This window comes from Klebsiella sp. X1-16S-Nf21 (assembly GCF_002837615.1).
Lineage (GTDB): Bacteria > Pseudomonadota > Gammaproteobacteria > Enterobacterales > Enterobacteriaceae > Klebsiella > Klebsiella variicola.
This window is the reverse complement of record NZ_PJDK01000038.1, coordinates 1-55,571: the sequence shown is the minus strand read 5'-3', so window position 1 is coordinate 55,571 and position 55,571 is coordinate 1. Positions and strand designations below refer to the sequence as shown.

The window sequence follows — 55,571 nt, the reverse complement described above, 5'->3', positions numbered from 1 at the left end:
CAGCGCCGCGCTGAACGGCGATATGAACCAGGCGCTGCGTGAGCAGACGCTGGAGCGTCTGAAAGACGGTCGTCTGGACATTCTGATCGCCACCGACGTTGCGGCCCGTGGTCTGGACGTTGAGCGTATCAGCCTGGTTGTTAACTATGACATCCCGATGGATTCCGAGTCTTACGTTCACCGTATCGGCCGTACCGGTCGTGCGGGTCGTGCTGGCCGCGCCCTGCTGTTCGTTGAGAACCGCGAGCGTCGCCTGCTGCGTAACATCGAACGTACGATGAAACTGACGATCCCTGAAGTAGAACTGCCAAACGCAGAACTGCTGGGCAAACGTCGCCTGGAAAAATTCGCGGCTAAAGTTCAGCAGCAGCTGGAAAGCAGCGATCTGGACCAGTACCGTGCGCTGCTGGCGAAAATCCAGCCGACGGCGGAAGGCGAAGAGCTGGACGTGGAAACGCTGGCCGCCGCGCTGCTGAAAATGGCCCAGGGCGAACGTTCTCTGATCGTCCCGCCGGATGCGCCGATGCGTCCTAAGCGTGAGTTCCGCGATCGTGATGACCGTTTCGAGCGTCGTGGCGACCGTAATGACCGTGGCCCGCGTGGCGATCGTGAAGATCGTCCGAAGCGTGAGCGTCGTGATGTTGGCGAGATGGAACTGTACCGCATTGAAGTAGGCCGTGATGACGGCGTTGAAGTTCGTCATATCGTTGGCGCGATCGCTAACGAAGGCGATATCAGCAGCCGTTACATCGGTAACATCAAGCTGTTCGGTTCTCACTCCACCATCGAACTGCCGAAAGGTATGCCGGGCGAAGTACTGCAGCACTTTACTCGCACCCGCATCCTGAACAAACCGATGAACATGCAGCTGATGGGCGATGCGCAGCCGCGCACTGAACGTCGTGGCGGCGGTGAACGTCGTGAAGGCGGCCGTGGTTTCGGCGGTGAGCGTCGTGAAGGCGGCCGTAGCTTCGGTGGCGAACGTCGTGAAGGCGGTCGTGGTGATGGTCGTCGTTTCAGCGGCGAACGTCGTGAAGGCCGTGCGCCGCGTCGTGACGATGCAGCTGCGCCGCGCCGTGATGACTCCGCTGGTCGTCGTCGTTTCGGTGGCGATGCGTAATTAGCGCAACACGCTAGCGTAAAGTAAATAATACAGCCCCGATCGCCATGATTGGGGCTTTTTTTATTCCTTTTGTACTCGTGTACTGGTACAGTGCGTCGCACCCATTGTGGGAAAGTTTTTTTGACTGGAGATTTCGGTAAATGGCGACACTAACCACTACGACCACCCGACCGTCCCTGTTTGGCGGCGTGGTGATTATCGGCGGCACGATTATTGGCGCGGGCATGTTCTCGCTGCCGGTGGTGATGTCCGGCGCGTGGTTCTTCTGGTCGCTGGCGGCGCTGGTTTTTACCTGGTTCTGCATGCTGCACTCCGGACTGATGATCCTGGAAGCCAACCTCAACTACCGGATTGGCTCCAGTTTCGACACCATCACCAAAGACCTGCTCGGCAAGGGCTGGAACCTGGTGAACGGCGTGTCGATCGCCTTTGTGCTGTATATCCTGACCTACGCCTATATTTCGGCGAGCGGTTCTATCCTGCACCATACCTTCAGTGAAATGTCGCTGAACGTACCGGCGCGCGCGGCGGGCTTCGGCTTTGCGCTGCTGGTGGCGTTTATTGTCTGGATGAGCACCAAAGCGGTGAGCCGCATGACGGCTATCGTGCTCGGCGCCAAGGTCATCACCTTCTTCCTGACCTTCGGCAGCCTGCTGGGACACGTCGAACCGACGACGCTGTTTAACGTCGCGGAGAAGAATGCCTCCTATGCGCCCTACCTGCTGATGACGCTGCCGTTCTGCCTGGCCTCGTTTGGCTATCACGGTAACGTGCCGAGCCTGATGAAATATTATGGTAAGGATCCGCGCACCATTACCCGCTGTCTGATTTACGGTACGCTGCTGGCGCTGGGTCTGTACGTGGTCTGGCTGCTGGTGACGATGGGCAATATCCCGCGTCCGCAGTTTATCGATATTGCGCAGAAGGGCGGTAACATTGATGTACTGGTGCAGGCCCTGAGCGGCGTACTGAATAACCGCGGCCTGGATCTGCTGCTGGTAGTGTTCTCCAACTTTGCCGTCGCCAGTTCGTTCCTCGGCGTGACGCTGGGTCTGTTCGACTATCTGGCGGATCTGTTTGGCTTTGACGATAGCGCGATGGGGCGCTTTAAAACCGCGCTGTTGACCTTTATCCCGCCGATGATTGGCGGGCTGGTGAAACCAGATGGTTTCCTTTACGCCATCGGCTATGCCGGCCTGGCGGCGACGGTATGGGCGGCCATTGTGCCGGCGCTGCTGGCCCGCGCTTCGCGTAAACGCTTCGGCAGCCCACAGTTCCGCGTGTGGGGCGGAAAAGCGATGATTGTGCTGATCCTGCTCTTTGGTCTCGGCAACGCGGTGGTGCACTTCCTGTCGAGCTTTAATCTGCTGCCGGTTTATCAGTAAGGTTAATACCCGGTGGCATAACATCCACCGGGCTGACGTTTGTGTTATCCCAACAGCTCCTCTTTCACCTGCATCGCTAAATCGAAAGAATGCAGACGCGCCTGGTGGTCGAAGATCTGGCCATTGACCATGATTTCGTCCGCCTCGGTTTCACGCAGAATGGACTCTAAGCCGTGGCGGACTTTCGTTTTATCGCCGACCAGCGACATGCTTAACGCCTGCTGCACGCCATACTGCTCGGACGCTGACCACAGCTGATGCATATTTTCCACCGGCGGCGGCAGCTGTCCGGTTTCGCCGCGCCGCAGCTTAACGAACGCCTGCTGCATAGAGGTAAAGAGGAACTCCGCATCGCGGTTGCTGTCGGCGGCGATAATATTGATACACACCATCGCGTACGGCTTTTCCAGCCGCGCCGAAGGTTTGAAATTGCTGCGATACAGATGCAGCGCCTGGAACAGCATATCCGGCGCGAAATGCGAGGCGAAAGCAAACGGCAGGCCGAGCTGCGCCGCCAGCTGGGCGCTGTACAGGCTTGAGCCCAGCAGCCACACCGGAATTCGTTCGCCATAGCCGGGAACCGGACGCACGTGCGGGTTCGGATCGCGGGCGTCAAACCAGTCCACCAGTTCCGCCACGTCGCGCGGGAAGTTATCGACATCGCCGCTCATATGGCGGCGCAGGGCGCGCATGGTCGGCTGATCGCTGCCTGGCGCGCGGCCAAGGCCGAGATCGATACGCCCGGGATAAAGGGTATTCAGGGTGCCGAACTGCTCGGCGATCACCAGCGGTGAGTGGTTGGGCAGCATCACCCCGCCGGAACCGAGATGCAGAGTGGTGGTATTGGCGGCGAGATAGCCTATCAGCACCGAGGTCGCCGCGCTGGCAATGCCGACCATATTATGGTGCTCCGCCAGCCAGTAGCGGTGATAGCCGCGCGATTCGGCCAGCCTGGCGAGATCCAGAGAGTGGGTAAAGGCTTCTTTGGCAGAAGAGCCTTGCGGGATCGGCGCCAAGTCGAGCACCGAGAACGAAACAGATTTGTCAGTCATAAAGGCTCACTTTGCTACAGCATCGTCATCAGATTGAAGGTCTTCTTCCAGCCTGGCGCATCCTGGACGCGCCAGCCAGAAAAGCTGCATCTTTAATAATGCATTAAAATCTGAGCACTGTTGTTAACAAAGTGAGCGGTTTATCAGGCTTGCAGCACCAGACCGGGCAGCCGTTTCCAGTAGCCGTTGCAATCACTATTGCTGGTAAGATCCAGTGGCGCAGCACCGTTTTCGTTGGCGCGGAAGGCCTCTAGCATAGCGAAGGTTTCGTTGCCCATCGGCGACAGGCGCACCATATCCACCAGGCCGTGCATCGAGGTTAACTCGTTGCCAAGGTTATAGACGTAGCCGCTCATCGTCTGGATACCGTTGAGCACGAACACCTGCTGGTTCTCCTGCGACAGCATGCTGCGTCCGGTCGGGTACTTGATGCAACAGGTTTCGCATTCGTCCTTTGGCCGGTCTTCCGAGCGGGCGGTAAAGCAGCGCGCGGAATAGGCCAGCGGCAGATGGCCGTAGCTCAGCACTTCCACTTCAAACTGGTTGCGAATACCCAGCTCTTCGCACTGGGTCAGTAAATTTGCCAGCCAGTCGCGGGAAAGCTCTACCGGCATGCACCAACGCATCATGCCTTGTTTCAGCAGCAGGCGCAGAGTGACGGCGTTATAGCAGTTCAGCGCATGCCCAGCAACGAACGGCAGCTTGCGTTCGGCGCAGAGGTTCACCACGCCAAGGTCGCTGGCCTCAATCAGGAACTCGCCATTCTCGACATAGCGCTTCAGTTCGCCCAGTTCGGAAGAGGCCTGCACCAGCGCGAGGGTAGACAGCACCACCTGTTTGCCGCTACCGGCCAGCGCTTTTGCCATCTCGATCCAGTCGCCAACTTTGGTGGCGCGGCGTTTGCTGCACACGGCTTCGCCGAGATAAATGGTGTCGGCGCTGCTGTTTGCCGCCTGCTGGTAAAAATCTTCCAGCGTCTCTTTTGGCCAGTAGTACAGCACCGGCCCTAATGAATATTTCATGTTTCTCACTGCCATTTACGGTGATAGGCGCCAAGGGTGGTTTGCGTCCCTTCGGACATCGAACCAAGGGTTTCCATCCAGGCGGATTGCGGCACAAAATTCTGCGGATCGGCTTTGCAGCGGTCGATCGCCTGGCGCCAGACTTTCGCCACCTGGGTGACGTACGCTGGGCTGCGCTGACGGCCTTCGATTTTCACCGAGGCGATATTGGCGGCCATCAGCTCCGGCAACAGCTCCAGGGTGTTTAGGCTGGTGGGTTCTTCCAGTGCGTGATAGCGCTCGCCATCGACCAGATAGCGGCCTTTGCACAGCGTCGGATAGCCGGCGTTTTCGCCATCCTGATAGCGGTCGATCAGCACCTCATTAAGGCGAGATTCCAGCCCCTGCGGCGTTTGCTGCCAACGCACGAAGCGGGCAGGTGAACAGGCGCCGACGGTATTCGGCGATTCGCCGGTCAGGTAGGAAGAGAGATAGCAGCGGCCTTCCGCCATGATGCACAGGCTACCGAAGGCGAAGACTTCCAGCGGCACCGGCGTGGCACGGGCCAACTGCTTCACCTGGTGAATAGATAACACTCGTGGTAGTACGACGCGTGCCACGTCAAAGTTGCGATGATAGAAGCGAATGGCCTCTTCATTGGTGGCGGAAGCCTGCACCGAAACGTGACGCTCAATGTGTGGATAACGCTCCGCGGCATACTCCAGCATGGCGATATCGGCCAGGATCAGCGCATCGGCGCCCAGCTGGGCGGCCATGTCCACCGCGCGCTGCCAGCGGGCGTAGCCGTCGGGATGGGCGAAGGTGTTGATCGCAATATGTAGCTTACGACGGTGCTGATGCACAAAGCTGACGGCTTCCTGCAGTTTCTTTTCGGTGAAATTAAGGCCGGCAAAGTGGCGGGCGTTGGTGTCATCTTTCAGCCCGATATAGACGGCATCGGCGCCGTTTTCGATGGCCGCCTTAAGCGCCGGAAGGTTACCGGCTGGGCAGAGCAGCTCCATAATTTTTCCTGAAAAATGCGGCCCGTCAGGGACGCTGAATGGTTAACGAGCAGGGATTTTAGTTAACCTTCTGGTGACAATTTTTGATTTGAGGCAGTTAAAAGTGTATTGGTGGCGCCAATAACTGGCGGCCGTCATCGCGTTTTTGTTGATTTACGCCGCTATGTTGTTTATGTGATATGGCACAATAGCGGAACAATTGCATTCATGGAGTAAAGCTTGTGTTGGATAAACTGCGTTCCCGGCTGGTCCACTTTGGCCCGTCTTTACTGAGCGTGCCGGTTAAGCTGGCGCCTTTTGCCCTCAAGCGCCAGGTGCTGGAGCAGGTGCTAAGCTGGCAGTTCCGTCAGGCGCTGGCAGAGGGAGAACTGGAGTTTCTCGAGGGGCGCTGGTTAAGTATTCATGTGCGTGACATCGGTCTGCTGTGGTATACCTCGGTAGTCGATGGTCGCCTGGTGGTCAGCCAGCAGGCCGACGCCGACGTCAGCTTCAGCGCCGACGCCAGCGATCTGTTAATGATTGCCGCGCGCAAGCAGGATCCGGATACGCTATTCTTCCAGCGTCGTCTGGTGATTGAAGGCGATACGGAGCTGGGGCTGTACGTAAAAAATTTGATGGACGCCATTGAGCTCGAGCAGATGCCAAAAGCGCTGCGCGTGATGTTGCTGCAACTGGCGGATTTTGTCGAAGCTGGACTGAAGAGCCCGCAGAAACCTGAACAGACATCGGTAGGTGAGGCATGCTGATTCGAGTGGAGATTGGGATTGATGCACCGGGAATCGACGCGCTGCTGCGTCGTACCTTCGGCCGCGATGCCGAAGCGCAGCTGGTGCACGATCTGCGTGAAGATGGACTGATCACGCTGGGGGTGGTGGCAACGGATGATGAAGGCCAGGTGATCGGCTACGTTGCCTTCAGCCCGGTTGCAGTGGAAGGTGAAGAGCTGCAGTGGGTCGGTCTGGCGCCGTTGGCGGTGGATGAACACTATCGTGGACAGGGCATTGGCCGGCAACTGGTCTATGAAGGGCTGGATTCGCTGAATGAGTTCGGCTATGCCGCGGTGGTGACGCTGGGCGACCCGGATTTATACCGTCGCTTCGGCTTTGAGCCGGCCGCGCGCTTCGATCTCCGCTGCCGCTGGCCGGACAGCGCGGAGGCGTTCCAGGTTCACCGTCTGGCGGATGACGCTCTCGAAGGCGTCCACGGCCAGGTAGAATACAGCGACCATTTTAATCGTCTTTGAGCCTCGCCAGCAGGGTATCGAAGGCATCCTCTCCGGCAACGAGGCGCTCTTTTTCGCGCTTCGTTAGCTGCTTAACGCGGTATTCCAGTCGCAACGCAAGTGAGTGTTCACCAACCTCGTGGCTAAAGGCCAGCAGCAGGTCGCCTTTACCGCGCAACGCCTTCGCGCCTTTTCCCGCCTGATGCTGGCGAAAGCGGCGCGGCACATCGGTGGTGATGCCGGTATAAAGGCGATTGTCCGCGGTTCGAATGAGATACAGAAACCAGCACACGGTCACAAAGTCACTATGGTAAGGTGTGTGCACCATAGCATAATGGAGAAGAAAGATGGAAACCCTTGCTGCCATTGGTCGCTGGCTGAGTAAGCAGCACGTCGTCACCTGGTGCGTCTCCCGCGACGACGAGCTGTGGTGTGCGAATGCCTTTTACGTCTATGACCCGGATACCGTGGCCTTTTATCTGCTCAGCGATGAGCACACCCGCCACGGTCAGATGACCGGCGAACGGGCGAAAGTGGCCGGTACGGTTAATGGCCAGCCAAAAACCGTGGCCCTGATCCGCGGCGTGCAGTTCAAAGGCGAGATCCGTCGTCTGAGCGGTGACGAAGAGGCGCGGATGCGCCAGCGCTACGTCAAGCGCTTTCCGGTGGCCCGCATGCTGTCGGCGCCGGTATGGGAGATTCGTCCGGACGAAATCAAGTTTACCGATAACACGCTGGGCTTCGGGAAAAAGTTACACTGGCGGCGTGATGCCGGCGCCGAGCAGGCGTAGCGCTTCGCGATTGAAGGCCGGCAGATCGTCCGGCGTTCTGCTGGTGACCAGCTGTTCGTTATCGACCACCACCTCCTGGTCGTAAAACTCGCCCCCGGCGTTTTTCACATCCACCACGATAGGCTTCACCGCCGTGAGCTTACGCCCGCGGATCACATCGGCGCTGATCAGCAGCTGCGGGCCGTGGCAGATGGCAAACACCGGCTTCCCGCCATTGACGAAATCGCGGGTAAAGGTGACGAAGCGTTCATCCCCGCGCAGCTGATCAGGGGAATAGCCCCCGGGCAGCAGCAAGGCATCAAATTCGCCCGGTGTGACGTCATCAATGGCTCTGTCGATGGCCACCTCCGCTTCTCCCTGTTTACCCTTCACCGTCTTGCCAGCCTGCTTTTCGATCGTGACGACCTGATGCCCGGCGAGCTTGAACGCGTCGGCGGGAGAGGTAAATTCAGAATCTTCAAAGTCGTCGGTAATGAGCACGGCTATCTTTTTACTCATGCTTCCTCCGCTATCTGGATGGTCAATGAGGTAATTCCATGATGATGGTGGATACTTACCTTGTAAGGTATTAAGCCTGGAACATGAGCCCGAAAGTGCAAGGCGGAGAATTCTGTAAAGGAGAATCAATGAGTCAGGTATTATTAACCGGTGCGACCGGGTTAGTTGGCGGTCACTTACTCCGGCTGCTGCAGAATGAGCCGAGCATCAGCTCCATCGCCGCCCCGACGCGTCGCCCGCTGGCGCCAGCGGAAGGTGTCTTTAATCCTCACGATCCCCAGCTGACCGATGCCCTGGCGCAGGTGGTCGACCCGGTCGATATCGTCTTCTGCTGTCTGGGAACAACGCGTCGGGAAGCGGGAAGCAAAGAGGCCTTTGTCCATGCTGATTACACGCTGGTTATCGATACGGCACTGGCCGGAAAACGGCTTGGCGCGCAGCATATGCTGGTGGTCAGCGCGATGGGCGCCAATGCCCACTCGCCGTTTTTCTACAATCGGGTGAAGGGGGAAATGGAGGCGGCGTTGATTGAACAGGCCTGGCCGCGGCTGACCATCGCCCGGCCGTCGATGCTGTCAGGCGAGCGGGAAAAAAAACGGGCCAATGAGACTTTCCTCGAACCGCTGTTCCGGCTGCTGCCAGGAAACTGGAAAGCGATTCCGGCCCGTGACGTGGCGATTGCCCTGCTGGCGGAGGCGCTGTCGCCCTCCCAGGAAGGCGTGCAAATTCTGACGTCATCCCAGCTGCGGGAGCGCGCCGCGCAGCAGGCTGAATAGCGTTTTGCAAACGCAAATATCCGGCGTACTATTCACGGCTTCAATTCATATCCACATTTCTTGCTGGGGAATGCTATGACTGGTCAGTCTTCATCTCAGGCGGCGTCACCGTTTCAATGGTGGAAACCCGCGCTTTTCTTTCTCGTCGTGATTGTCGGCCTGTGGTTCGTCAAATGGCAGCCCTATTACGGGAAAGCCTTCACCGCCGCGGAAACCCACAGTATCGGTAAATCCATTCTCGCCCAGGCCGACGCCAATCCGCTGAAAGCCGCGTGGGACTATGCGATGGTTTACTTCCTCGCCGTCTGGAAAGCGGCAGTGCTCGGCGTGCTGCTCGGGTCGCTGATTCAGGTGCTCATCCCGCGCGATTGGCTGCTGCGCACCCTGGGACAATCGCGTTTTCAGGGCACGCTGCTGGGGGCGATTTTTTCACTGCCTGGCATGATGTGCACCTGCTGCGCCGCGCCGGTCGCGGCCGGCATGCGTAAACAGCAGGTGTCGATGGGCGGGGCGCTGGCGTTCTGGATGGGTAACCCGCTGCTCAACCCGGCGACGCTGGTGTTTATGGGCTTTGTCCTGGGCTGGCAGTTTGCGCTGGTTCGCCTGGTCGCTGGCCTGGCGACGGTGCTGATTGTTGCGACCCTGGTGCAGAAATGGGTGAAAGAGGCGGCGACGCAGCCGGTAGCGGTGCCTGCTGCACCGTCTGAAGCGGCCAGAGACAGCTTCTTTAGCCGCTGGCTGCGGGCGCTGTGGACCCTGTTCTGGAACACGATCCCGGTTTATATCCTCGCGGTACTGGTGCTGGGAGCGGCGCGGGTCTGGCTGTTCCCGCACGCCGATGGCGCGGTGGATAACACGTTGTTCTGGGTCATCGCGATGGCGATCGCCGGCTGCCTGTTTGTGATCCCTACCGCGGCGGAAATTCCGATTGTGCAGACGATGATGCTGGCTGGCATGGGGACAGCGCCCGCGCTGGCGCTGCTCATCACTCTGCCGGCGGTGAGCGTGCCGTCGCTGATTATGCTGCGCAAAGCCTTCCCGGCCAAAGCGCTGTGGCTGACGGGCGGACTGGTGGCGCTGTGCGGGGCGATTGTCGGTGCGCTGGCGCTGGTGTAGTTTGCCGTAAACGTATGGATAGCGGATTGGCTGCCGGGCGGCGGCTACGCCTTACCCGGCACACAACGGACAGGGGACGGTAGCCCGGCTAAGCGCAGCGCCGGCCGGGAGACTGCAGGTTTATTTGATGTAGGTAAAGGCGGTAGTCACCCGGGACACGCCGCTCACCCGGCTGGCAATATCCGCGGCAGCCCGGCCTTCGCGCTCGGTCACCAGCCCCATCAGGAAGACTTCGCTGTTTTCCGTGGTCACCTTCACGTTCGAGGATTTGACCTGATCGGTGCTCAGCAGCTGCGAACGCACCTTGGTGGTAATCCAGGTATCAGACGAGGCGGTCCCTAAACCAATCGGCTGGCCCTGGCGCACTTCATTAAACACTTCCGTGGTCCCTTCCACGCCCATGGCGATTTGCTTGGCGCGGGCGGAGAGGTCCGGCGTCGGCGACTGGCCGGTCAGCAGGACTTTGCCCTGATAAGCCGTGACGTTGATGCGGGCCTGTTTCTTAATCTGTTCATCTTTCGACAAGGCGCTATTGACGCGCAGTTCCAGGGTGCTGTCATCGACCTGGGTTCCCACCGTACGCGGGTCCGTTGCGGCTTTAGTGCCGACAGCTGCCGTTCCGACTACCGCGGCGGCAACGCAGCCCTGCAGCAATAGTGCAGAAAGCAGGATGGCGAGGGGCGAGAGAGCCTTCATGTGTTCTCCTTAATCGTCCTGGTGTGGAAAAAGGGTGTTATCTATCAAATCGCACAGACAGTTGACGGTTAGCATATGCATCTCCTGAATACGCGCGCTGCGATGCGAGGGGATGCGGATTTCGACATCCTGCTGACCTAAGAGGCCAGCCAGCTCACCGCCGTCATAGCCGGTTAACGCGACGATAGTCATGTCGCGAGTCACGGCGGCTTCCACCGCTTTGACGATATCCCGGCTGTTACCGCGCGTAGAGATCGCCAGCAGCACATCGCCGGCGTGTCCCAGAGCGCGCACCTGCTTGGCGTAGATCTCGTCATGCAGGCGATCGTTGGCGATGGCGGTTAAGACCACATTATCGGTATTAAGTGCAATGGCGGGTAAACCAGGGCGTTCCGTTTCAAAACGATTAATCATGCTGGCAGCAAAATGCTGTGCGTTGGCGGCGGAGGTGCCATTACCACAACAGAGGATTTTGTTGCCGTTGAGCAGGGACTGCACGAGCGTCATCGCCGCCCGGGAGATGGCGTCCGGGAGTGCTTCCGCTGCGGCAATTTGGGTTTGAATGCTTTCGGTAAAGCAGGCTTTGATTCTGTCGAGCACGGGATCCCTTACTTCTGGTATTACGCTATTCGCCAAAGGCGTTTTTTAGCCATTGGATGTCGTTTCCGGTGAAGGCTACCACATCGAAACGGCAATCCACAGTCTCAAAGCTCCCATTCTGTCGGCAGAGCCACAAACGGGCGGCTTTAAGCAGTCGTTGTTGTTTTTGCGGGGTGACGCTGGCCGCCGCGTCACCGTACCGGGCGCTACGGCGGTAGCGCACCTCGACAAAAACGGTGACGGCGCCGTCGCGCATGATGAGGTCAATTTCGCCGCCACGCTCGCGGGCATTGGCGGCGATAAAACGCAGGCCCTGGCCTTCCAGCCAGCGGCGAGCCTGGTTTTCCCAGGCATCGCCAGTCTGTTTGCTTAGCTGGCCGGAACGATTTTTCCCTGCTGGTACTTGAGCCATGACAGTTTCCTGTTAATCACGCAGTCCTGGGTGGCCGTCAGATCGCCGGTATTGCCGTTCAGCTCGAAGCCCGGCGTTTGGCGCATTTGCGTGAAGTGGTTCGCCAGTGACCAGGCGTCAGCCCCCATGGCATACAGGCGCGCCAGCGAGTAGTCATTACGTACAGCGGACAGCGCCTGCTGCATCAGCGCCGGGTTGCTGCCGGCCAGCATCGGGATCTCACTATACTGCAGCCCTTCCATCTCCAGACGGAAATCCGGCCCTGCGGTGCCCTGGGCGCTGCGCGAGCTGGCGTACAGGGTGACATTGTTTTGACTGCCGTTGCGCATGGCGATCATGGGTTTGATATAGGCAATCTGTTCCGGGGTGGCGAGGATATAGGCGGCGTCCACGCTGCCGCCGCTGCTCACCGGCATCTCATCCGCACTGCCGAGGGAACTGTTCTGGGCCGAAGGCAGGGTGGAGACCGGGGTGCCGGTCAGCGCAATGCCCCCTCCGCCGTTGACGCTGGCGCGCAGCTCGGCCGTGGATCCAAAACGCTGCTGCAGGACGCTGGCGCCGCCCAGCTTCAGCCATTCGTCGGCAAACGCGCTAACCACGCGATCGCCCAGCGCACCGCGCGGAACCAGCAGCAGTGGCGTCTGTTTGCCCTGTTGGTGGATATGTCGGGCCGCGTCACGCGCTTCGTCTTCCGGGGAAAGCGCGAAATAGCAGAGGTTAGCGCGGCTTTCGACTTTCTCCGGCTGGTTGAGGGCCAGTACATTGAGCGGCGTGTTGCTCTTAATCACATCATCTACGTTCTCTTTCAGCAGCGGCCCGACGACTAAAGTGGCGCCATCCTGCTGAGCCTGGGCAAGCAACTGACTGATGGGCTGGCTGGTGGTGTCGTAAATTTTCAGTTCCGCAGAGGGGTTGGCGGCGCTGGCGACTGCGGGCTGAGGCTGTGCGGTCGGGGCGGTGACCGGCTGAGTGACCGGGGAAGCGGTGGTCTGCGGCGTGGCGGACGCTGCCGGCGCCTGGGCTGTAGGTTCCGCGGCAGGCGCTGCCTGGTCTTGTGCCGGGGCTTGCACCGGTTCAGCGCGGCTTCCGGTGGCGGTTAGATCGCTGACTTCTGCCTGCGACGGACTCACTACATCATCATTACCGGAGACATTCGCCGCCTGGGCAACCTGCGCGGGAACGGCGCTACCCGTCACCGACGGCGCACCATTTTTGGCGGCTTCAAAGCCCTGCTGGATAGTGCGGCCGAAGATCGACGCCTGACCGTTCAGCGGCAGAAAAAGCGCAATCTTGTTGGTGGACGCGGGCTTATAGTTTTGCATGTTCACCAGCGCCGTCGGCAGCATTTTGGCGCCCGGATTTTGCGGATAGCGCGTCTGCCAGTCTTTAACGCCTGCTTTCAGCAGCGTCGGATCGTTGCGGTTGTCAAACCACATCCGCTGCAGATCCAGCCAGCCCTGGAGGGTATTTTCATCGGCGTTGATCACCAGCGCATTGGCCTGGTCCTGGGGCATCGAGGTGAGCGCTTGCCACGTCGCATCAATATTTTTCTGTCGCTGTTTCGCATCGCTCAGCAGCGGCTGCTGGGCGATTAAGGCGCGCAGCAGGGTCAGCGATGGTTTGCCCTGGCTGGCATCGATTTGCGCCTGCCAGTAGCGCGCCTGCTGGGGTTGATCCAGGCTTGTCGGGTCGAGCTTTGCCAGCAGAGTACGAGCGCCCTGATAGTCGTTTTGCGCCAGCTTCACTTCCACCGCCAGCAGCGACTGTTCACGGGCCTGGGTGCTGTTCAGGTTCGACGGCAGCTGGTTGTACAGGTCGATGGCCTGCTGCTTCTTCCCTTCCTGCAGCAGTGCACGAATGGCGAGTAATTGCCAGTTGGTCTTGCTATCATTCGTGCTTTGCTGCATCTGCTGTAGGTAGAAACTGGAGTTGGCCTGCGATGTACCCTGCATAAACGCCGTGCTTTGATCCTGCGTGTGGGTGCCGCAGCCAGCAAAAAGAAGCGTCGCCAGCAATACGGGCAGACAGCGCGCGGGCTTAGAACGAAGAAATGTTGACGGTACCATAAGTGTCCAGTGATATTTTTTTGGCTCAATGCTCAATATTAAATCGGCAATACGGACGAGACAATGAAACAACACGAATCAGCGGATAATTCTCAGGGGCAGCTCTATATTGTGCCCACTCCGATAGGGAATCTGTCTGATATCACGCAGCGCGCACTGGAAGTGTTGCAAGCTGTTGATTTAATTGCTGCGGAAGATACCCGCCACACCGGTTTGCTGCTGCAACATTTTGCGATTAACGCCCGCTTATTTGCGCTTCACGACCATAACGAGCAGCAAAAGGCGGAAACACTTCTCGCTAAACTGAAAGAAGGGCAAAACATCGCGCTGGTCTCCGATGCCGGCACGCCGCTGATTAACGACCCTGGCTATCATCTGGTGCGCACCTGCCGCGAAGCGAATATTCGCGTGGTGCCGCTGCCGGGTCCCTGTGCGGCCATCGCCGCCCTGAGCGCCGCCGGTCTGCCTTCCGACCGTTTCTGCTATGAAGGCTTCCTGCCGGCGAAATCGAAAGGCCGCCGCGATACCCTGAAGGCGCTGGAAGAAGAACCGCGCACTCTCATCTTCTATGAGTCAACGCACCGTCTGGTGGAGAGTCTGGAAGATATCTGCGCGGTACTGGGAGAATCCCGCTACGTGGTGCTGGCCCGCGAGCTGACCAAAACCTGGGAGTCTATCCACGGCGCGCCGATTGGCGAGCTGGTGGCGTGGGTGAAGGAAGACGAAAACCGCCGCAAAGGCGAGATGGTGTTGATTGTCGAAGGCTTTAAGGCCCAGGAAGAGGCGCTGCCGGCAGCCGCGCTGCGTACCCTGGCGCTGCTGCAAGCGGAGCTGCCGCTGAAGAAAGCCGCCGCGCTGGCCGCGGAGATCCACGGCGTGAAGAAAAATGCGTTGTATAAGTACGCCCTGGAGCAGCAGGGGGAGTAAGCGATGAGCCGTTACCAACCGCCGTTTAGCATCACACCCACGGTCCTCAACCTTGTCGTTGAGATTGGGGAATTGCTTGGGCATTGGTCGGCGAAACGTGGACAAACATCGCCGTTGCTGCGTAAAGAAAACCGCATTCGTACTATTCAGGCGTCACTCGCGATTGAACATAATAGCCTGAGCATGGAACAGGTAACGGCGCTGCTGGAAGGCAAACGGGTTCTCGCGCCGGCTAAGGATATTCAGGAAGTGAGAAATGCCATTCGTGCTTATGAATTAATGCCCGGATGGCATGCGGCAAATATTAGGGATCTTCTGACGGCGCATAAAACGCTGATGACAGGGCTGGTTGATCGTCCTGGCGCTTTACGTGGCGGAAACGTCGGCATTTATCGCGGTACGCAGGTGGTACATATGGCTCCACCTGCTGCTCAAGTCCCAAGATTGATCGCTGATTTACTCAGCTGGCTGGAACACACCGAGCTTCATCCTTTGATTGCCAGTTCAGTTTTCCACTATGAGTTTGAGTTCATTCACCCTTTCGCTGATGGCAATGGTCGGATGGGGCGTTTATGGCAGACGTTGATTCTAAGCCAGTGGCGTCAGGAATTGGCCTGGCTGCCCGTTGAAACGCTGATCCACCATCAGCAAGAACGTTATTACGACATTTTAGGTGTTTGTGACAAAACCAGTGATTGCACGCTATTCGTGACCTGGATGTTGCAAAATATCCTGGCGGCGCTGAAAGAAGGTCTGGAGACTTCATTCGTCGTGTCGGAAGAAATGTCGGAAGAAATGTCGGAAGAAATCGACGTTAAAGTAGTTCTACCGGAAAACGCAATTTTGCGTTTGCTAACCGGAAACCCGGAATTGACGGCGAGAGCGCTGGCGGAGATCTTGGGGATATCAGCACGTACGGTTGAGCGCCATCTGCAAGGGCTACAGGCGAAAGGGAGATTGATTCGCATAGGCGCTAAAAAAGGTGGAAGCTGGCTGGTTAAGTAGAACCAGCCGCCATGGTGTTCCACTCAGCGTGCAATCACACTATCTTCAGTTCCACCTTCTTGCTGCTTAACGCTGCGCGGTCATTTTCACTGATACCGTCATCGGTGATTACGCAGTCTATCTTTTCCATCGGCAGTACCTGGTTAAAGCCCCGGCGATTGAATTTGCTGGCGTCGAGCACGGCGATCACCTGATGCGCGGCGGCGGCCATCACGCTGCTGATGGAGTAACCTTCGTTAAAGGTGGTGATACCGTTGGTGGCGTCGATACCGTCGGCGCCGACAAACATCAAATCGGCGCAGATTCCCTGCAGAGAACGTTCGGCAATCGTCCCGTGCATGGAGTGCGTTTTATGCCGCACGGTGCCGCCGCAAACCACCAGGGTGATATCTTTATTTTCCGCCAGGGTAAACGCGGCGGGCAGGCTGTTGGTGATGACGGTGATATTGGTCATCCGCACCAGTGCCTCGGCAATCAGCAGGGTGGTGCTGCCGCTATCGAGGATCACCGTCATACCTTCACGGATCATGGCTACCGCGGCCTGGGCGATGCGCTTTTTGGGATCGCTGGCAAGCTGATAGCGGTCTTCCAGCACCACTTCCTGATTCTCTGCGTCGGTCAGGTCGCTGCCCGCGCGGGCGGCGCCGCCGTGAAAGCGGGTTAACAGCCCTTTTTCTTCCAGTAAGCGAAGATCGGCACGGATCGTTACCTCAGAGATGCCAAAGAGATTCGAAAGGTCTAGAACCAATACGCTGCCCTGCGTATTCACCATATCGACAATTTTGTTCCTTCGTTCAAATGAGTTCATCTTGATTTGCCTGATAATTAACTCATCTCAGTGTAATCGAAGGATAACGAAAGTTGAACGATAATTTTCGAAAGGTTACATGAGCCAGCCCTCAGGGCTGGCTCATGCAGTCAGGAGAGTTTGAGCAGGATTTTACCCTGCATCGGTGCGCCGTTTAGCGCCTGAACTTCACGCGCAAAGCTCTCCGCGTCACCGCGGTGGGCTATTAGCGGTGCCAGCTGCAGGCGTTTTTCTGTCAGCAGGCGGGTGGCCGTTTGCCACTCTTCTCCTGGCCACGGACCAGAGTAATTCATCCAGCTACCGACAATATTCAACTCTTTACGCAGGATCTGCCCGAAGGTGGCGGCCGGGAGGGTTAAATCGTGATGAAGCGTGCCGACCAGCGCCAACTGCGCCCGCGGACCGGCGGCCTCAATCGCCAGCGTGACGGTCTGCGGCGTGCCGGCGGTCTCAAGGACTAACTGGTCGAACTGAATGGCTTCCAGCGCCTGCTGAATCGCCTGGCCGCTCATTTCGCGGCTGTTGAACACTCGGGTTGCGCCAAGGGCTTTGGCCAGCTCCAGTTTCTGAGGATTGATATCGATCGCCGTGACGCTGTTGGCGCCCAGTTCGCGGGCGCACTGTAATGCCAGCAGGCCAATGGTGCCCGCACCGATAATAATCACGTTTTTACCTTCGCAACCCTGCGCCAGGTGGAAGGCGTGGAGGCCAACGGTTATCGGCTCGATAAACGCGCCGTCATCAATCGGCATCTGATCCGGCAGGCGGAACAGGTTGGCGCGCTTCACCACCACATATTCGGCGTTGCCACCTTCGCTGCGTGAGCCGACAAACTGATATTGTTTACATAAAGAGAAATACTCGCGCTGGCACTGCGGACACTGAAAGCAGGGCAGCAGTGGCACGCAGGCGACGGCATCGCCGGGCTGCAGATCAGTTACCGCCGCGCCGTAGGTTTCCACATAGCCGCTGAATTCGTGCCCCAGCGTAATAGGGTAGTAATGCGCGCCTTTGGCGAAAATGCGCGGGATGTCGGAGCCGCATAATCCGGAACTGACCACTTTGACCAGGACATCGTTTTCCGTTTGCAGCGTAGGGATAGGGCGTTCTTCAACGCAGACGTTCCCCTCAGCATGGATTACCACTGATTTCATAACATTCTCCAGCTATAAGATTCAGGGGAGCGACCGCTCCCCTTTTAGATCAAGACATGCCTGTACTTTGTTGTGGGGCAGCGCTTTTTTCTGCTTTTTCCACCGCGATGAAGCGACGGGCACGACGCCAGGTCAGCAGAACGCCAGTCAGATAGATAATGCCGATGACCGCGAAGCCCACCACGTTCTGCCAGGTAAAGAGCTGGATCAGCAGCCAGGTAATCGGTGAACCGCCCTGGTCCATTGAGGCCACCATACCGCCGGCTTTCAGGGCCCCGGCGTTTGCCGCCAGCTGGGTGTGCAGGCCTATGGTCTGGGTGGCGATCCATAGGGTGATACCCATAATGATGACCCCGGAAATCAATGTGCGGAACAGGTTCCCTTGATGTACCGCGACTGCCATCGCCACGAAGAAGCCGATGGTGGCCAGGTCGCCAAACGGCAGGACCTGGTTGCCAGGAACCACGACGGCGATAAGAATGGTCAGCGGGATGAAGATCAGGCTGGCGGAGACCACCGAGGTATGACCGAGCAGCAGCGCCGGGTCGAGACCAATCAGAAATTCCTGGCCGCCGAATTTGGCCTGCAGACGTTTACGCGCCTGTTTGGCTATCGGTGTGAGGCCATCCATAATCGGTTTGATCACCCGTGGCATCAGCAGCATCACCGCTGCGGTTTTCACCGCAAGCTGGAGAATGCTCTTCAGGTCGTAACCCGCCAGCGCGCCAATCACAAGGCCCATGACGAAGCCAACGGTAACCGGTTCACCGAAGGGACCGAAGCGTTTCTGGATATCATCGGCGCTAAAGTGAATACGGTTAAGACCGGGGATCTTGTCGATGATGGTATCGACAAGCACGGCAACCGGCCCTAAATACGCCGAACTGCCGTGCGGGATCGCAATACCCTCGAGGCCAAAGAAATCGCGGGTATCTTTGGCAAACCAGTCGCCCAGCTTATACACAAAGGCGGCATGCACTACCACGCCGAGAATACCTATCCAGTACGATCCGGTAGCGATATGCAGCATCGCGCCGGTAAAGGTCATATGCCAGATGTTCCAGATATCGACATTCACTACGCGGGTCATACGGGTAACCAGCATCACGATATTAACCACGATGGCCACCGGGATCGCCACCAGGGCGATTTGCGACGCCCAGGTCATCGGTGATGAACCCGGCCAACCGATATCGATCACGTGAAGATTAATCTGGAAATGCTCCGCCATCGCCTTTGCCGCCGGGCCGATGGAGTCGAGCATCAGGCCAATGACCAGGCCGATACCGACGAAACCGATCCCGATATGCAGACCAGATTTGAAACAATCCCCGAGCTTCATCCCCAGTAACTTGGAGAAAATAATGATCACGATCGGCAGCATCACCGTCGGACCGAGATCGAGGATATAACGCATGATTTCGCTAAACATGGCGTTTACTCCGCGAGGATGCCGAGGATTTTCTGTTGTAAGGCTTCAATGCCGACGCCCGAAACGAATGGCATGCCGTGTACCACCGGAATGTCGCCAAAGGTCCGCTCCACGCGCGCGGTGGTGCAGATCAGGTCCGCCCCGTCCATGTAGGTTTCGATTTCATTGACCCGGCACTGCACCAAATCCAGTTCAATATTGTGGTCTGCACAAAGCTCTTTAATCTCTTCAGCCGCCATCGTGGAGGTGGCGACGGCACCGCCGCAGGCGACGATAACTTTACGTTTCATAGGGTACCCCTTTTATTATCAGTATCTTATGAAGCCACGGCGTTAAGCTCAGGCTCAAGGATAAATTGCTGGAACCGCACCGGCAGCTGATCGTCGGAAGCGGCGAGCAGTGCCTCCAGCGTGTGCGGATTTTGTAGCTCACTAAATAACCGGCGCAGTAGCTTCAGCTGTGCCGCCGGGTTTTCAACAATCAGCGCGATGATGAGCGAAACGTCGATTTCGCCGTCGTCATCAGCGCGCTGAAAAGGAACCGGCGCATCCGGACGAATCAGGTAAATGGCCGGCGATTTGGCGTGGACGGCTTCACAGTGCGGGATAGCGACAGCATGCTGCTCCAGGGCGATGCCGGTGGGAAAAGTCGCTTCGCGTTCGAGCAGGGCGGCGGGATAGCTGTCGTGTACGACGCCTCGCGCCAGCATCTCTGCGCCAATGTGTTCCAGCGCCTGCTGGCTGGAACTGAAATGAATGCCGGTACGAACAAACAGTTGACTCATATATCCTCTTAACTTCAGGCGATTTCAGAAGAACAGCCGTAGCGGTAGGCACGCAGAACATCCTGGATTTTGTCGAGGATCAGCGCGTGCGGCTCGGCGTTCAGTGCATTCAGCGACAGTCGTTCAAACTGCACCGGCATATACTGGCTGATAAGCCCCAGCGGCAGCTTAGCGTCGGTCAGATTAGCGATAAGTTTCTCAACGCTCTGGCGAATACGCGGATGCGGCCAGTAATAACGGATACGGTCGGAAAGGCTGAAGTGGATATCGACCATCGCCTGGCTCCAGGTGGGGCGATAGTATTTTTTCCAGTAGCCGGGTTCGTTAAGCATCACTTCGTCGATCACCTCCATCACGCGACTGCGAGACTCCGGGGCGATCAGCTCATTTTCCATTTGGGCGAGGGCAAAGATGGCTTCACGCAGGGCAAAGGTGAGCGCCGGGCCGACTTTCAGGATGGCGAAGTGGTCGCGAACCAGCGCGCGATAAGCCTGGCGGGTTTGGTAGTCGGTGGAGTGCGCTTCGTAGACCATCGGGGTACTTTCGATCCAGGCGGAAAGCGCTTTCGCTTCCTGCGGCTGGTAATGAATGATTTGCGTATGGTCGAACTCCACCCCAGGCTGCACGACGATAGCGATAACTCGCTCCAGCGCAGCCTCGAGTCCCAGCTTACGGAAAGCAGCCTCATGGGTTTCGAGTGTCGCCGCGGCATCCTGCGCCCGGGTGACATGTACGCTGCCGATGGTGCAGGCCTCGCCGCCGGGCACCGGAACTTCGGTCCCGATGACGTAGGTTAGGTGGCGCTTTTGCTCAGCGCTGGCGGTCTCTTCGGCAGCCTGACACAGGCGAGCGGCGCGCTCAGCAACCACACCAGGATCCAAAGGCACCGGATCGTCAGCACAGGACATTGACGCATCGAGATGGATTTTGCTAAAGCCGGCCGCGACGTAGGCCTTGATGAGGTCGACAGATTTTTCCATCGCTACGGCGGCCGGTTCGTCTTGCCAACAGTTCGGGCCCAGATGATCGCCGCCAAGAATAATACGTTCAGCCGGGAAACCGACGGTACGGGCGATGTTGTAGACGAAGTCACGGAAATCGGCCGGCTGCATGCCGGTGTAGCCGCCAAACTGATTCACCTGGTTGGATGTCGCTTCGATCAGCACCTTGTTGTTAGTCGACAGATCGAAACGTAACGCCGCTTCGATAACCAGCGGATGCGCTGAACAAACTGAACAGATGCCGATGTGTTCGCCGGACTTATGGCGAGAGATAATGTCTTTCATTTACAACCTCCGTTTTCTTTCGAATATATTCGTTATGTTTTGTTTTGGTCGCAAATGGCTTTGTTTTGAATTGTGATCTGCATCGATAAATAGTCGTGTAACGCAGTGAAAGGTATCGTCTTTCAAGACAAAAACGCCCTGGCCAGAAAGACAGGGCGTTTTTAATTTGTTGAAAATTAACTAAATAGTCGGGAAAGCCAGCTACGTTTCGTTTTGACGGCTTCCTGAGTGGCCTGCTGCGGCTGGGCGGCGATTTCGCCGAGACCGGCGTTAAAAGCGTCGCCAATGGCTTTTAACGCCTGCTGCGCATCGTTGCCGCTGGCCATAAAGTGCAGACGATGACCCTGTTTGGCGCCCAGTGATACGACGCGCATCAGATTTTTGGCATCAACAATGGCGGAGCGCGTATCAAGGTTTTCGACCTGGATTTGCGATCGCCACTGCTTGACGGCTTTCACCAGCACCGCACTGGGGCGGGCATGAAGACCGTGCGGATTGCGCAGGGTAAAGGTGGCCTCTTCGTCAAAGTGCGGCGCGGGTTGTGGTTCTTCGCCTGCTGGCAGAGGGATATCACCAGCGAGAATTTCCAGCACCGCCTGGGGGGTATCGGCGCGCGTAAGCGCGTCAGGCACCCGATCATCGCCCAGGGCATGGGTGAGTTGGCGCAAAATATCGAGATGCTCGTTGTCCTGAGCCGCGATACCGACAATCAGATAGGCGGTTTGCTCCTCACCCCAGTCAACCCCCTGCGGACAAGCCAGCACCTTAACACCCGTTTTGAGCACTGCGTCGCGACTGTGCGGCGTGCCGTGGGGAATAGCGATGCCGTTGCCCAGATAGGTGCTGATTTGCCCCTCGCGCTCGCGCATGCCTTGTAGATAGGCTGCTTGCGTATGTCCGGCCTCAGTCAGGGCTGCAACGACACGTTGTAGCGCCTCGTCTTTCGTTTTGACCTGACGATCGAAACCAATATCGGCAGAAGTCAGTTGCATAGCTTGCTCCTTATTTCATGGCGCCAGCAAGGGCTGTCGCTTTGTCAGTGCGTTTCTGCCATAGCCGCCAGCATCCCAGCATAAGTGCCCCGCAGGCGGAACCGGCGAGAATGCACAGCACCCACATCAACGGTTTACTGACCAGCGGCAGGATTAAGAAGCCGCCGTGCGGTGCCGGAACCTGAATATGCAGGCTGTAGCTGAGTACCGCAGAAATTGATGAGGCGATCATCATCATCGGGATCACCCGCAGCGGATCCTTGGCGGCAAAGGGAATCGCACCTTCGGTAATGTGTGTGCAGCCGAGGATATAGTTGACCATCCCGGCGGCGCGTTCCTCCTCGCTAAAGCCTTTCGGAAAGAACGTGGTCGCCAGAGCGATGACCAGCGGCGGCGTGATGCAGGCGGCAGACACACCGGCCATAAAGAAATAGTTACCTTGCCCCAGCAGCAGCGTACCGGTGACATAGGCCGCTTTGTTGACCGGCCCGCCGAAGTCGAAGGAGCACATTGCGCCGACCACGATCCCCAGCAGGATGGGGTTGGCTTCCTGCAGAGAGCTGAGCCAGTTCATCATGCCATTGTTGATCGCTGCCACTGGCTGGCCGAGCAGGACCATCATCACGCCAATCACCAGGACGCCGATCAGCGGCATAATGAAGATCGACTTCAGCCCTTCGTACTGGCGCGGCAGACCGTCGAGCAGATGACGGATCAGCAGCATAAAATACCCGGCGGCAAATCCGGCGATGATCCCACCGAGGAACCCGGCGCCGGTGGCGTTCGCCAGCAGGCCGCCGACAAAACCGGCGACCATGCCCGGGCGGCCAGATATCGACCAGGCAATGTAGGCGGTAAACACCGGCACCATGATCGAGAACGCCTGCTGACCGACTTTCATCAGGGTGGCGGCAACCACGTTATACTGCGGTGAATTCGGATCGGCGGAGTAGATGCCCCACAGGAAAGAAACGGCGATTAAGATCCCGCCGGCGACAACGAACGGCAGCATGTTGGAAACACCGCTCATCAGATGTTTGTAAATCTGTCGGCCGAACGATTCTCGCTCATATTTCTCGGCGAGATCCGTCGTCGCGGAGTGTCCCTGGCGACGCTGCGCCTGACCGTTAACAACTTTATTAATTAATTCCGCCGGATGGTGAATGGCTTCTTTAACCGGCACCTCAATAACCGGTAAGCCATTAAAACGTTCGGCATTAACATCTTTATCGGCAGCGATAATCACACCATAAATATCCGTCAGGTCTTCCGGCGTAATGGCATTTTCTACGCCGGAAGCGCCATTGGTTTCGACTTTTATTTCAACGTTTAATTTTTTCGCTGCGGTTTTTAAGGCCTCTTCAGCCATAAATGTATGAGCAATACCTGTAGGGCAGCCGGTAACGGCAATAATTTTTTTCATAATCGGACCTTTATAATTGGACGATCTGAAGTTGTTGTAATAATTCTTGCGTACGGTTTAATTTGCCAAGCCCGGCGGAGGCGGCAACATCGGCGCCGGTGGCGCTGGCCAGCGCCAGCGCCTGAGGAATATCGCCTGCGTTAAGCCATCGGCTGAGGAACGCGCCCAGCGCGGCATCGCCGGCGCAGGCCGAGCTGACCAGTTCGATTTTCGGTGCCGAGCAGAACCACAGTTGCTCGCCGTTCGAAAAATAGAGCCCTTGTGCGCCAAGGGTCAGCAGAACATTGCGAGCCCCAAGCTGGTGGAGCGTTTGCATTGCTTCGCGTACCCGCTGGGGGCTGCTGACATCCAGACCAAAGATCTCGTTCAGCTCGTCGTCATTGGGTTTAATCAATAGCGGATGCCACTCCAAAAGCTGGCGCAGCACCGGGTGGCTGATATCTAAGATGACTTCACACCCTTTTTGCTGACACAGCACCAGAATCTCGCTATAGAACCGGCTTTCTATTCCCGGTGGCAGACTGCCGCTGATAACTAAATAATCACCAGGCGTGACGCACTGTAAATGATGAAGAATTTGTTCTTTCCCTTCATCGTTAATCCGCGCGCCGGGATTTACCAGTTTATATTCATCTCTGCCGTCGTTAATAAAGATATTAATACGGGTGGGTTCAGCGACCCATGCCGGCGTGACGTTAATATGTTGTTTGCGTAGTTCCTCAACGATATAGCGGCCGGTAAAACCGCCGAATATGCCCATAACATGGGTTGGCTGCTGGTAATGATGTAATACCAGCGAGACGTTAACCCCTTTACCATTCGGGCAATATTCCGTCTGCCGGGTGCGGTTGACTGCCGCCGGCTGGAGCGGATCGCAAAAGATATTCATATCAATCGCGGTGTTCAGTGTCAGGGTGTGGATCACGACAAGGCTCCTTCGATCCGCTGATTACAGTTGTCCTTCGCAGCCACAGACGTGAATGACTTTGCGAACGACCTCTTTCATTGCCGCTTTCGCCGGTTTCATATAGTGACGAGGATCGTTGGCGCCCGGATTTTCCAGGAAGTAGGCTTTCAGTGCATCCGAGAAGGCGATTTTAAGTTCGGTGGCGACGTTGACTTTGCATACGCCCAGAGAAATGGCGTGGCGAATATCACTATCCGGCAGGCCGGAAGCGCCGTGCAGAACCAGTGGAACATCAACGCAGTCGCGAATAGCCGCCAGGCGCTCAAAATCAAGCTTCGGTTCGGCGGTGTAAAGGCCGTGAGCGGTACCGATGGCGACGGCCAGCGAATCAATACCGGTACGAGCGACAAATTCACGGGCCTGTTCTGGGTTGGTATAGAGCGCATCTTTAGCATCGACCACCAGATCGTCTTCGACTCCGCCCAGACGGCCCAGCTCGGCTTCTACGCTGGCATCATAGCGGTGGCTCAACTCCACCACGCTTTTTACCAGTGCCACATTTTCCTCGAACGGTGAGTGAGAGCCATCGATCATGACCGAGCGGATCCCTGCCTGGACTTTGCGCGTGATATCAGCCAGATCCTCGTGATGATCGAGGTGCAGGGCGAGCGGGAGATCCCACTTTTTCGCCAGATCGCGGGCGATCGCCACCACGTTGCCGGTGCCGGCATAGCTGTAGGTACCGGGCGTGCCGGCAAGGATCAAGGGGGAGCGTAATTCAGCCGCCGTTTCAACGACGACCTGCATGGTTTCGAGGTTATGGATATTGAAAGCCGGCACGGCATAACCCTGTCGTTGAGCTTTTAACAGCATGTTTTTACTGGAAATGATGTACATTTTAGCCCTCTTTTTCAATTTGTAAGTTATTCACATTAAATAACCTTCAATTTGAAAGTAATGTAACGATCGTCTCGACTTTTAGGTGTGATCCACCGCACACAATGATGAATTGATTTTTAAAATGAAAGTTAATAGTATTTTTAATGTTTCTTTTTTAAAGTTTTAGCAGGGAAGGGGTGTCATTATAACTATTTGATTAATATGCATTAATTTGTTTAGGGCAAGATGGGGGTTCAGCCGCGGTTTGACATTACGATAGGGAAATTTAAAAATGAAAGTTATTCCAGGAGAAAATAATAAGGCATAAACCGTGGCAAAACCGTCAACCAGCCTGCTGAAAAGGCGCTTGGACATCGCAGAGATCGTTCGTAAGAACGGCGAGATCAAAGTCGACGATCTGGCCGAAATGCTGGCTGTTTCCGGAGTGACAATCCGTAACGATCTCAACTACCTCGAGCAGCAGGGCTACTTGAAACGCTCCTTCGGCGGGGCGATTTATACCGCCCAGGCTGGCGCGCCGGTTGCGGTGATGCGGGAAGCACCAGCCGTCAGGGATAAAGCGCTGGAGACGGAAATGGCTCGCCAGGTGGCGGCGCAGATAGAAGATGGCGAAACGCTATTTTTAGGCCAAGGTTCCATTTTGCGTAAAGTGATCCCCTTTCTGGCCAACAGAGAAGAACTTTGCCTGCTGTTAAACGATCTGGGCCATGTCGCGCTGGCGCAGGAGTTTTTAAATGGGGAAACCGTTCTGCTTGGTGGGGTGCTGTCCGGGCAGGGGCGGATTGTGGAGGGCGATCTGGCGCTGAAAGCGTTAGGTCATTACCGGCCATCACATGCGCTGATTGCGGTGGATCATATTGCCGAAGACGGTACGCTGAGCGTGCGTAACGAGGCCACAGCACATCTACTGAATGAGGCTGTGGCGCAGAGCGAAAGAGTTATCGCGATTGTTGCGTCCAGACCGGTCTACGGTGAGAAACGTTATGCTGTCGGTGAATTGCAACAGATCAGCAGCGTGGTGACCCCGCAGGTCGTCGCGGCAGAGTACCATGCCTGCTTCCTCGCTGCGGGTTTGACCAACAGCTATACCAACAATGAATGCCTGACATGGCTCAACACGGCTTTGCATAAGACAAACCAGGAGCGGTGATGAACGTAACCATTTGCACCATCGGCGAACTGCTGGTGGAGTTTCTCGCCAAGGAAGAGAATCAGGGTTTTTCCCGCCCCGGTGAATTTTGGGGGCCCTATCCCAGCGGGGCGCCGGCAATCTTTGCCGATCAGGTGGCAAAGCTGGGTTTTGGCTCTGTGTTGTTTAGCTGCGTGGGCAACGACGCATTTGGCGAGATGAATATTGCGCGTCTGGAGAAAGATGGCGTTAACGTCAACGGTATCGCCATGCTGCAGAAAGCGACCACCGGTAGCGCCTTCGTCAGCTATCGTAGCCAGGCGCAGCGCGATTTTATTTTTAATATGCCTAACAGCGCCTGCGGTTTGCTGACTGCCGACCACATTGATGAGGCGCTGCTAAATCAGTGTCAGCATTTTCATATTATGGGATCGTCGCTGTTCTCGTTCCGTATTATCGATGCGATGCGTAAAGCGATTGAAAACATTAAAGGCCGCAACGGTACGGTGTCGTTCGACCCAAACATTCGCAAAGAGATGCTGAACATTCCCGAGATGTCGCAGGCGTTTGAATACATTCTCGATTACACCGATATTTTCCTGCCGAGCGACGGTGAGCTGGATTATTTTGGCCTCAATCCGGAGCGCAATGAGCAGATCCTGGTTGATAAGCTATTGAAACGCGGCGTGAAGCATGTGGTGATTAAACGTGGGCCGCGTGGCGCCAGCTACTTTAGCGCCAACGAGACACACCATGTCGCCGGCTTCAACGTGCCGGTGGTGGATCCGACTGGTGCCGGGGATTGCTTTGGCGCCACCTTTGTCAGCCTGTTCCTCAATGGCGCCACGCCGCAGGAGGCGCTGAGATGGGCAAACGCCAGCGGCTCGTTGGCGATTAGCCAACGCGGCCCCATGGAAGGCACCTCGACGCAGGCGCAGATCCGCGCTTTCCTTGCCGCACAGCATCCGTAACCAACAAGCCCGGATAAATCCGGGCTAAAAGTAGTTAAATTCTCACGCTCTCGATCAGGTCACCGGCGCCGGGTTAAACACCGCCAGCTGGTTGTGCAGGCCCCATTGATCGGAGAAGGTTTTCTTGCGTCCGCTGGCGACGTCGAGAATAAATTCGAACAGCTTCCGCCCGACATCCTCAATCGTCTCTTCGCCAGTGGCGATGGTCCCGGCGTTAATGTCCATTAAGTCATACCAGCGGTTGGCCAGCTCGGTACGGGTCGCCATTTTTATTACGGGTACCGCCATCAGGCCATACGGCGTGCCGCGACCGGTGGTGAACACCTGCACGGTAATGCCAGAGGCGACCTGCTGGGTGCCGCAGACAAAATCGCTGGCGGGGGTAGCGGCATAAATCAGGCCGCGTTTGGTCGGGCGCTGGCCTGGAGAGAGCACCTCGACGATGGCGCTTTTACCTGATTTAGCAATAGAACCCAGCGCTTTTTCCACCACGTTAGCCAGGCCGCCTTTTTTGTTGCCGGGGGAGGGGTTGGCGCTGCGGTCGGTTTTGCCCATGTCGAGATAGTTATCGTACCAGGCCATCTCTTCCAGCAGGCGTTTGCCGACCTCTTCGTTAATCGCCCGCGGGGTTAACAGATGGATGGCGTCGCGGACTTCGGTCACTTCCGAGAACATCACCGTCGCGCCGCAGCGCACCAGCAGGTCGGATGCATAACCCACCGCCGGGTTGGCGGTCACACCGGAGAAGGCGTCGCTGCCGCCGCACTGCATGCCGACCACCAGCTCTGAAGCCGGACAGGTTTCCCGCTGGCGCTGGTTCAGTTTCACCAGGTGGCGCTCGGCGACCTGCAGAATGTCATCGACCATCGATTTAAAACCAACATGCTTTTCATCCTGCAGGCTGACGATGCTGGCGCTGTCCACCGGGATACTTTTGACGTCTTCCGTGCCCTGCAGCAGGCGTTCCGGCTGCAGCTTTTCACAGCCGAGGCCAATGACCATCACCTCGCCGCCGAAATTCGGGTTGAGGGCGATATTGTGGATAGTGCGAATTGGCACTACCGCCGCCGGTGCATTAATCGCCACGCCGCAACCGTAGAGGTGGTTCAGGCCTACCACGCCGTCGACGTTGGGGTATTTCGGCAGCAGGTCGCGTTCAATGATTTTCACCACATAATCAACCACGCCCGCAACACAGTGCACGCTGGTGGTGATGCCCAGCAGGTTCTTGGTGCCCACGCTGCCATCGGCATTGCGGTACCCTTCAAAGGTATAGCCTTCCAGAGGCGGTAGGGGTTCAGGCACTTTGGTCGCCAGCGGCAGGGTGTTCAACGGCGGGGCGGTGGGCAGTTCCACCAGCGATTCGTCAATCCAGCTTCCCTGTGGGATGTCGCGCACGGCGAAGCCAATCACTTCTCCGTAGCGGATGATTTCACCGCGGGCAGGGATATCCACCAGGGCTACTTTATGACCCTGTGGGATGTGTTCGACGAGCGTCAGGCCGTCCGGGAAACGTGTTCCGGCGGTCAATCCCCGATCGTTGACAATAATCGCCACGTTATCTGTCGGGTCAACTTTAATATAAAACGCGGTTGGCGATTGTTGTCGAATTGCAATGTCAGCCATTGTCCAGTCATCTCCAAACAGGTGCTAAAAAAAGAATGAAATGGTCATTCTGGTGCTGTAGAAAAGAATAATGAAATAAAGAATGTCAGGAGTAATGGCTTTAAAATGTGATCTGTATCACCCCTCTTTGCGACGACGCTCACGCACCGACAGGCAATCATGAGAACTGTGGATTAGCGCCCATGACTTGTGGCATTTGCCTAACTAAAGCGTCAGATAAGACATTTATATTGTGATTATGCATGGTGTCTGGCGATGGCAGGCTGATTATACTGTGTCATGTTTTTGAGGTAGCCGATAGGCAATAAGAGAGCGTTGATATCGTCTATTTAACAAATAAAGAACCCGATTAAAAAAATAATAAAAGGTGTTCTGTGTTTGATGAATATCTTCATGATCCTGGATGGGATGAGATACAAGGAATACCAACTCGCTATTTTATTCTGCTGATTATATTTATGGTTCGCGAGATTAAACGCCTGGAATTGCAGAAGTAAGCAACGATTAACGCAAGGTAAACATCATGGATAACGCAATTTTCCCGAACAAATTTAAGGCCGCGCTGGCGGCTCATCAGGTGCAGATTGGCTGCTGGTGCGCGCTGGCTAACCCGATCAGCACTGAGGTGCTGGGTCTGGCCGGTTTCGACTGGCTGGTGCTGGATGCGGAACACGCGCCGAACGACGTGACCACGCTTATCCCACAGCTGATGGCGCTGAAGGGCAGCTCCAGCGCGCAGGTAGTCCGTGTGCCGACCAATGAGCCGATCATCATCAAGCGCATGCTGGACATCGGCTTCTATAACTTCCTGGTGCCGTTTGTCGAGACGGCTGAACAGGCGGCGCAGGCGGTGTCTTCGACCCGTTATCCGCCGGAAGGGATCCGCGGGGTCTCCGTTTCCCACCGCGGCAATATGTTTGGCACCGTGGCGGACTACTTCGCCCAGTCCAACAAGAACATTTCCATTCTGGTGCAGATTGAGAGCCAGACCGGGGTGGACAACGTCGAGGCGATTGCCGCGACCGACGGCGTCGACGGCCTGTTCGTCGGCCCGAGCGACCTGGCCGCGGCCTTAGGTCATCTGGGCAATGCCGCCCATCCTGAGGTACAGCGCGCCATCCAGCATATCTTCGCCAGCGCGAAGAAACACGGTAAGCCAAGTGGCATTCTGGCGCCGGTTGAAGCCGATGCGCGCCGCTATCTGGAATGGGGCGCGACCTTCGTCGCCGTCGGCAGCGATCTGGGCGTCTTCCGCTCAGCAACGCAGAAACTTGCTGATGCGTTTAAAAAATAATCACCAGGATGAAGAGAGAGAGAACATTATGACAATCAAAGTGGGTTTTATCGGTCTTGGCATTATGGGTAAACCGATGAGCAAAAATTTGCTGAAAGCAGGTTATTCGCTGGTGGTGTCCGACCGTAACCCGGAAGCGATTGCCGACGTGATCGCCGCGGGTGCTGAGACTGCGACGACGCCGAAGGCGATTGCCGAACAGTGCGACGTCATTATCACCATGCTGCCAAACTCTCCGCATGTGAAAGAGGTGGCGCTGGGTGAAAACGGCATTATCGAAGGGGCAAAGCCGGGCACCGTGGTGATTGATATGAGCTCTATCGCGCCGCTGGCGAGCCGGGAAATCAGCGAAGCGCTGAAAGCCAAGGGTATTGATATGCTGGATGCGCCGGTGAGCGGCGGCGAACCAAAAGCCATCGACGGCACCCTGTCGGTGATGGTCGGCGGCGATAAGGCGATCTTTGATAAATACTACGATCTGATGAAAGCGATGGCGGGCTCCGTGGTGCATACCGGCGACATCGGCGCGGGCAACGTCACCAAACTGGCTAACCAGGTGATTGTCGCCCTGAACATCGCGGCGATGTCTGAAGCGCTGACTCTGGCGACCAAAGCTGGCGTCAATCCGGATCTGGTATATCAGGCGATCCGTGGCGGCCTGGCGGGCAGTACCGTGCTTGATGCCAAAGCGCCGATGGTGATGGATCGTAACTTCAAGCCGGGATTCCGTATCGACCTGCATATTAAAGATCTGGCGAACGCCCTGGATACGTCCCATGGCGTGGGCGCTCAGCTACCGCTGACGGCGGCGGTAATGGAGATGATGCAGGCGCTGCGTGCGGACGGTCTGGGCACCGCGGACCATAGCGCGCTGGCGTGCTATTACGAAAAACTGGCGAAAGTGGAAGTCACTCGCTAACAAGAAGGGCGCACCACGCGCCCTGTTATTCTTGCCTTGCGCGGCACGGTCAGGCTACAAACTTATGAAAATCGTCATTGCCCCAGACTCTTACAAAGAAAGCCTGTCTGCCGCCGAGGTAGCTCAGGCGATAGAAAAAGGATTCCGTGAAATTTTCCCCGACGCGCAGTATGTTTCCATGCCCGTCGCCGACGGCGGCGAGGGAACGGTGGAGGCGATGATTGCCGCGACGCAGGGAACGGAACATTCCACATGGGTGACTGGCCCGCTGGGCGAGAAAGTGGAGGCCTGCTGGGGCATGTCCGGCGATGGCGTCACTGCGTTTATTGAGATGGCGGCGGCCAGCGGCCTGGGACTCGTTCCGCCCGAAAAACGCAACCCTCTCATCACCACTTCACGCGGTACCGGCGAGCTGATATTACAGGCGCTGGAACATGGCGCGAAACGGATCATTATCGGTATCGGCGGCAGCGCGACCAACGACGGTGGGGCGGGCATGATGCAGGCGCTAGGCGCCCGCCTTTGCGACGCCGAGGGACAAGAGATCGGCCATGGCGGCGGTAGCCTGAGCCGTCTGAGCCGGATCGATCTTTCCGCCATCGATCCACGCTTACGTGACAGGATGATCCACGTGGCCTGCGACGTCACTAACCCGCTGGTGGGCGAGCGCGGCGCGTCGCGGATCTTTGGCCCGCAGAAAGGGGCGACCGAGGCGATGATCGTTGAGCTGGATCGTAATCTGGCGCACTTCGCCGACGTCATTAAGGCGTCGCTGCAGGTGGACGTTAAGCCGATCCCCGGGGCGGGGGCGGCCGGCGGCATGGGCGCGGCGCTGATGGCCTTTCTTAATGCGGAACTGCGTAGCGGGATTGAGATCGTTACCGAGGCGCTGAAGCTGGAAGAGCAGATCCATGACTGCTCGCTGGTGGTCACCGGAGAAGGGCGGATCGATAGCCAGTCTATTCACGGTAAGGTGCCGGTGGGGATAGCCCGGGTGGCGAAAAAATACCGTAAGCCGGTGATCGGTATTGCTGGCAGCCTGACCCACGACGTCGGCGTGGTTCATCATCACGGCATCGATGCGGTTTTCAGCGTGTTAACCACAGTTTCGACGCTGGAAGAGGCATTTCGCGGGGCGTTTGATAACATTTACCGCGCGTCGCGCAATATCGCCGCCACCCTGCAGGTTGGGATGACGACAGAAGGATGACAACGGGCGGTAAACCCTCTATACTGCGCGCCGAAGCTGACCAGACAGTCGCCGCTTCGTCGTCGTCCTCCTTCGGGGGGAGACGGGCGGAGGGGAGGAAAGTCCGGGCTCCATAGGGCAAGGTGCCAGGTAACGCCTGGGGGGTGTCACAGCCCACGACCAGTGCAACAGAGAGCAAACCGCCGATGGCCCGCGTAAGCGGGATCAGGTAAGGGTGAAAGGGTGCGGTAAGAGCGCACCGCGCGGCTGGTAACAGTCCGCGGCACGGTAAACTCCACCCGGAGCAAGGCCAAATAGGGGTTCATAAGGTACGGCCCGTACTGAACCCGGGTAGGCTGCTTGAGCCAGTGAGCGATTGCTGGCCTAGATGAATGACTGTCCACGACAGAACCCGGCTTATCGGTCAGTTTCACCTTTTTATGTCAAAACCCCGCTCCGGCGGGGTTTTTGCTATTCGAATACCGGAAGCAGGATGAATGACTGTCCACGACGCTATACCAAAAGAACGCGGCTTATCGGTCAGTTTCACCTTTTACGCTAAAACCCTGCTCCGGCGGGGTTTTGACTATTCGGATAGCGGGAACAGGATGAATGACTGTCCACGACGCTATACCAAAAGAACGCGGCTTATTGGTCAGTTACCGTTATTTAACCACCTTAGGATTCTGTAGCGTCGGGATCGTGGAATCTTGCACCTGATGAACCTGACCGACGATCGTGGCGATGCTGCCGTTGCTTAACGCCTCAACGTCTGCGCTGTTATGTGAGCCAAAATTGAAGGTCAGACGTTTATCCGTTTTATTCTGTTCATCTCGCATGGTCACGGTAAAATAGTAGCTGCCGGCGATACCGCTCATTCGGCGAATGTCGACAATCACGCCGCGCACCTTGACCCATTTGCCCAGATAATCGCTGCTGGCCTTCGCCGGGTTGAGGGTAAACGGCTGCAGGAACTGGGCGACTGAATACGTCTGCATCGAAGCGACGGCGTCATCTCCCGGTTGAAATAATTTGTCTCCCGCGGAATAAAAGGCTTTAGAAGCCAGGCCGCAGCCGCTTAACAGCGAGATGACAAAAAACAGCGGTAATACGCGAGTGCGTAATAACATAACTATCTCCTTATATATTTTAAAAATGATATCCCTGCTTTTATGTATGACATCTTTCTCGCTAATTAAATAAAGTAACCGTGGCTACTGTCAATTAATTTCCGTGATAAGCGCTAAAGTCATTTTATATAAACGTGGTATTTTTCATATGAATTCATTTGGTGAGAACATTTGAATTTCTTATGTATTGAATGGTTTGTGATCAGGTGCACGCTGTGAATAATCTTTAGGTATTATTTTTTACATTTATTCACTACCAACTGTAAAATAATAAACCGCTATTTCAGACACTTTCACTTCAGGATAAAACAATGAAATTAATGACCCGTATTGCGTTTGCAGCCCTTCTGACTACCGGTTTCTCTCTGTCTACGCAAGCCGCGGACGTGCAGGCGGCGCCAGCGCCGGCGCAGGACCCTATTGTCCAGCACTTAAAACTCACCAGCGATCAGGTTGCGAAAATTAAAAGCCTGCATCAGCAACTGGAAAATAATGTTCAACAGATTTCGCAGCAAGACATTAAAGATGGCGCCCTGATTAACGTGATTGATTCCGGAAAATGGGATGAAAAGGCAGTCAAGGATCAGCTGGCTGCCTTCAGTAAGATCGATCAGCAGGTGCGTTATTACCGCGTGAAGTATTATTTCGATGTGAATCAGGTCCTGACGCCGGAGCAGCGTACCCAGGTGAAAAAAGATCTTGCCGACGCGCTGAGCGAATAATGTCATCGGCCCCTTTCGGGGCCGATATTATCTTCAGGCTATAAACGAAAATCGAATCATTGATATTGCCTTTTCAGGCGAGACTTTCTTCATCCCGCAGACGAATCTCCGCTTCGACAACAATGGCTTCCAGTTCGCTCAGCATCTCATCATAACCAAAGCTGACGACGCCGGCGGTTTCCGGCTGCGTCGGGGCTGATGGCGTCGGGGACGCCTTTTTTCTGTTTTTCTTTTTACTCACTGACAGACTCCATCCCTTCCGTTGTTACACCGGTAAATCTATCAGCAAAGCGCGCAGCGGCGTATCGGCGACGAGGGTAATGTTAGCTTCGTCACGAATAAATGCGCCGTCACCACAGGTGAGAGCCTGTTTTTGTTGTTCCTGCGCGACGGCATGGACGGTGCCGTGGATTGACTGCAGGTAAGCGCGTGGGCCATGCAGCTGCACGCTAATCTGCTCTCCTTTCTCCAGTGCGATATGGTAGACCCAGGCCTGCTGGCGAAGCTGGAGACTGCCGTTCTCTCCCTCCGGCGAGGCCAGCAGCTGCAGCGGTGCGCTCACCACTTCGGTTTTCTGCTGTAGCGGGTTTTCCCGCTGCGGGCAAGCGTCGAGCCACAGCTGCATTCGCGTTAACGACTGCTCTTTGCTCAGATTATGCTCGCTATAGCTCACGCCAGGCTGGGTGGCGATAAGCAGCGCTTCACCGGCTTTGGCCTGCACGTGGTTGCCGTCGCTGTCGCGATACTCCGCTTCGCCTTCCAGAATCAGGTTCAGGATATCGACTTTTGGGTACGTCCTGGCCTGGAAGGAAGCGCTGGGCGCCAGCACTTCCTGGTTGAGGACGCGCAAGGACGCGAAGCCCAGTAATTTCGGGTCGAAGTAGTGGCCAAAGGAGAAGGTGTAGCGGGCCTGCAGCCAGCCGAAGTCTGCTTGTCCGCATTGTTTGGCTGTTCGGGTAGTAATCATGTTCTTGACCTCTCTTTACACTAAATCAATGGTAAAGGTATGGACGCTGTATTGTTAGCCAGATATTCTGCCCGGTATGTTCAAATTTCCTGAATGAGAAAGCGATGGCCAAAGAGAGAGCATTAACGCTGGAAGCGTTGCGTGTGATGGATGCGATCGACCGCCGTGGGAGCTTTGCTGCCGCGGCTGATGAGCTGGGACGCGTGCCTTCCGCCCTGAGCTATACCATGCAAAAACTGGAAGAGGAGCTGGACGTGGTGCTGTTTGACCGCTCAGGTCATCGCACGAAGTTCACCAACGTTGGACGGATGCTCCTGGAACGCGGGCGCGTGCTGCTCGAAGCGGCGGATAAACTCACCACCGATGCGGAAGCGTTGTCGCGCGGTTGGGAAACCCACCTGACAATCGTCACCGAAGCGCTGGTTCCGACCGTGGATCTGTTTCCGCTGATTGAAAAACTGGCGACCAAATCCAACACGCAGTTGTCGATTATCACCGAAGTGCTGGCCGGCGCCTGGGAGCGGCTGGAGCAGGGGCGGGCGGATATTGTTGTCGCGCCGGATATGCATTTTCGTTCCTCCTCGGAGATTAACTCGCGCAAACTCTATTCGGTGCTCAGTGTGTACGTCGCGGCGCCGGATCACCCGATCCACCAGGAGCCGGAACCGCTCTCGGAAGTGACCCGCGTGAAATACCGCGGCGTCGCAGTAGCGGATACCGCACGCGAGCGGCCCGTCCTTACCGTTCAGCTGCTGGATAAACAGCCGCGCTTAACGGTGAGTACCATTGAAGATAAGCGCCAGGCACTGCTGGCCGGGCTAGGCGTGGCGACCATGCCCTATCCGCTGGTGGAGAAGGATATTGCCGAAGGGCGTCTGCGGGTCGTCAGCCCGGAATACACCAATGAAATTGACATAATCATGGCCTGGCGGCGGGACAGTATGGGCGAGGCGAAGTCCTGGTGTCTGCGCGAAATCCCTAAGCTGTTTGCGGGGCGCTAGTCGAGAAGACGCTCCTCCCGCTAGCGGGAGGAGCGGGAAGATTAATAGGAGAAGGGTTTCGGATCGGGTCCGAAGCGATTGTTGCCTTCGGTGCCGCGCTGGCAGTTAAAGATCAGGATCACCAGCCAGCCGATGACCGGGATCAACAGCAGCAGCAGCCACCAGGCTGAGCGGTCGGTGTCATGCAGACGCCGAAACTGCACCGCCCACCACGGTAAAAAGACCAGTACGCCATAGATGGTCGTCAGAATGCCTTCGCCGCCCGCCCGCTGCCAGCCCAGCATTTTATCGATGATGCTCAATACGCCGGTCAGGATGAGGTTGACCAGAATAAACATCCAGTACTCTTTGCGCCGCGCACGGCCGCCAAATCCTATATAGTTTTTTAATGCCTTGAGATACCAGTCCATTTCTACGCCTCAATTAACCGTCAATCACTTGTTTTTTAAGCGATCGCAATAAGAATAGACGTGAATGAATGGTGGGTAAATATCTGTTTTCTGAATTATTGGGCGCCATCACTGGCGCCCGAAAGATCAACGGAAGCGCTGATCGCGGCCGTGGGGTTCGTTGAGATCCTGTTGCGGTCCAATGGAGATAATGCCGGTTGGATTAATGGTTTTATGGCTGCGGTAATAGTGGTGGCGGATATGCGGAATACTCACCGTCTCCGCGATGCCGGGCATCTGGTAGATATCGCGCAGAAAACCGTACAGGTTGAGGTAATCGCTAATGCGCCGTTTGTCGCATTTAAAATGCGTCACATATACCGGGTCGAACCGTACCAGCGTGGTCCACAGGCGAATATCGGCTTCCGTCAGCTGATTTCCCGTCAGGTAACGATGCTGACCGAGGATCTGCTCCAGCCGCTCCAGTGAAGTAAAGACCGCCTCGACCGCTTCGTCGTAAGCCTGCTGGCTGGTGGCAAAGCCGGCCTTATACACGCCGTTGTTGACGTTGTCGTAGATCCAGCCGTTCAGTTCATCGATTTTTTCCCGCAGCGCCGGCGGATAGTAATCCCCGGCTCTGGCGCCCAGACCATCGAAGGCGGTATTAAACATGCGGATGATTTCTGCCGACTCATTGCTGACGATGGTCTGCTGTTTTTTGTCCCACAATACCGGGACCGTGACGCGACCGGTATAGTGCGGGTCAGCCTGCAGATAGAGCTGATAGAGGAACTGATGATGATAGAGCTGGTCGCCGGTAGCACCAGGGAAATCATCGGCGAAGGTCCAGCCGTTTTCCAGCATCAGCGGATTGACCACGGAGACGGATATAAAGGGTTCCAGTCCTTTCAGCTTGCGCAGAATTAACGTGCGGTGCGCCCACGGGCAGGCTAAAGAAACATACAGATGATAACGGTCTTTTTCCGCGGCAAAGCCACCTTCGCCCGCAGCCCCCGGCGCGCCATCGGCCGTGAGCCAGTTACGGAAGGCCGAAACGGAACGCTTAAATCGTCCTCCGGTGGATTTGGTGTCATACCAGGTATCTTGCCAGATGCCGTCGACTAATTGTCCCATTACTTCCTCCTGCAGATAGCAAAAACGAGGAGATATCCCCTCGCTTTTTTTAGATTTTTACTCAGTATAGTGCGCTTACCACTTTTTATTCAGTACGCGGTCGATGCTGAATGCGCCCGGTCCGGTAATGGCCAGCAGCAGATAACCGCCAGCAATGGTCAGGTTTTTCATGAACATCAGCGAGTTCACGCCTTCCGCAAAGTTGCTGTGGAACAGGAACGCGGTCAGCAGCGTAAAGCCTGCGGTGAACAACGCGGTGGTACGGGTCAGGAAACCGAACAGAATCGCCAGACCGCCGCCGAATTCAAGGAGAATGGTCAGCGGCAGCAGTGCTCCCGGCACGCCCATGGCTTCCATATACTGCTGGGTTCCGGCGTAACCAGTGATTTTGCCCCATCCTGCAGTGATAAACAGAATCGGCATCAGAATACGCGCTACCAGTACACCAACATCTTCTAATTTTTTCATTTCTTACTCCAGAAAACCCAAAGGGCGGCAGTTTTGTTTTTTAGCGCAATCCCGCGTGGTTACACGGTGTTGCTGTCGATGGAGAGGATAGTAACGAGGCGGAGAGGGAATTGTTAGCAAGGAAAACTGTAGATCTTCTTCAAAGTTTCTGAGCAATAACTGCGGTGAGGAGAAATTTTCTGGCGACGAGGGGAACTACCCGTCCCGATATCGGGTGGCTGAGCGGAATGAATTGAGATCTGAGGGGGGCTAACCGCGGGTTGCGGCGAAGGCCCCGGCTGCCGCGAACGGCGTATTGTATCGGACGGGGAAATGGCAGAGCGGGGCGCCCGGATAAGCGCCCGCGCTCCGGGCTGCTAATGTGTTGACGACTGGCGCAGGATCCCGCGGACCATCCGCCAGGTGCTCCACAGTCCGAGACCGCGTTTGGTCCAGCGCATCAAAAAGTGCGGGTGTCGTATGGACCAGACGGCCATCAAACCGCTGCCAACCATCAGCCACGAACGTAAACTCAGCAGCGTATGCCAGCCGCGATCGAGGGGCGCTGTCGCCTCCAGCCAGTGGCGACGACAGGCGCTAAGCTCCAGTCGTTGCTGGTGGATCTGGCGCAGCAGCAGCGCCTTTTGCCGTTCACGCTCCTGTCGGCCATTCACGGTTTATCGTCCTCCAGAAGGGCACGGTCGTTCTCCAGCTCTTTACGCGTCAGGCGCAGCAGCGTGGAGCGGCGCGCCTTACGTAGGGTAAGGATACCCACGATCGCGGCGGCGAGGAGCAGAACGACGGTGGTGGCGATCATGACGTGCAGGCGGTACTGGGCGTCAACGGCCCAGATAACCAGCACCAGCAGACTCATGAGGCCAAACGCGGCAAACAGCAGCGTCAGTCCGGTCATGATCAGCAGCTGGAAGAGGTTGGCTTTCTCCTCCTCCAGCTCCACGACGACCAGGCGCAGCCGTGTTTCCACCATTTCGACCAGCAGCGTGACGATACGCTGGCCAATGGAGAACACGCGCTGGCCTGGCCCCTGCGTGTGTTGAGTATTCGCCATAATCAGCGACGCGACAACAGGACACCCAGCACCAGCCCGACGGCGGCACCAATCCCGACTCCTGTCCACGGATTTTCGCGAACATAATCATCCGCCCGCGCGGCGGTCTCGCGCGTTTGACGCAAAATCGCATCGCTGGTTTCACCCAGGCGGGCACGACTCTCTTTTAGCGCGCTCTCTGCTTTACTACGCAGTTTACCAATCTCTTCTTTCGACTTGTCCGCCGAGGAATTCAGAACTTCCTCCAGGGTATCCGCCAGCGTTTTCAGTTCTGCACGAAGGTCGTCAGTTACATTCTCTTTAGCCATGTCGTTCTCCTGTAGCGTGGTCCGTGTTGCGAAAGTTAACTGTTATTAGTAGTCCCGAGACTCCAGCGTTTTTAACTCCTGTTGCGCTTCATTGAGTTTATGCTGGCGTTTGTTGATTTTGTCCGCATCGCCTTTCTTCCGGGCTTCCTGCAGATCGCGATGACGTTCAGCGATCTCTTCCCGCTGTTTGGCAATTTTTTGCTGATGATCGGCTTTGAGTTTACTGTCGCTGCAGTTTTCCCGTACCTGACGTAGCGCGGTATTTAGCCCATCAATGCGACTTTGATTATGATGCTTTTCGGCATAGCTGATCTCTCGTTGAATATCCTGCTCTTTTTCCTGGCAGGGAGAGGCTGCTATGGCGCTGGCGCTAAGTGAAGTCAGGGCCAGAAGCAGAGCGATGCGGTGTTTCATGGATAGTACCTTCCATTGTCTGAGGGTATACCCGGAGGATATACCCGTTCCCGATGGTGAACGGGAATGCGTTGATTCCCGCAGGTTTAAGCATAGTAACAAATGCAGGAAACCACCAGACTGCGTAAAAAACGCAGTAAGGCGGTAGTTTACCCGAGCCGGTGAGGCGCGTCGCGCAGACGGGATAACCAGGCGGTGGCCGAGTTATCGTCCTCCAGCAGGGCAATAATATAACCATGTGGCAGAGCGCGACCGAGAACCTCTTTCGCCGCCGCGCCCTGGGCGGTGGAGTCGAACTTAATCAGCAGGCCATCTTTTTGCGGCGTAATGCTCTTAAAGCGGATACCGTTGGCGTCGAGATGATGCCAGACGGAGAAGCCGTCCGGCATGCTGACGCCCTGGCCAACCGGACGGATCGCCAGCGTGGCCTCCTGCTGCTGCACTGCCAGCCAGAGCCAGAACAGCGCGCAGAGCACAAGAGAGCCACCCAGCAGCCAGCTCAGCTGGCGCAGGGAGGGGCGTTTAATGACCATCATTAGCCCCGGCTTCTGTATTTTTTCTTCCACAGCACCACCAGCGAGCCGATCAGTCCGAAGACCAGCAGCGCGACCGGAAGGAGCATCAGGCAGGACATCAGCTGATCTTCATACTTGAGGAATACCGGGGTTTTGCCCAGCAGATAGCCCAGCGAGGTCAGGATGAGCACCCACAGCAGGCCGCTCATCCAGTTAAAGAACTGAAAGCGAGCGTTATTGAGGCCTGAAAGGCCGGCAATCGTCGGCAACAGCGTACGCACGAAGGCGATAAAGCGGCCGATCAGCAGCGCGGAGAGCCCATGCTTATGAAACAGGTGATGCGCGCGTTGATGATAGTGAGAGGGCAGATGCGACAGCCAGTTTTGCACGATCCGCGTATTGCCCAGCCAGCGCCCCTGAATGTAGCTCAGCCAGCAGCCGAGGCTGGCGGCGGCGGTAAGCAGCAGCAAGGTTTCCGGAAAGCCCATCGCCCCTTTGGCGATCAGCACGCCCACGAGCACAAGCAGACTATCCCCCGGTAAAAACGCGGCAGGCAGTAACCCGTTCTCAAGGAACAAAATCATAAACAAGACAAAATACAGCATGCCAATCATGGAGGGATTCGCGAGCGTTTCGTAATCCTGAGCCCACAAGGCATTCAATAACTGGGTTAAAAGTTCCATTCACGATTCCTGGTACATCGGTTAACGGCACGTCTGAGCGCGTGGCATGTTGGGCGACAAGATTTTTATGAGATTTTGGTCGCTGCTTAGGCGCTCTGAACGCTTCCCTGTATAAGACTGAAGTAAGTAAACACTTACCCCCAGAACGGCAAAATGCATCTAATTGTAACAAATCAGCTGACTTTACGTCAGAGAAATTGCAAGGTGTTGCTCGTTGATTTTGCTGATTGCGGCGGTGGGAGGCGAGAGGATTTACACAGGCTGACACTATATATGTTTTACTTACTCCAGCCGGCCTGGGGGGCAGGCGCGCAGGGGCCGCGCGCCGTCAGGATAAGCGCTTATTTCGCGCTGTTGGCCGCCGTATCGAGATGAACTACCGGATTATCGGCAAATAAGTAGCGATCGGCATTAAATTCAAAGTCATCGCTGGTTTCGTTAAACAGCATTTGCTTGGTATTTTCCAGATGCTGCCACATCGCCAGCTTGGCGGCGTTGGGATCTTTACGCAGCAGGGCTTTCAGGATCTGATCGTGATCGTCGCACCAGTTATCGACCGTGCGCAGGTCGATATGCTCATGCAGCTTTTTCCAGTACGGGTTATGCACGCGCTGGGTCCACATTTTTTCCACGATCGCCGCCAGCGCACTGTTCTGCGTGGCCAGCGCCACCTGGACGTGGAACTGGAGATCCCACTCGGAGTCGCGGAAACACTTCTCGTTGCGCGCTTTCTCCTGAATCTCCATCAGCTTCATGATGTCCTGTTTGGTCACCTGAGTCGCCGCGAATTCAGCAATATTGCTTTCAATTAGCTGCCGCGCCTGCAGGAGTTCAAAAGGGCCATAGTTGGCGAATTCAAGGCTTTCATCGGCCACCTGCTGGTACTTGGGATGGTTGGAGATGACATGAATACCCGACCCTTTGCGGACTTCGACATACCCTTCCACTTCCAGCATGATAATGGCTTCACGAACCACGGTGCGGCTGACGTTTTTTTCATCGGCGATAAAGCGCTCGGCGGGCAGCTTATCCCCTACAAGGTAGACACCTTGTTCGATGCGCGTCTTCAGCTCAGCGGCAAGCTGCTGATACAGACGGCGTGGTTCAATGATTTCCATATTCGCTCCCGCAAGATGGCGACAATATTCGATTTGTTATACCACTTTTACACGCTTTCCACCACTGGCAGGCATGAAAAAGCCGCCTGAGAAGGCGGCTCGATAAGCGGTCATATCAGCACATGATCTAACTCTGCGTGGCGGGTTTGCGGCTGCTAAGCGGCGTCGAGTCATCGTCAGCCGGTTTGTTTTTCAGCACCGTCCAGATAACCAGCGCGCCCAGCAGGTCAAAGACGGCCAGTACCGCAAACAGCGGGCTGAAGCCGATGGTGTCTGCCAGCGCGCCGACAACCAGGGCGAACATGGTGCTCGCCAGCCAGGCGGCCATCCCGGTCAGACCGTTGGCGGTAGCGACTTCGTTACGGCCAAAGACGTCGGAAGAGAGGGTGATCAGCGCCCCGGACAGCGCCTGGTGAGCGAACCCGCCGATGCACAGCAGGGCAATCGCCACGTACGGGCTGGTGAACAGGCCGATCATCCCCGGGCCAATCATCAGCAGGGCGCCCATGGTGACCACCATTTTACGCGACACGATCAGGTTGACGCCAAACCAGCGCTGGAACAGCGGCGGCAGGTAACCGCCCACGATGCAGCCGAGGTCGGCGAACAGCATCGGCATCCAGGCGAACATCGCGATCTCTTTCAGGTTAAAGCCGTAAACCTTAAACATGAACAGCGGGATCCAGGCGTTAAAGGTCCCCCAGGCCGGCTCGGCGAGGAAGCGCGGCAGGGCGATACCCCAGAACTGACGGTTGCGCAGGATCTGCCACGGCGACATTTTCTTCGCGTTATTGGTCTGATGCTGAGACTCCTGACCGCCAATGATGTAGTCGCGTTCTTCGTCAGATAATTTTTTCTGGTCGCGCGGGTGTTTGTAGAAGATAAGCCAGGCGATGGCCCAGGCGAAGCTCAATACCCCGGAGATGATGAACGCCATCTGCCAGCTGTGCATGACAATCGCCCACACCACCAACGGCGGCGCGATCATGGCGCCAATAGAGGAACCGACGTTGAAGTAGCCCACCGCGATAGAGCGCTCTTTTGCCGGGAACCATTCAGAACTGGCTTTCAGCCCGGCAGGGATCATCGCGGCTTCCGCTGCGCCGACTGCGCCGCGAGCCAGCGCCAGGCCGCCCCAGCTGCCTGCCAGCGCGGTTGAGCCGCAGAATATCGCCCAGGCGATAGCAAAGAAGGCATAGCCGATTTTGGTCCCGAGAATATCGAGGACGTAACCCGCGACAGGCTGCATGACGGTGTAGGCAGCGGAATAGGCTGCAATGATATAGGAGTACTGTTGAGTCGAGATGTGTAACTCTTCCATCAGCGTCGGCGCGGCCGCCGCCACGGTGTTACGGGTCAGGTAGCCCAGCACGGTGCCTAGCGTCACCAGCGCAATCATGTACCAACGTAACCCTTTAATTTTACGCATGTAAACCTCATCGTCTGTTATCTTTCCGCATCAGGTGCGGCCTTTCCTGACGGCAATACGCGGTCGGGAAAGCGAAACGGAGGGTTCAGGAGGGGGGATCCCCCTCTGGCCCGAACCTTACCATCAGTTGTTATGTTGAAAGTCGGTGTCCATTCCGTATAAGCCGATGTCATAAACACCGGTAATGCATTCCGTCGGTTTATATGTTGCGACGGCAGAAAGATAACTTGTCATACAACTTTAAAAGTTGAGTGCTGTCACAAAAGTGGGAAAGTTAGTGTGGTCTTTAGCCCTTACCGGGAAAGCCAGAGATGGCGCGCCCTGCCGGGGTGTTTTCCAATGAGGCGGTCGTTTTTTTATCGACGTTTATTGATCTAACTCACGAAAAACAGCTCGGTCTGTAGAAATTGGTGTGATAACTTTGTCAGCATTGTAGTCAATCATCTGAAAGGCTCCCGCTACGGAGCGAAGAGGACACGCGAATGACACCGTTTATGACTGAAGATTTTCTACTCGATACCGAATTTGCTCGCCGTTTGTACCACGATTACGCCAAAGATCAGCCGATTTTCGACTACCATTGCCACCTTCCACCGCAGCAGGTTGCCGAAAACTATCGCTTCAAAAATCTGTATGACATCTGGCTGAAAGGCGATCACTACAAATGGCGCGCAATGCGCACTAACGGCGTACCGGAGCGTCTGTGTACCGGTGATGCGTCCGATCGCGAGAAATTTGACGCCTGGGCGGCAACGGTGCCGCACACTATTGGCAACCCGTTATACCACTGGACCCATTTAGAGCTGCGTCGCCCTTTTGGTATTACAGGTAAGCTGTTGTCTCCATCCACCGCCGATGAGATCTGGGACCAGTGCAATGATTTACTGGCTCAGGACGCCTTCTCCGCCCGCGGGATCATGAAGCAGATGAATGTGAAGATGGTCGGTACCACCGACGATCCGATTGATTCTCTCGAGCACCATGCGGTTGTCGCCAAAGATACCTCCTTTGATATCAAAGTGCTGCCGAGCTGGCGCCCGGATAAAGCATTCAACATTGAACAGGCGACCTTTAATGACTACATGGCGAGGCTGGGTGAGGTGTCCGATACCGATATTCGCCGTTTTGCGGACCTGCAAAGCGCTCTGACCAAACGTCTGGACCACTTTGCCGCACACGGCTGCAAGGTCTCCGACCACGCGCTGGACGTGGTGCTGTTTGCGGAAGCGACCGACGCCGAGCTGGACGCCATTCTGGCGCGCCGTCTGGCTGGCGAGCCCCTCAGCGAACACGAAGTGGCGCAGTTCAAAACCGCGGTGCTGGTGTTCCTCGGCGCAGAATATGCCCGTCGCGGTTGGGTACAGCAGTACCATATCGGTGCGCTGCGTAACAACAACCTGCGTCAGTTCAAACTGTTAGGCCCGGATGTGGGCTTCGATTCGATCAACGATCGCCCGATGGCGGAAGAGCTGTCTAAGCTGCTGAGCAAGCAGAACGAAGAAAACCTGCTGCCGAAAACCATTCTCTACTGCCTGAACCCGCGCGATAACGAAGTGCTGGGCACCATGATCGGTAACTTCCAGGGTGAAGGCATGCCAGGCAAGATGCAGTTCGGCTCCGGCTGGTGGTTCAACGATCAGAAAGACGGCATGGAGCGGCAGATGACCCAGCTGGCGCAGCTCGGCCTGCTGAGCCGCTTCGTCGGGATGCTGACCGACAGCCGCAGCTTCCTCTCCTACACGCGCCACGAATACTTCCGCCGCATTCTGTGCCAGATGATCGGCCGCTGGGTGGCTGCCGGCGAAGCGCCTGCGGATATCGCGCTGCTGGGCGAGATGGTGAAAAACATTTGCTTTAACAATGCGCGTGACTATTTCGCCATTGAACTGAACTAAGGCCAGAGGTCGGTTGATATGCAATACATTAAAATCCATTCGCAGGATAACGTCGCGGTCGCGCTGGCGGATATCGCTGCCGGTAGTGTGGTGACGATTGATAAGGATTCGGTCACCCTCGGCCAGGATATCGTTCGCGGCCACAAGTTTGCACTGCGCGCTATCGCGAAAGGGGAAAACGTCGTTAAGTACGGGTTGCCGATTGGCCATGCGCTGGCGGATATCGCGCCGGGCGAGCATGTTCATGCGCACAATACGCGCACCAATCTCAGCGACCTTGACGCGTATCGCTATCAACCGGACCGGGTTGCCCAACCGCCACAGCCTGCGGATCGCGAAGTGCAGATTTATCGTCGCGCCAACGGTGACGTCGGCGTGCGCAATGAGCTGTGGATCCTGCCGACCGTCGGCTGCGTCAACGCGATGGCCAGACAAATGCAGAACCGTTTCCTGAAAGAGACGTATGGCGCTGAGGATATCGATGGGGTGCATCTCTTCAGCCACACCTATGGCTGCTCGCAGCTTGGGGATGACCACATCAACACTCGCACCATGCTGCAAAATATGGTTCGTCACCCGAACGCCGGGGCGGTACTGGTGGTTGGCCTTGGCTGTGAAAACAACCAGGTGGATGCCTTTCGCGAAACGCTGGGCGAGTTTGACCCGCAGCGTGTGCACTTTATGGTTTGCCAGCACCAGGACGATGAAGTGGAAGCGGGGGTTGCGCATCTGCATCAGCTGTATGAAGTGATGCGTCAGGATAAACGCCAGCCGGGTAAATTGAGCGAGCTGAAGTTTGGTCTCGAGTGCGGGGGATCGGACGGCCTGTCGGGGATTACCGCTAACCCGATGCTGGGCCGCTTCTCAGACTATGTGATCGCCAACGGCGGCACCACCGTGCTGACCGAAGTGCCGGAGATGTTCGGTGCTGAACAGCTGCTGATGAGTCACTGCCGTGACGAAGCGACCTTCGACAAGCTGGTGACCATGGTCAATGACTTTAAGCAGTACTTTATCGCACACGACCAGCCTATTTACGAAAACCCTTCCCCGGGTAACAAAGCCGGGGGGATCACCACCCTGGAAGATAAGTCGCTGGGCTGTACTCAGAAAGCGGGTTCCAGCCAGGTGGTGGATGTCCTGCGCTACGGCGAGCGCCTGAAGGTTCATGGTCTGAATTTGCTGAGCGCGCCGGGCAACGACGCGGTCGCCACCAGCGCGCTGGCCGGCGCCGGCTGTCATATGGTGTTGTTTAGCACCGGACGCGGCACGCCGTACGGCGGCTTTGTGCCGACGGTGAAGATCGCCACCAACAGCGAACTGGCGGCGAAGAAAAAGCACTGGATCGACTTCGATGCCGGGCAGCTGCTCCATGGCAAAGCGATGCCGCAGCTGCTGGAGGAGTTTGTGGATGCCATTGTGGCTTTCGCTAACGGTAAACCGACCTGTAATGAACAGAATGACTTCCGCGAACTGGCCATCTTTAAAAGCGGTGTTACCCTGTAAAGGTGTATTCACATTGGCGCCCAGGGGCGTAGAACGTGTATCGGCCTGATAGCGTAACGCCATCGGGCTCGTAACAGCGGCGTTTCAGCTAGTGAAGCGCCGTTTGTTTTTTTCAGTCAGGGAGCTTTCATGACCGCGTATTGGCTGGCCCAGGGGGTCGGCGTCATCGCCTTTCTTATCGGCATTACCACCTTTATCAACCGCGATGAACGCCGTTTCAGGCTACAGCTGGCGGTCTATAGCGCTATTATCGGCGTCCATTTTTTCCTGATGGGCGCCGGGTCGGCCGGAATGAGCGCCGGGCTCAATGCGCTACGTACGGTCATTTCCTTACGCACCCGTAGCCTGTGGGTGATGACCGTCTTTATCCTCCTGACGCTGATCCTCGGCCTGGGCAAACTGCAGCATGCCATGGAGCTGCTGCCGATCATTGGCACCGTCGCCAGCACCTGGGCGCTGTTTCGTTGCAAAGGGCTGACCGTCCGCTGCGTGATGTGGTGCTCCACCGCCTGCTGGGTCACGCATAATCTGTGGTTGGGTTCGATTGGTGGGACGCTGATTGAAGGCAGTTTTCTGATCGTCAACGGGCTGAATATCATTCGCTTCCGCCGGATGCAAAAGCGCGGTATCGATCCGTTTAAGGTTGAAAACGCAGTCCAGGAAGAGAGCCCCTCCGCCCGATAGCGGAGGGGAAAGGCATTAGCTGCGCAGGGCGTTTTTCGCCAGCTGGTCATCTTCTGCTATGCAGGCCGCGGCGGTAAACAGGGCGTCGGTTGAGGAGTTGAGCGCCGTTTCGCAGGAATCCTGCAGCACGCCGATAATAAAGCCGACGGCAACCACCTGCATCGCCACATCGTTCGGGATCCCAAACATATTACAGGCCAGCGGGATCAGCAGCAGCGAACCGCCCGCCACGCCGGAGGCGCCGCAGGCGCACAGCGAAGCGACCACGCTCAGCAGCAGCGCCGTCGGCAGATCCACCGGAATATTCAGCGTATGCACCGCCGCCAGCGTCAGCACGGTGATCGTGATCGCCGCGCCCGCCATATTGATGGTCGCCCCCAGTGGAATGGAGACCGAATAGGTATCGCGATCCAGATTCAGCTTTTCACACAGCGCCATATTCACCGGAATATTGGCGGCGGAGCTGCGGGTGAAGAACGCGTAGACGCCGCTTTCGCGCAGGCAGGTCAGCACCAGCGGATAGGGGTTACGGCGGATTTTCCAGAACACCAGCAGTGGGTTAATCACCAGCGCTACCAGCAGCATACAGCCGACCAGCACCAGCAGTAGCTGGGCGTAGCCCCACAGGGTCTCGAAACCGGTGGTCGCCAGGGTGGAAGAGACCAGACCGAAGATCCCCAGCGGTGCAAAACGGATCACCACTTTGACGATGAAGGTCACCGCATGGGAGACATCGTTGATCAGGTTTTTGGTGGTGTCGTTACCGTGACGCAGGGCGAAGCCCAGCCCCACCGCCCACACCAGAATGCCGATATAGTTGGCGTTCAGCAGGGCGTCGATCGGGTTAGATACCATGCTCATCAGCAGGCCGCGCAGCACTTCGACAATCCCCGACGGCGGCGTGATGCTGTCGGCGGCGGTGGTTAAATGCAGAGTCGACGGAAAGACAAAACTAAACAACACCGCGGTCAGCGCCGCGCTGAAGGTGCCCAGCAGATAGAGAAACAGAATGGGGCGAATACTGGTTTTTTGTCCGTGCTGATGGTTAGCGATGGAGGCCATCACCAGCATCAATACCAGCACCGGCGCCACCGCCTTTAACGCGCCGACGAACAGGGTCCCCAGCAGACCGACGGCAATGGCCGTTGGCTTAGAGACCAGCGCCAGCAGCACGCCAAGCACCAGACCGATTAAAATTTGTTTCACCAGGCTGCCTTGCGCCAGGCGTGAGATCCACCCCGATGGGGGAGTGCGTGTGGTCATAATTCATTCCTTCCAGTGATGTAGCAAGCCATCCCAGCCACGTATTATTTGTTACGTTTATGTCAGGATGTAAGTAGATGTTTGCATAGTCGAGTATACGGAAAGAATGGCGGGCGGGAAGCGTAAAATGCTGTGATTTTAATCTGGATCTTGTTTTTTAACTATGTAGTAACATAACTGTGACATGAGCAGAGATTGCCGTCGGCGATGGCCGACGGCGCGTTGTGCAGATTACTCAGGCAGTTTGCGCTGCTTGTCGTGTTGCTTGTTGACCCAGGCGTTAATCAGCAGCGTGACGGCCAGGATGCCTCCTACTACGCCCAGCGAGATGGCGACCGGGATATGGTAGAAGTCGACGATCAGCATCTTCACGCCAATAAACACCAGGATCACCGACAGACCGTATTTGAGCATCGAGAAGCGCTCGGCGACCCCCGCCAGCAGGAAGTACATGGCGCGCAGGCCGAGGATCGCGAACAGGTTTGAGGTCAGGACGATAAACGGATCGGTGGTGACCGCGAAGATCGCCGGGATACTGTCGACGGCGAAAATCACATCGCTCAGTTCCACCAGGATCAGCACCAGCAGCAGCGGCGTGGCGAACAGCACCCCGTTTTTACGGGTGAAGAAGCGCTCGCTCTCGATTTTATCCGTCATTCGCAGATGGCTGCGGATCCAGCGCACCAGTGGTTTATCGCCGATGCCGGAGTCATCTTCTTTCGCCAGCGCCATCTTCACGCCGGTAAACAGCAGGAAGGCGCCGAAGACGTACAGCAGCCAGTCAAACTGGGAAATCAGCCAGCTGCCGGCGAAGATCATGATGGTACGCAGAACAATCGCGCCCAGCACGCCATACACCAGTACCCGGCGCTGCAGAGCAGGCGGTACGGCGAAATAGCTGAACAGCATCAACCAGACGAAGACGTTATCGACCGCCAGCGCTTTCTCAATCAGATAACCGGTGAGGAAGGCTAAGGCCTGCGGGTCAGCGACGGCCCGGCCCTGGGTTTGTACCAGATACCACCAGAAGGCGGCGTTGAACAGCAGAGAAAGCGTGACCCAAAGGATTGACCAGCCCGCGGCCTGCTTCATGGTCATGCTATGCGAACCGCGTCGTCCCTGAAGCAGCAGGTCGATTGCCAACATGATCGCGACGACGACAGCGAATCCACCCCATAGCAACGGCGTGCCGACAGTATTCATTTGATATTCCTTACATAAAAACAAAACGGCTGACGTCGGAAGACGGCAGCCGCTGCGCTTTTATGCATAGACCTCGCCTTCCGGCAAGGTCTCACTTACAACAACCAAAGTACATCGCGATGGGCTTTGGTTATTGCCCGGCGACCGGATGCGGTATTGCACGCATCGTAATGACGATCAACCGGCAAGGAAGTTACTCCCCTTTGCACGTAACAAAATATGTCACAGGGCGGTTTTCGTCAATGGCGGCCGGTCCGGCCTTTACACTCTTTTACGCCAGCGGCTGCGTATCGGCCGGGAAGATCACTCCGGTCTGGCGACGAATTTCGCTCGACAGTTTTGCCGTAATACGGCTCACGGTCAGACCCGGGTGATTGACGTCCTGTGTCTCCACCAGGCGCGCAAAGGTCTCCGCCTCATACAGCATAGTATTAATGTGCTGGGGCTGCGTCAGGTCCTGGGCTTTACCGCCGCGCGGCACAAACGCCAGCTTCTGGCATTCGGAGATTTTTTCGATCACTAATGTGCCGTCTTCGCCCTGGATTTCACTGGGGATCGCGGAATCGCTAACTTTGGAGTGATGCAGCGTCACGTCGAAGTCGCCATAGCTCAGCACCACGGTGCCCTGGGCGTCTACGCCGCTGTCCAGCAGGCTGGCGGTGGCAAGAACGGCCCGCGGTTCGCCCCATAACGCCACAGCGGACGCCAGGCAATAGAAGCCGATATCCATAATCGAACCGTTAGAGAACGCCGGGTTAAAGGTGTTGGGGTTTTCGCCGTCAAGGTAGCGCTGATAGCGCGAGGAGTACTGACAGTAGTTGATGAAGGCTTTGCGCAGTTTGCCCACTTTAGGAAGCGTCTCTTTCAGTAGCAGAAAGTTAGGCAGGCTGGCGGTTTTAAAGGCTTCAAACAGCACAACGTTATTTTCTTTCGCCAGCGCTATCGCCGCCTCGACTTCCTGCAGGTTCGATGCCAGCGGCTTTTCGCAAATGACGTGCTTTTTGTGGCTCAGGAACAGCCGGGTCTGTGGGAAGTGCAGCGAGTTCGGGCTGGCAATATAGACCGCGTCAACGTCAGGGCTCTGTGCCAGTTCATCGAGCGAGGTAAACAGATGCTCGACCGGATAGTCGTTGGCGAAGGCTTGCGCCTGTTCGAGGCTGCGGGAGTAGATGGCGGTAAGTTTATATTTGCCGGTTTCATGGGCGGCATCGACAAACTGCTTGGTGATCCAGTTTGTGCCAACAACTGCGAAACGTATCATAAACGTTGACGAACTCCATTAAAGGGAACCTGTCGTCACTCTATCATGCCATCATGACAAAACCAGTGCGTCACTACGCAGAACGATTTAACGAAAGGTGCGTCAGCCACAGGCGGGTATCGAACTCCAGTTGATGGTACTGTGGCTCCATATGGCAGCACAGTTGATAAAAGGCTTTGTTGTGATCTTTCTCTTTCAAATGCGCCAGTTCATGGACCACGATCATCCGCAGAAAGGCCTCCGGCGCGTCGCGAAACACCGTCGCCACGCGAATTTCCGCTTTGGCTTTCAGCTTACCGCCCTGAACGCGGGAAATCGCGGTATGCAGGCCGAGCGCATTGTTCAGCACGTGGATTTTACTGTCGTACATCACTTTGTTGATCGGCGCCGCTCCGCGCAGAAAGCGGGCCTTCAGATCCTGGGTGTACTGATACAGCGCTTTATCGCTGTTAACGTCATGCCCCTGCGGATAACGCTTTTGCAGCACCTCGCCGAGGCGGTCTTGCTCGATTAAGGTCGTCACCTGCGACAGCAGCGATTCAGGATAGCCATGGAGATAAGGTAATGTGCTCATGTAGCCCGTTTGCGTAATTAAGCGACAACAGCCGGGGATTCTAGCACCCTGTGCGGACAGGATGCCAGAAAGGCATCGTTACTCGATTATCGCGTCTTCATCCGCCCGGTAGCAGAAGAAATCAAACAGCGCCTCTTTGCGATGCAGCATACTATCCACGCAGGCCATGCCGACAAACGCCCCGGTAAACTCGCCGTAGCGGCTGTATTCATCGGAGAAATGCGATGTGTCGTAGACCGCTCCGATGGGGTGATAGTGCTCACCGTCGACAGACCATGAACACTGTACCTCTCGGCCATTAATAGCAATCGCGAGATAGATTTCTCCCTCGGCAAGGCGAATTTTCTGTGGATCGTCGTGACGCTCACCGTTATCCATGTAGATAATAGCCAGTTGCGCCGCGCCAGAGGTTTCATCCCAGGTTTTATGTAAAAACAGATAGTTCATGTTGTCGTAATAGAGCACCAGTCCAGCGCTGTGCTGATAAATCTCCGGGTTAAAATCCATCTTCGTACTGATGTTGGCGTATACCGAGGTCAGCTTTTTCGCCAGCAGACTGACTTTATTGAGCGAGCTCAGCGACTCCTGACCGCGTAGAGCAAGATAGCCTGCTTTACGCGTCAGGCAGGTAAAACGCTGGAAATGGATCCTCGGCGCATAAAACGCGTTATCCACCCTTGGCTCATCAAAATCATCAAGGTCCGCTTTTGGTGGAAACGGGTGCGGCGGCAGACGGGATCCTTCTACCTGATGCTGTGCGAGATGACCCCCAGCGGCCAGGCGCAGCCAGCCATCCTCGCTCCATTCCATCCTTTGGAGCGCCGTTTCGCGACCCAGAGGGCAGCGTAGCTCCTGGCGAAACGGACGACTGCAAAGGTGGGTTAGCCAGACTTCACCCGTTGGGGTCTCGACATAGCTACCGTGCCCGGCCTTTTGCAGGTAGGTTTCCGGATTGAAATAGTGGGGCTTGAGATGGCCTGTATCTTTGCGTTCGTTAAAATTCTCTGGCCAGGATGTGACGATTGGATTGAGCGGATCGCCTTGATAGGGGCCAGCGACCTCGGTGGCGCGGGCCATGGTGACAGAATGCCCGTAACCGGTGCCGCCTTCGGCGACCATCAGGTAGTAATAGTCGCCGCGTCTCGTCAGATGCGGCGCTTCAATGCAGCCGCGGTCGGTACCGCCGTGCCAGATGCGCTGCGGGTAGCCGATGACGCTGTGCGTCTGCGGCGAATATTCTACCAGGCAGATCGCTCCCGGTTTTTCATAGCCTTCGCGAGTTTCCCACTCCAGTGAGACGATCCATTTTCTGCCATCGTGGTCGTGCAAAATTGAGGCATCGAATCCAGCTGAATGGAGATAAACGGGGGCGCTCCACGGGCCAGTGATCTCCTCGGCGGTAATAAGATAATTATCAACGTCAAAATAACGGGAGTTCATTGAATTCATAACGCCATAAATGACATAAAACAGCTTTTCTTCTTCGCACCAGGTCAGGCTTGGGGCCCAAATACCTTTGGCAGAAGGCAGTTTTTTTAAGTCTGGGTTATTATCATCGGTAAGCACATGGGTGAGCAATTGCCAATGTTTAAGATCCCTTGAATGATAAACCGGTAGTCCGGGAAACCATTCAAATGATGATACCGCCACATAATAATCATCGCCGCGGCGGCATATACAGGGGTCAGGATTAAAACCTCTAAAGACAGGATTCTGAATCATCGTATTTATCCTTAATGCTCAAAATATAGCAATAATTTTAAGTGGAGGATGACTCAGGAGATATATAGACTGTTTCTATTTATATAATAAACGTCCACTTATCTGGTGATGCTGCTCACAAAAAACGATTTATTTCTCCGCCCGACTGCCTACGGCATCGGTGCTTCTGATTTTGTGGCGGAAAGATTGCGGAGTATCGTTCATCATCTCTTTAAACTTGAGGCAGAAGTAGGCGCTGTCAGTGAAGCCGGCACTTTGCGAGATATCGCTGATCTTCAGGTCGGTGTTTGTCAGCAGATTGACAGCGATATTGAGTTTGCGCAGCAGCATGAATTTCTTAAAGCTGATGCCAAAGGCGGATTTAAAGGTGCGGGAAAACCAGGATTTTGACCACTGACAGCGTCGGGCGGCTTCCTCTGTTGTCATTTCAAAATTTTCATTGGCATTAATGACTTGTAGTAGTTCGATAAGTTCGCTCAGGTAGCGATGATGGGTTCGTTCGGTAACAGGAACGGAATCTTTAAGGCGATTAAAAGCATGCAGTAGTACGCTTTGCATCAGGGAACGGAACAGCGAATCAGAGAAGTCGCTGAACTCACTGCACCAGCTCAGCAGCAGCTCAAGGCGCTCAGCCTCCTCGCCGGAAAGATAAACTACCGCGCCGCAGTGGGCCGCAGGTAGCGACAGATCATATCCTTCCAGCCACTCTTTTTCGAATTGCATAAGATAACGCTTGTGGCTGGCAGCGGGCGGTAGCGTCATTTCATGAATGAGTAGGGCAGGGACATATACCAGCGTGTTGTTTTTAATGGTAAATTTTTCGTCGCCAATTGAATAGCTTCCCCCTGATTCTCTGAACCACATCAGTTCGTCCATCATATGGAAATGTGGAACTACATTTATCCCATTGAAATCATTTATGTTATCTGCTCGCAGCGTAAAGAGTTCACCTGCGCCAACGGGGATCTTTTCGAAAACGGGAGATTCGTCACTCATCGGGTACACTCTTCTTATATTTAACAGGATAATTTATACATAACCGGATTGCCCTTAGCAATAACGTATGCCTATCAAATCTAACAGTGCTCTTATTGCGGAGGCGCGATGAATACTGCTCGTATTAGTATCAAAGAAAAATTCAGCTATGGCTTAGGCGACACCGGTTGTAATTTAGTATGGCAAACAGTGATGCTGTTCATGGCCTGGTTTTATACCGACGTATTTGGTTTAAGCCCCGCGCATATGGGAACCATGTTTTTAGCCGTCAGAGTATTAGATGCGGTGACTGATGTATTAATGGGGGCGGTGGCTGATAGAACCCGCACTAAATATGGTCAATTCCGGCCCTATATTTTATGGTTTGCCATTCCGTTTGGCGTATTGTGCTGCTTAACGTTTTATACCCCGGATTTAGGTTATAGCGGTAAGTTAATTTATGCCTATGTTTCTTATACTTTATTATCGTTAGTGTATACCGCTATTAACGTCCCGTACTGCGCGATGATTAATAATATTTCCAATGACTCCCGCGAGCGAGTATCGCTGCAGTCGTGGCGGTTTGCGCTAAGTACCTTAGGCGGCCTGATTGTGTCGCTGACTGCGCTACCGTTGGTAGCCTGGCTGGGGAAAGG

The 55,571-nt window shown here is 56.1% G+C and carries 60 protein-coding genes and 1 other RNA gene (1 of these 61 running past the window's edge); 21 read left to right on the top strand and 40 right to left on the bottom strand.

Going from position 1 to position 55,571, the window contains the following annotated elements:
- Positions 1–1,120, top strand: part of the annotated coding region (locus CW267_RS17700; protein ID WP_101148643.1) for a DEAD/DEAH family ATP-dependent RNA helicase (this coding region is incomplete at its 5' end). 807 nt of the annotated region lie to the left of the window's left edge; 1,120 of its 1,927 annotated nt are in view.
- A 143-nt stretch (positions 1,121–1,263) separates the two neighbouring features.
- Positions 1,264–2,508 (top strand): tryptophan permease, encoded by a 1,245-nt coding sequence (mtr, locus tag CW267_RS17695; RefSeq protein ID WP_008806624.1) that lies wholly within the window; start codon positions 1,264–1,266, stop codon positions 2,506–2,508.
- Positions 2,509–2,552: 44 nt separating this feature from the next.
- On the opposite strand, the gene CW267_RS17690 is transcribed toward mtr, so the two are convergent.
- The 3 genes from CW267_RS17690 to ubiU form a co-directional block, all read right to left on the bottom strand.
- Positions 2,553–3,560, bottom strand: a complete 1,008-nt coding sequence (locus CW267_RS17690) for a luciferase-like monooxygenase (protein WP_038421844.1) — start codon at positions 3,558–3,560, stop codon at positions 2,553–2,555.
- Between the two features lie 143 nt (positions 3,561–3,703).
- Positions 3,704–4,582 (bottom strand): U32 family peptidase, encoded by an 879-nt coding sequence (locus CW267_RS17685; RefSeq protein ID WP_012540484.1) that lies wholly within the window; start codon positions 4,580–4,582, stop codon positions 3,704–3,706.
- Positions 4,583–4,587: 5 nt separating this feature from the next.
- Positions 4,588–5,583, bottom strand: a complete 996-nt coding sequence (gene ubiU / locus CW267_RS17680) for a ubiquinone anaerobic biosynthesis protein UbiU (protein WP_004206164.1) — start codon at positions 5,581–5,583, stop codon at positions 4,588–4,590.
- Positions 5,584–5,804: 221 nt separating this feature from the next.
- On the opposite strand from ubiU, the gene ubiT reads away from it, so the two are divergent.
- Entirely contained in the window at positions 5,805–6,329 is a 525-nt protein-coding gene (gene ubiT / locus CW267_RS17675) for a ubiquinone anaerobic biosynthesis accessory factor UbiT (protein WP_008806622.1), read from the top strand.
- Entirely contained in the window at positions 6,323–6,826 is a 504-nt protein-coding gene (locus tag CW267_RS17670) for a GNAT family N-acetyltransferase (protein ID WP_008806621.1), read from the top strand. Before ubiT ends, CW267_RS17670 begins: the two co-directional genes overlap by 7 nt.
- Here the strand turns inward: CW267_RS17670 and CW267_RS17665 are convergent.
- Positions 6,813–7,103, bottom strand: coding sequence for a GIY-YIG nuclease family protein (locus CW267_RS17665; RefSeq protein ID WP_032731566.1), 291 nt, complete (start codon positions 7,101–7,103; stop codon positions 6,813–6,815). The two genes, CW267_RS17670 and CW267_RS17665, sit on opposite strands and share 14 nt — an antisense overlap.
- A 49-nt stretch (positions 7,104–7,152) precedes the next feature.
- Here CW267_RS17665 and CW267_RS17660 point away from each other — a divergent pair, with 49 nt between their 5' ends.
- Positions 7,153–7,596 (top strand): YhbP family protein, encoded by a 444-nt coding sequence (locus CW267_RS17660; RefSeq protein WP_008806619.1) that lies wholly within the window; start codon positions 7,153–7,155, stop codon positions 7,594–7,596.
- Here the strand turns inward: CW267_RS17660 and CW267_RS17655 are convergent.
- A complete protein-coding gene (locus tag CW267_RS17655; protein ID WP_008806618.1) occupies positions 7,558–8,094 on the bottom strand; it encodes a type 1 glutamine amidotransferase domain-containing protein in 537 nt (178 codons plus the stop codon). The genes CW267_RS17660 and CW267_RS17655 overlap by 39 nt on opposite strands.
- Before the next feature lie 128 nt (positions 8,095–8,222).
- Between CW267_RS17655 and CW267_RS17650 the strand changes: the two genes are divergently transcribed.
- Together CW267_RS17650 and CW267_RS17645 are read left to right on the top strand one after the other, a co-directional pair.
- Positions 8,223–8,870, top strand: a complete 648-nt coding sequence (locus tag CW267_RS17650) for an NAD(P)H-binding protein (RefSeq protein WP_012967175.1) — start codon at positions 8,223–8,225, stop codon at positions 8,868–8,870.
- A 75-nt stretch (positions 8,871–8,945) separates the two neighbouring features.
- A complete protein-coding gene (locus CW267_RS17645; RefSeq protein WP_008806616.1) occupies positions 8,946–9,986 on the top strand; it encodes a permease in 1,041 nt (346 codons plus the stop codon).
- Between the two features lie 120 nt (positions 9,987–10,106).
- Here CW267_RS17645 and dolP read toward each other — a convergent pair whose 3' ends face one another.
- Genes dolP through CW267_RS17625 form a run of 4 tightly spaced genes read right to left on the bottom strand, consistent with a single transcriptional unit; the run spans position 10,107 to position 13,760 of the window.
- A complete protein-coding gene (gene dolP, locus CW267_RS17640; protein ID WP_008806615.1) occupies positions 10,107–10,682 on the bottom strand; it encodes a division/outer membrane stress-associated lipid-binding lipoprotein in 576 nt (191 codons plus the stop codon).
- A 9-nt stretch (positions 10,683–10,691) separates the two neighbouring features.
- Positions 10,692–11,282 carry a DnaA initiator-associating protein DiaA gene (diaA, locus tag CW267_RS17635; protein WP_002918211.1) on the bottom strand — a complete coding sequence of 197 codons (591 nt, stop codon included), beginning with the start codon at positions 11,280–11,282 and terminating at the stop codon, positions 10,692–10,694.
- A gap of 25 nt (positions 11,283–11,307) precedes the next feature.
- A complete protein-coding gene (locus tag CW267_RS17630; RefSeq protein ID WP_008806614.1) occupies positions 11,308–11,694 on the bottom strand; it encodes a YraN family protein in 387 nt (128 codons plus the stop codon).
- The gene (locus CW267_RS17625) at positions 11,652–13,760 is read right to left on the bottom strand and encodes a penicillin-binding protein activator (RefSeq protein ID WP_048964577.1); all 2,109 of its coding nucleotides are present in this window, start codon (positions 13,758–13,760) and stop codon (positions 11,652–11,654) included. The genes CW267_RS17630 and CW267_RS17625 overlap by 43 nt, the downstream gene beginning before the upstream one ends.
- A gap of 63 nt (positions 13,761–13,823) precedes the next feature.
- On the opposite strand from CW267_RS17625, the gene rsmI reads away from it, so the two are divergent.
- The gene (rsmI, locus tag CW267_RS17620; protein WP_004144878.1) at positions 13,824–14,687 is read left to right on the top strand and encodes a 16S rRNA (cytidine(1402)-2'-O)-methyltransferase; all 864 of its coding nucleotides are present in this window, start codon (positions 13,824–13,826) and stop codon (positions 14,685–14,687) included.
- Positions 14,688–14,801: 114 nt separating this feature from the next.
- Positions 14,802–15,692, top strand: a complete 891-nt coding sequence (locus tag CW267_RS17615; RefSeq protein WP_165453583.1) for a Fic family protein — start codon at positions 14,802–14,804, stop codon at positions 15,690–15,692.
- 34 nt (positions 15,693–15,726) lie between these two features.
- Here the strand turns inward: CW267_RS17615 and CW267_RS17610 are convergent, their stop codons facing one another.
- The 10 genes from CW267_RS17610 to CW267_RS17565 form a co-directional block, all read right to left on the bottom strand.
- Entirely contained in the window at positions 15,727–16,500 is a 774-nt protein-coding gene (locus tag CW267_RS17610; RefSeq protein WP_008806611.1) for a DeoR/GlpR family DNA-binding transcription regulator, read from the bottom strand.
- Between the two features lie 110 nt (positions 16,501–16,610).
- On the bottom strand, positions 16,611–17,654 hold the full coding sequence (gene gatD, locus CW267_RS17605) for a galactitol-1-phosphate 5-dehydrogenase (protein ID WP_100781255.1): 1,044 nt from the start codon (positions 17,652–17,654) through the stop codon (positions 16,611–16,613).
- A gap of 49 nt (positions 17,655–17,703) precedes the next feature.
- Positions 17,704–19,086 carry a galactitol-specific PTS transporter subunit IIC gene (locus tag CW267_RS17600; RefSeq protein WP_008806609.1) on the bottom strand — a complete coding sequence of 461 codons (1,383 nt, stop codon included), beginning with the start codon at positions 19,084–19,086 and terminating at the stop codon, positions 17,704–17,706.
- Positions 19,087–19,091: 5 nt separating this feature from the next.
- On the bottom strand, positions 19,092–19,376 hold the full coding sequence (gene gatB, locus CW267_RS17595; RefSeq protein WP_002918119.1) for a PTS galactitol transporter subunit IIB: 285 nt from the start codon (positions 19,374–19,376) through the stop codon (positions 19,092–19,094).
- A 26-nt stretch (positions 19,377–19,402) separates the two neighbouring features.
- On the bottom strand, positions 19,403–19,870 hold the full coding sequence (gene gatA / locus CW267_RS17590) for a PTS galactitol transporter subunit IIA (protein ID WP_008806608.1): 468 nt from the start codon (positions 19,868–19,870) through the stop codon (positions 19,403–19,405).
- Between the two features lie 14 nt (positions 19,871–19,884).
- Positions 19,885–21,156: a tagatose-bisphosphate aldolase subunit GatZ gene (gatZ, locus tag CW267_RS17585; protein WP_022066327.1), complete on the bottom strand. Its 1,272-nt coding sequence runs from the start codon at positions 21,154–21,156 to the stop codon at positions 19,885–19,887.
- 176 nt (positions 21,157–21,332) lie between these two features.
- Positions 21,333–22,148 carry an HPr family phosphocarrier protein gene (locus CW267_RS17580; RefSeq protein WP_008806606.1) on the bottom strand — a complete coding sequence of 272 codons (816 nt, stop codon included), beginning with the start codon at positions 22,146–22,148 and terminating at the stop codon, positions 21,333–21,335.
- Between the two features lie 10 nt (positions 22,149–22,158).
- Positions 22,159–23,571, bottom strand: a complete 1,413-nt coding sequence (locus CW267_RS17575) for a PTS fructose transporter subunit IIC (protein WP_008806605.1) — start codon at positions 23,569–23,571, stop codon at positions 22,159–22,161.
- 10 nt (positions 23,572–23,581) lie between these two features.
- Positions 23,582–24,496, bottom strand: a complete 915-nt coding sequence (gene pfkB / locus CW267_RS17570; protein ID WP_008806604.1) for a 1-phosphofructokinase — start codon at positions 24,494–24,496, stop codon at positions 23,582–23,584.
- 24 nt (positions 24,497–24,520) lie between these two features.
- Positions 24,521–25,375 carry a tagatose bisphosphate family class II aldolase gene (locus CW267_RS17565; RefSeq protein WP_022066326.1) on the bottom strand — a complete coding sequence of 285 codons (855 nt, stop codon included), beginning with the start codon at positions 25,373–25,375 and terminating at the stop codon, positions 24,521–24,523.
- A gap of 349 nt (positions 25,376–25,724) precedes the next feature.
- Between CW267_RS17565 and CW267_RS17555 the strand changes: the two genes are divergently transcribed.
- Together CW267_RS17555 and CW267_RS17550 are read left to right on the top strand one after the other, a co-directional pair.
- Positions 25,725–26,528 (top strand): DeoR/GlpR family DNA-binding transcription regulator, encoded by an 804-nt coding sequence (locus CW267_RS17555; RefSeq protein ID WP_008806602.1) that lies wholly within the window; start codon positions 25,725–25,727, stop codon positions 26,526–26,528.
- Positions 26,528–27,478 (top strand): sugar kinase, encoded by a 951-nt coding sequence (locus CW267_RS17550; RefSeq protein WP_012967182.1) that lies wholly within the window; start codon positions 26,528–26,530, stop codon positions 27,476–27,478. The genes CW267_RS17555 and CW267_RS17550 overlap by 1 nt, the downstream gene beginning before the upstream one ends.
- A gap of 54 nt (positions 27,479–27,532) precedes the next feature.
- Here CW267_RS17550 and garD read toward each other — a convergent pair whose 3' ends face one another.
- On the bottom strand, positions 27,533–29,104 hold the full coding sequence (gene garD / locus CW267_RS17545; RefSeq protein ID WP_012967183.1) for a galactarate dehydratase: 1,572 nt from the start codon (positions 29,102–29,104) through the stop codon (positions 27,533–27,535).
- A 523-nt stretch (positions 29,105–29,627) separates the two neighbouring features.
- Here garD and garL point away from each other — a divergent pair.
- The 4 genes from garL (at position 29,628) to rnpB (ending at position 32,942) form a co-directional block, all read left to right on the top strand.
- On the top strand, positions 29,628–30,398 hold the full coding sequence (gene garL / locus CW267_RS17540; protein WP_016161867.1) for a 2-dehydro-3-deoxyglucarate aldolase: 771 nt from the start codon (positions 29,628–29,630) through the stop codon (positions 30,396–30,398).
- A 28-nt stretch (positions 30,399–30,426) separates the two neighbouring features.
- Positions 30,427–31,317, top strand: coding sequence for a 2-hydroxy-3-oxopropionate reductase (gene garR, locus CW267_RS17535; RefSeq protein WP_012540492.1), 891 nt, complete (start codon positions 30,427–30,429; stop codon positions 31,315–31,317).
- Between the two features lie 64 nt (positions 31,318–31,381).
- Positions 31,382–32,527, top strand: coding sequence for a glycerate 2-kinase (gene garK, locus CW267_RS17530; RefSeq protein WP_023340749.1), 1,146 nt, complete (start codon positions 31,382–31,384; stop codon positions 32,525–32,527).
- A gap of 32 nt (positions 32,528–32,559) precedes the next feature.
- Positions 32,560–32,942, top strand: an RNA gene (gene rnpB / locus CW267_RS17525) — RNase P RNA component class A.
- Between the two features lie 229 nt (positions 32,943–33,171).
- On the opposite strand, the gene CW267_RS17520 is transcribed toward rnpB, so the two are convergent.
- A complete protein-coding gene (locus CW267_RS17520; protein WP_012967186.1) occupies positions 33,172–33,636 on the bottom strand; it encodes an OB-fold putative lipoprotein in 465 nt (154 codons plus the stop codon).
- A 311-nt stretch (positions 33,637–33,947) separates the two neighbouring features.
- Here CW267_RS17520 and CW267_RS17515 point away from each other — a divergent pair, with 311 nt between their 5' ends.
- A complete protein-coding gene (locus tag CW267_RS17515) occupies positions 33,948–34,358 on the top strand; it encodes a Spy/CpxP family protein refolding chaperone (RefSeq protein ID WP_100781257.1) in 411 nt (136 codons plus the stop codon).
- 73 nt (positions 34,359–34,431) lie between these two features.
- On the opposite strand, the gene CW267_RS30680 is transcribed toward CW267_RS17515, so the two are convergent.
- The gene (locus CW267_RS30680) at positions 34,432–34,599 is read right to left on the bottom strand and encodes a hypothetical protein (protein ID WP_008806592.1); all 168 of its coding nucleotides are present in this window, start codon (positions 34,597–34,599) and stop codon (positions 34,432–34,434) included.
- Between the two features lie 24 nt (positions 34,600–34,623).
- Positions 34,624–35,325: a pirin family protein gene (locus CW267_RS17510; RefSeq protein WP_100781258.1), complete on the bottom strand. Its 702-nt coding sequence runs from the start codon at positions 35,323–35,325 to the stop codon at positions 34,624–34,626.
- A 104-nt stretch (positions 35,326–35,429) separates the two neighbouring features.
- On the opposite strand from CW267_RS17510, the gene CW267_RS17505 reads away from it, so the two are divergent.
- On the top strand, positions 35,430–36,326 hold the full coding sequence (locus tag CW267_RS17505) for a LysR family transcriptional regulator (RefSeq protein WP_048963974.1): 897 nt from the start codon (positions 35,430–35,432) through the stop codon (positions 36,324–36,326).
- A gap of 41 nt (positions 36,327–36,367) precedes the next feature.
- Here CW267_RS17505 and CW267_RS17500 read toward each other — a convergent pair whose 3' ends face one another.
- The 11 genes from CW267_RS17500 to CW267_RS17450 all read right to left on the bottom strand — a co-directional run bounded on the left by CW267_RS17500 (position 36,368) and on the right by CW267_RS17450 (position 43,832).
- The gene (locus tag CW267_RS17500) at positions 36,368–36,736 is read right to left on the bottom strand and encodes a DUF805 domain-containing protein (protein WP_008806590.1); all 369 of its coding nucleotides are present in this window, start codon (positions 36,734–36,736) and stop codon (positions 36,368–36,370) included.
- 126 nt (positions 36,737–36,862) lie between these two features.
- Positions 36,863–37,849, bottom strand: a complete 987-nt coding sequence (locus CW267_RS17495) for a glutathione S-transferase family protein (RefSeq protein ID WP_100781259.1) — start codon at positions 37,847–37,849, stop codon at positions 36,863–36,865.
- A gap of 75 nt (positions 37,850–37,924) precedes the next feature.
- Complete coding sequence (locus CW267_RS17490) at positions 37,925–38,317, bottom strand: DoxX family protein (protein WP_002917920.1); 393 nt, start codon at positions 38,315–38,317, stop codon at positions 37,925–37,927.
- A 356-nt stretch (positions 38,318–38,673) separates the two neighbouring features.
- On the bottom strand, positions 38,674–38,970 hold the full coding sequence (locus tag CW267_RS17485; RefSeq protein WP_022066322.1) for a YqjK-like family protein: 297 nt from the start codon (positions 38,968–38,970) through the stop codon (positions 38,674–38,676).
- On the bottom strand, positions 38,967–39,365 hold the full coding sequence (locus tag CW267_RS17480; protein ID WP_012540496.1) for a phage holin family protein: 399 nt from the start codon (positions 39,363–39,365) through the stop codon (positions 38,967–38,969). Before CW267_RS17480 ends, CW267_RS17485 begins: the two co-directional genes overlap by 4 nt.
- 2 nt (positions 39,366–39,367) lie before the next feature.
- Entirely contained in the window at positions 39,368–39,673 is a 306-nt protein-coding gene (locus CW267_RS17475; protein WP_008806586.1) for a DUF883 family protein, read from the bottom strand.
- 45 nt (positions 39,674–39,718) lie between these two features.
- On the bottom strand, positions 39,719–40,087 hold the full coding sequence (locus tag CW267_RS17470; RefSeq protein ID WP_032741017.1) for a DUF1090 domain-containing protein: 369 nt from the start codon (positions 40,085–40,087) through the stop codon (positions 39,719–39,721).
- Positions 40,088–40,236: 149 nt separating this feature from the next.
- Positions 40,237–40,614, bottom strand: coding sequence for an EnvZ/OmpR regulon moderator MzrA (gene mzrA / locus CW267_RS17465; protein WP_162493301.1), 378 nt, complete (start codon positions 40,612–40,614; stop codon positions 40,237–40,239).
- Positions 40,615–40,622: 8 nt separating this feature from the next.
- Positions 40,623–41,285, bottom strand: a complete 663-nt coding sequence (gene yqjA / locus CW267_RS17460; protein WP_004206121.1) for a DedA family general envelope maintenance protein YqjA — start codon at positions 41,283–41,285, stop codon at positions 40,623–40,625.
- A 341-nt stretch (positions 41,286–41,626) separates the two neighbouring features.
- Entirely contained in the window at positions 41,627–42,403 is a 777-nt protein-coding gene (exuR, locus tag CW267_RS17455; protein ID WP_012967188.1) for a transcriptional regulator ExuR, read from the bottom strand.
- Between the two features lie 127 nt (positions 42,404–42,530).
- Positions 42,531–43,832: an MFS transporter gene (locus tag CW267_RS17450; protein WP_008806582.1), complete on the bottom strand. Its 1,302-nt coding sequence runs from the start codon at positions 43,830–43,832 to the stop codon at positions 42,531–42,533.
- A gap of 482 nt (positions 43,833–44,314) precedes the next feature.
- Here CW267_RS17450 and uxaC point away from each other — a divergent pair, with 482 nt between their 5' ends.
- The 3 genes from uxaC to CW267_RS17435 all read left to right on the top strand — a co-directional run bounded on the left by uxaC (position 44,315) and on the right by CW267_RS17435 (position 47,917).
- Positions 44,315–45,727 (top strand): glucuronate isomerase, encoded by a 1,413-nt coding sequence (gene uxaC / locus CW267_RS17445; RefSeq protein ID WP_022066321.1) that lies wholly within the window; start codon positions 44,315–44,317, stop codon positions 45,725–45,727.
- 18 nt (positions 45,728–45,745) lie between these two features.
- Entirely contained in the window at positions 45,746–47,233 is a 1,488-nt protein-coding gene (locus tag CW267_RS17440; RefSeq protein WP_022066320.1) for a UxaA family hydrolase, read from the top strand.
- A 129-nt stretch (positions 47,234–47,362) separates the two neighbouring features.
- On the top strand, positions 47,363–47,917 hold the full coding sequence (locus CW267_RS17435) for a YgjV family protein (RefSeq protein ID WP_008806579.1): 555 nt from the start codon (positions 47,363–47,365) through the stop codon (positions 47,915–47,917).
- A 15-nt stretch (positions 47,918–47,932) separates the two neighbouring features.
- Here CW267_RS17435 and sstT read toward each other — a convergent pair whose 3' ends face one another.
- The 6 genes from sstT to CW267_RS17405 all read right to left on the bottom strand — a co-directional run bounded on the left by sstT (position 47,933) and on the right by CW267_RS17405 (position 54,936).
- Positions 47,933–49,180 (bottom strand): serine/threonine transporter SstT, encoded by a 1,248-nt coding sequence (gene sstT, locus CW267_RS17430; protein WP_008806578.1) that lies wholly within the window; start codon positions 49,178–49,180, stop codon positions 47,933–47,935.
- Between the two features lie 231 nt (positions 49,181–49,411).
- A complete protein-coding gene (locus tag CW267_RS17425) occupies positions 49,412–50,383 on the bottom strand; it encodes a TerC family protein (RefSeq protein ID WP_008806577.1) in 972 nt (323 codons plus the stop codon).
- 271 nt (positions 50,384–50,654) lie between these two features.
- The gene (locus CW267_RS17420; RefSeq protein ID WP_008806576.1) at positions 50,655–51,644 is read right to left on the bottom strand and encodes a Gfo/Idh/MocA family protein; all 990 of its coding nucleotides are present in this window, start codon (positions 51,642–51,644) and stop codon (positions 50,655–50,657) included.
- 73 nt (positions 51,645–51,717) lie between these two features.
- On the bottom strand, positions 51,718–52,218 hold the full coding sequence (locus CW267_RS17415) for a M48 family metallopeptidase (RefSeq protein ID WP_008806575.1): 501 nt from the start codon (positions 52,216–52,218) through the stop codon (positions 51,718–51,720).
- Between the two features lie 78 nt (positions 52,219–52,296).
- Entirely contained in the window at positions 52,297–53,940 is a 1,644-nt protein-coding gene (locus CW267_RS17410) for a glycoside hydrolase family 43 protein (protein WP_022066319.1), read from the bottom strand.
- Between the two features lie 129 nt (positions 53,941–54,069).
- Positions 54,070–54,936 (bottom strand): helix-turn-helix domain-containing protein, encoded by an 867-nt coding sequence (locus CW267_RS17405; protein ID WP_012540503.1) that lies wholly within the window; start codon positions 54,934–54,936, stop codon positions 54,070–54,072.
- A gap of 108 nt (positions 54,937–55,044) precedes the next feature.
- On the opposite strand from CW267_RS17405, the gene CW267_RS17400 reads away from it, so the two are divergent.
- The coding region (locus CW267_RS17400; protein ID WP_206054929.1) for an MFS transporter at positions 55,045–55,571 on the top strand (527 nt) is incomplete at its 3' end.

Excerpts from the sequence above, each read along its gene's own strand:
- CW267_RS17520 (WP_012967186.1), bottom strand. The coding sequence starts at position 33,636 with ATGTTATTACGCACTCGCGTATTACCGCTGTTTTTTGTCATCTCGCTG.
- yqjA (WP_004206121.1), bottom strand. The coding sequence starts at position 41,285 with ATGGAACTTTTAACCCAGTTATTGAATGCCTTGTGGGCTCAGGATTAC.
- CW267_RS17575 (WP_008806605.1), bottom strand. The coding sequence starts at position 23,571 with ATGAAAAAAATTATTGCCGTTACCGGCTGCCCTACAGGTATTGCTCAT.
- CW267_RS17655 (WP_008806618.1), bottom strand. The coding sequence starts at position 8,094 with ATGAGTAAAAAGATAGCCGTGCTCATTACCGACGACTTTGAAGATTCT.
- CW267_RS17580 (WP_008806606.1), bottom strand. The coding sequence starts at position 22,148 with ATGCAACTGACTTCTGCCGATATTGGTTTCGATCGTCAGGTCAAAACG.
- CW267_RS17420 (WP_008806576.1), bottom strand. The coding sequence starts at position 51,644 with ATGATACGTTTCGCAGTTGTTGGCACAAACTGGATCACCAAGCAGTTT.
- CW267_RS17505 (WP_048963974.1), top strand. The coding sequence starts at position 35,430 with ATGGCCAAAGAGAGAGCATTAACGCTGGAAGCGTTGCGTGTGATGGAT.
- CW267_RS17450 (WP_008806582.1), bottom strand. The coding sequence starts at position 43,832 with ATGCGTAAAATTAAAGGGTTACGTTGGTACATGATTGCGCTGGTGACG.
- gatZ (WP_022066327.1), bottom strand. The coding sequence starts at position 21,156 with ATGAAAGACATTATCTCTCGCCATAAGTCCGGCGAACACATCGGCATC.
- garR (WP_012540492.1), top strand. The coding sequence starts at position 30,427 with ATGACAATCAAAGTGGGTTTTATCGGTCTTGGCATTATGGGTAAACCG.
- sstT (WP_008806578.1), bottom strand. The coding sequence starts at position 49,180 with ATGACCACACGCACTCCCCCATCGGGGTGGATCTCACGCCTGGCGCAA.
- CW267_RS17565 (WP_022066326.1), bottom strand. The coding sequence starts at position 25,375 with ATGTACATCATTTCCAGTAAAAACATGCTGTTAAAAGCTCAACGACAG.
- gatA (WP_008806608.1), bottom strand. The coding sequence starts at position 19,870 with ATGAGTCAACTGTTTGTTCGTACCGGCATTCATTTCAGTTCCAGCCAG.
- CW267_RS17685 (WP_012540484.1), bottom strand. The coding sequence starts at position 4,582 with ATGAAATATTCATTAGGGCCGGTGCTGTACTACTGGCCAAAAGAGACG.
- CW267_RS17690 (WP_038421844.1), bottom strand. The coding sequence starts at position 3,560 with ATGACTGACAAATCTGTTTCGTTCTCGGTGCTCGACTTGGCGCCGATC.
- CW267_RS17475 (WP_008806586.1), bottom strand. The coding sequence starts at position 39,673 with ATGGCTAAAGAGAATGTAACTGACGACCTTCGTGCAGAACTGAAAACG.
- gatD (WP_100781255.1), bottom strand. The coding sequence starts at position 17,654 with ATGAAATCAGTGGTAATCCATGCTGAGGGGAACGTCTGCGTTGAAGAA.
- CW267_RS17650 (WP_012967175.1), top strand. The coding sequence starts at position 8,223 with ATGAGTCAGGTATTATTAACCGGTGCGACCGGGTTAGTTGGCGGTCAC.
- CW267_RS17645 (WP_008806616.1), top strand. The coding sequence starts at position 8,946 with ATGACTGGTCAGTCTTCATCTCAGGCGGCGTCACCGTTTCAATGGTGG.
- CW267_RS17515 (WP_100781257.1), top strand. The coding sequence starts at position 33,948 with ATGAAATTAATGACCCGTATTGCGTTTGCAGCCCTTCTGACTACCGGT.
- CW267_RS17500 (WP_008806590.1), bottom strand. The coding sequence starts at position 36,736 with ATGGACTGGTATCTCAAGGCATTAAAAAACTATATAGGATTTGGCGGC.
- CW267_RS17550 (WP_012967182.1), top strand. The coding sequence starts at position 26,528 with ATGAACGTAACCATTTGCACCATCGGCGAACTGCTGGTGGAGTTTCTC.
- CW267_RS17510 (WP_100781258.1), bottom strand. The coding sequence starts at position 35,325 with ATGATTACTACCCGAACAGCCAAACAATGCGGACAAGCAGACTTCGGC.
- garL (WP_016161867.1), top strand. The coding sequence starts at position 29,628 with ATGGATAACGCAATTTTCCCGAACAAATTTAAGGCCGCGCTGGCGGCT.
- CW267_RS17670 (WP_008806621.1), top strand. The coding sequence starts at position 6,323 with ATGCTGATTCGAGTGGAGATTGGGATTGATGCACCGGGAATCGACGCG.
- uxaC (WP_022066321.1), top strand. The coding sequence starts at position 44,315 with ATGACACCGTTTATGACTGAAGATTTTCTACTCGATACCGAATTTGCT.
- mtr (WP_008806624.1), top strand. The coding sequence starts at position 1,264 with ATGGCGACACTAACCACTACGACCACCCGACCGTCCCTGTTTGGCGGC.
- CW267_RS17610 (WP_008806611.1), bottom strand. The coding sequence starts at position 16,500 with ATGAACTCATTTGAACGAAGGAACAAAATTGTCGATATGGTGAATACG.
- garK (WP_023340749.1), top strand. The coding sequence starts at position 31,382 with ATGAAAATCGTCATTGCCCCAGACTCTTACAAAGAAAGCCTGTCTGCC.
- garD (WP_012967183.1), bottom strand. The coding sequence starts at position 29,104 with ATGGCTGACATTGCAATTCGACAACAATCGCCAACCGCGTTTTATATT.
- CW267_RS17435 (WP_008806579.1), top strand. The coding sequence starts at position 47,363 with ATGACCGCGTATTGGCTGGCCCAGGGGGTCGGCGTCATCGCCTTTCTT.
- gatB (WP_002918119.1), bottom strand. The coding sequence starts at position 19,376 with ATGAAACGTAAAGTTATCGTCGCCTGCGGCGGTGCCGTCGCCACCTCC.
- dolP (WP_008806615.1), bottom strand. The coding sequence starts at position 10,682 with ATGAAGGCTCTCTCGCCCCTCGCCATCCTGCTTTCTGCACTATTGCTG.
- exuR (WP_012967188.1), bottom strand. The coding sequence starts at position 42,403 with ATGGAAATCATTGAACCACGCCGTCTGTATCAGCAGCTTGCCGCTGAG.
- CW267_RS17440 (WP_022066320.1), top strand. The coding sequence starts at position 45,746 with ATGCAATACATTAAAATCCATTCGCAGGATAACGTCGCGGTCGCGCTG.
- ubiU (WP_004206164.1), bottom strand. The coding sequence starts at position 5,583 with ATGGAGCTGCTCTGCCCAGCCGGTAACCTTCCGGCGCTTAAGGCGGCC.
- CW267_RS17600 (WP_008806609.1), bottom strand. The coding sequence starts at position 19,086 with ATGTTTAGCGAAATCATGCGTTATATCCTCGATCTCGGTCCGACGGTG.
- CW267_RS17410 (WP_022066319.1), bottom strand. The coding sequence starts at position 53,940 with ATGATTCAGAATCCTGTCTTTAGAGGTTTTAATCCTGACCCCTGTATA.
- CW267_RS17425 (WP_008806577.1), bottom strand. The coding sequence starts at position 50,383 with ATGAATACTGTCGGCACGCCGTTGCTATGGGGTGGATTCGCTGTCGTC.
- CW267_RS17415 (WP_008806575.1), bottom strand. The coding sequence starts at position 52,218 with ATGAGCACATTACCTTATCTCCATGGCTATCCTGAATCGCTGCTGTCG.
- CW267_RS17630 (WP_008806614.1), bottom strand. The coding sequence starts at position 11,694 with ATGGCTCAAGTACCAGCAGGGAAAAATCGTTCCGGCCAGCTAAGCAAA.
- CW267_RS17660 (WP_008806619.1), top strand. The coding sequence starts at position 7,153 with ATGGAAACCCTTGCTGCCATTGGTCGCTGGCTGAGTAAGCAGCACGTC.
- rsmI (WP_004144878.1), top strand. The coding sequence starts at position 13,824 with ATGAAACAACACGAATCAGCGGATAATTCTCAGGGGCAGCTCTATATT.
- CW267_RS17490 (WP_002917920.1), bottom strand. The coding sequence starts at position 38,317 with ATGAAAAAATTAGAAGATGTTGGTGTACTGGTAGCGCGTATTCTGATG.
- CW267_RS17625 (WP_048964577.1), bottom strand. The coding sequence starts at position 13,760 with ATGGTACCGTCAACATTTCTTCGTTCTAAGCCCGCGCGCTGTCTGCCC.
- CW267_RS17470 (WP_032741017.1), bottom strand. The coding sequence starts at position 40,087 with ATGAAACACCGCATCGCTCTGCTTCTGGCCCTGACTTCACTTAGCGCC.
- CW267_RS17495 (WP_100781259.1), bottom strand. The coding sequence starts at position 37,849 with ATGGGACAATTAGTCGACGGCATCTGGCAAGATACCTGGTATGACACC.
- CW267_RS17405 (WP_012540503.1), bottom strand. The coding sequence starts at position 54,936 with ATGAGTGACGAATCTCCCGTTTTCGAAAAGATCCCCGTTGGCGCAGGT.
- CW267_RS17480 (WP_012540496.1), bottom strand. The coding sequence starts at position 39,365 with ATGGCGAATACTCAACACACGCAGGGGCCAGGCCAGCGCGTGTTCTCC.